This window comes from Candidatus Baltobacteraceae bacterium (assembly GCA_035502855.1).
Lineage (GTDB): Bacteria > Vulcanimicrobiota > Vulcanimicrobiia > Vulcanimicrobiales > Vulcanimicrobiaceae > Aquilonibacter.
This window is the reverse complement of sequence record DATJTX010000018.1, coordinates 115,343-173,013: the sequence shown is the minus strand read 5'-3', so window position 1 is coordinate 173,013 and position 57,671 is coordinate 115,343. Positions and strand designations below refer to the sequence as shown.

Annotated in this window: 57 protein-coding genes (2 of these 57 running past the window's edge); 24 read left to right on the top strand and 33 right to left on the bottom strand. The window is 63.0% G+C overall.

Going from position 1 to position 57,671, the window contains the following annotated elements; genetic code table 11:
• The 5 genes in view from lgt to VMF11_05620 are tightly spaced (at most 2 nt apart) and all read left to right on the top strand, a layout consistent with a single transcriptional unit that may run on beyond the window.
• Positions 1-602, top strand: partial view of a prolipoprotein diacylglyceryl transferase gene (gene lgt, locus VMF11_05640; GenBank protein ID HTU69785.1) — the 3' portion only. The gene continues 316 nt to the left of window position 1, outside the view; 602 of the gene's 918 nt are visible here — the last part of the coding sequence; its start codon lies beyond the left edge, outside the window; the stop codon is at positions 600-602.
• Positions 599-1,276, top strand: coding sequence for a YggS family pyridoxal phosphate-dependent enzyme (locus VMF11_05635; GenBank protein HTU69784.1), 678 nt, complete (start codon positions 599-601; stop codon positions 1,274-1,276). Before lgt ends, VMF11_05635 begins: the two co-directional genes overlap by 4 nt.
• A gap of 2 nt (positions 1,277-1,278) precedes the next feature.
• Entirely contained in the window at positions 1,279-1,689 is a 411-nt protein-coding gene (sepF, locus tag VMF11_05630; protein ID HTU69783.1) for a cell division protein SepF, read from the top strand.
• Positions 1,690-2,199 carry a DivIVA domain-containing protein gene (locus VMF11_05625; GenBank protein ID HTU69782.1) on the top strand — a complete coding sequence of 170 codons (510 nt, stop codon included), beginning with the start codon at positions 1,690-1,692 and terminating at the stop codon, positions 2,197-2,199. It abuts the gene before it with no gap.
• On the top strand, positions 2,199-3,188 hold the full coding sequence (locus tag VMF11_05620; protein HTU69781.1) for a ketoacyl-ACP synthase III: 990 nt from the start codon (positions 2,199-2,201) through the stop codon (positions 3,186-3,188). Before VMF11_05625 ends, VMF11_05620 begins: the two co-directional genes overlap by 1 nt.
• On the opposite strand, the gene VMF11_05615 is transcribed toward VMF11_05620, so the two are convergent.
• Positions 3,185-3,550: a hypothetical protein gene (locus VMF11_05615; GenBank protein ID HTU69780.1), complete on the bottom strand. Its 366-nt coding sequence runs from the start codon at positions 3,548-3,550 to the stop codon at positions 3,185-3,187. The two genes, VMF11_05620 and VMF11_05615, sit on opposite strands and share 4 nt — an antisense overlap.
• A gap of 44 nt (positions 3,551-3,594) precedes the next feature.
• Here VMF11_05615 and VMF11_05610 point away from each other — a divergent pair, with 44 nt between their 5' ends.
• From VMF11_05610 to VMF11_05590, 5 genes are read left to right on the top strand one after another with little or no spacing between them, the layout of a single operon-like run.
• Positions 3,595-4,113, top strand: coding sequence for a flagellar basal body rod C-terminal domain-containing protein (locus tag VMF11_05610; protein HTU69779.1), 519 nt, complete (start codon positions 3,595-3,597; stop codon positions 4,111-4,113).
• A complete protein-coding gene (locus VMF11_05605) occupies positions 4,114-4,839 on the top strand; it encodes a flagellar hook-basal body complex protein (GenBank protein ID HTU69778.1) in 726 nt (241 codons plus the stop codon). It abuts the gene before it with no gap.
• Positions 4,832-5,026 carry a hypothetical protein gene (locus VMF11_05600; GenBank protein HTU69777.1) on the top strand — a complete coding sequence of 65 codons (195 nt, stop codon included), beginning with the start codon at positions 4,832-4,834 and terminating at the stop codon, positions 5,024-5,026. The genes VMF11_05605 and VMF11_05600 overlap by 8 nt, the downstream gene beginning before the upstream one ends.
• Positions 5,019-5,690 (top strand): sigma-70 family RNA polymerase sigma factor, encoded by a 672-nt coding sequence (locus VMF11_05595; GenBank protein HTU69776.1) that lies wholly within the window; start codon positions 5,019-5,021, stop codon positions 5,688-5,690. The genes VMF11_05600 and VMF11_05595 overlap by 8 nt, the downstream gene beginning before the upstream one ends.
• Complete coding sequence (locus tag VMF11_05590; GenBank protein ID HTU69775.1) at positions 5,674-6,003, top strand: hypothetical protein; 330 nt, start codon at positions 5,674-5,676, stop codon at positions 6,001-6,003. Before VMF11_05595 ends, VMF11_05590 begins: the two co-directional genes overlap by 17 nt.
• Here the strand turns inward: VMF11_05590 and VMF11_05585 are convergent.
• Both VMF11_05585 and VMF11_05580 read right to left on the bottom strand, forming a co-directional pair.
• A complete protein-coding gene (locus VMF11_05585; GenBank protein HTU69774.1) occupies positions 5,967-6,758 on the bottom strand; it encodes a hypothetical protein in 792 nt (263 codons plus the stop codon). The genes VMF11_05590 and VMF11_05585 overlap by 37 nt on opposite strands.
• Positions 6,742-8,262, bottom strand: coding sequence for a hypothetical protein (locus VMF11_05580; GenBank protein ID HTU69773.1), 1,521 nt, complete (start codon positions 8,260-8,262; stop codon positions 6,742-6,744). The genes VMF11_05585 and VMF11_05580 overlap by 17 nt, the downstream gene beginning before the upstream one ends.
• 274 nt (positions 8,263-8,536) lie before the next feature.
• Between VMF11_05580 and VMF11_05575 the strand changes: the two genes are divergently transcribed.
• From VMF11_05575 to VMF11_05555, 5 genes are all read left to right on the top strand, one after another.
• Complete coding sequence (locus VMF11_05575; GenBank protein HTU69772.1) at positions 8,537-9,601, top strand: cupin domain-containing protein; 1,065 nt, start codon at positions 8,537-8,539, stop codon at positions 9,599-9,601.
• Between the two features lie 8 nt (positions 9,602-9,609).
• Positions 9,610-9,954, top strand: coding sequence for a hypothetical protein (locus VMF11_05570; GenBank protein HTU69771.1), 345 nt, complete (start codon positions 9,610-9,612; stop codon positions 9,952-9,954).
• Positions 9,955-10,134: 180 nt separating this feature from the next.
• Positions 10,135-10,704, top strand: a complete 570-nt coding sequence (locus VMF11_05565; protein HTU69770.1) for a sigma-70 family RNA polymerase sigma factor — start codon at positions 10,135-10,137, stop codon at positions 10,702-10,704.
• Positions 10,694-10,948 carry a hypothetical protein gene (locus tag VMF11_05560; GenBank protein ID HTU69769.1) on the top strand — a complete coding sequence of 85 codons (255 nt, stop codon included), beginning with the start codon at positions 10,694-10,696 and terminating at the stop codon, positions 10,946-10,948. The genes VMF11_05565 and VMF11_05560 overlap by 11 nt, the downstream gene beginning before the upstream one ends.
• The gene (locus tag VMF11_05555) at positions 10,945-12,450 is read left to right on the top strand and encodes a phospholipid carrier-dependent glycosyltransferase (GenBank protein ID HTU69768.1); all 1,506 of its coding nucleotides are present in this window, start codon (positions 10,945-10,947) and stop codon (positions 12,448-12,450) included. Before VMF11_05560 ends, VMF11_05555 begins: the two co-directional genes overlap by 4 nt.
• 136 nt (positions 12,451-12,586) lie before the next feature.
• Here VMF11_05555 and VMF11_05550 read toward each other — a convergent pair whose 3' ends face one another.
• A complete protein-coding gene (locus tag VMF11_05550; GenBank protein HTU69767.1) occupies positions 12,587-14,662 on the bottom strand; it encodes a TonB-dependent receptor in 2,076 nt (691 codons plus the stop codon).
• Between the two features lie 10 nt (positions 14,663-14,672).
• On the opposite strand from VMF11_05550, the gene VMF11_05545 reads away from it, so the two are divergent.
• On the top strand, positions 14,673-17,468 hold the full coding sequence (locus tag VMF11_05545) for a TonB-dependent receptor (protein ID HTU69766.1): 2,796 nt from the start codon (positions 14,673-14,675) through the stop codon (positions 17,466-17,468).
• Positions 17,469-17,672: 204 nt separating this feature from the next.
• On the opposite strand, the gene VMF11_05540 is transcribed toward VMF11_05545, so the two are convergent.
• From VMF11_05540 to VMF11_05510, 7 genes are read right to left on the bottom strand one after another with little or no spacing between them, the layout of a single operon-like run.
• Positions 17,673-18,485, bottom strand: coding sequence for a purine-nucleoside phosphorylase (locus VMF11_05540; GenBank protein HTU69765.1), 813 nt, complete (start codon positions 18,483-18,485; stop codon positions 17,673-17,675).
• On the bottom strand, positions 18,457-19,974 hold the full coding sequence (gene gpmI, locus VMF11_05535; GenBank protein ID HTU69764.1) for a 2,3-bisphosphoglycerate-independent phosphoglycerate mutase: 1,518 nt from the start codon (positions 19,972-19,974) through the stop codon (positions 18,457-18,459). Before gpmI ends, VMF11_05540 begins: the two co-directional genes overlap by 29 nt.
• A complete protein-coding gene (gene tpiA, locus VMF11_05530) occupies positions 19,967-20,719 on the bottom strand; it encodes a triose-phosphate isomerase (protein HTU69763.1) in 753 nt (250 codons plus the stop codon). The genes gpmI and tpiA overlap by 8 nt, the downstream gene beginning before the upstream one ends.
• Positions 20,719-21,888, bottom strand: coding sequence for a phosphoglycerate kinase (locus VMF11_05525; GenBank protein ID HTU69762.1), 1,170 nt, complete (start codon positions 21,886-21,888; stop codon positions 20,719-20,721). The genes tpiA and VMF11_05525 overlap by 1 nt, the downstream gene beginning before the upstream one ends.
• A 19-nt stretch (positions 21,889-21,907) precedes the next feature.
• Positions 21,908-22,921: a type I glyceraldehyde-3-phosphate dehydrogenase gene (gene gap / locus VMF11_05520; GenBank protein HTU69761.1), complete on the bottom strand. Its 1,014-nt coding sequence runs from the start codon at positions 22,919-22,921 to the stop codon at positions 21,908-21,910.
• 29 nt (positions 22,922-22,950) lie between these two features.
• Positions 22,951-23,805 (bottom strand): DNA-binding protein WhiA, encoded by an 855-nt coding sequence (gene whiA, locus VMF11_05515; protein ID HTU69760.1) that lies wholly within the window; start codon positions 23,803-23,805, stop codon positions 22,951-22,953.
• Positions 23,796-24,071 carry an RNA-binding S4 domain-containing protein gene (locus tag VMF11_05510; GenBank protein ID HTU69759.1) on the bottom strand — a complete coding sequence of 92 codons (276 nt, stop codon included), beginning with the start codon at positions 24,069-24,071 and terminating at the stop codon, positions 23,796-23,798. The genes whiA and VMF11_05510 overlap by 10 nt, the downstream gene beginning before the upstream one ends.
• Positions 24,072-24,161: 90 nt before the next feature.
• On the opposite strand from VMF11_05510, the gene VMF11_05505 reads away from it, so the two are divergent.
• The gene (locus VMF11_05505; GenBank protein ID HTU69758.1) at positions 24,162-25,553 is read left to right on the top strand and encodes an MATE family efflux transporter; all 1,392 of its coding nucleotides are present in this window, start codon (positions 24,162-24,164) and stop codon (positions 25,551-25,553) included.
• Positions 25,554-25,687: 134 nt separating this feature from the next.
• On the opposite strand, the gene VMF11_05500 is transcribed toward VMF11_05505, so the two are convergent.
• From VMF11_05500 to VMF11_05475, 6 genes are read right to left on the bottom strand one after another with little or no spacing between them, the layout of a single operon-like run.
• Positions 25,688-26,095, bottom strand: a complete 408-nt coding sequence (locus VMF11_05500) for a hotdog domain-containing protein (protein HTU69757.1) — start codon at positions 26,093-26,095, stop codon at positions 25,688-25,690.
• Complete coding sequence (mazG, locus tag VMF11_05495) at positions 26,065-27,258, bottom strand: nucleoside triphosphate pyrophosphohydrolase (GenBank protein ID HTU69756.1); 1,194 nt, start codon at positions 27,256-27,258, stop codon at positions 26,065-26,067. The genes VMF11_05500 and mazG overlap by 31 nt, the downstream gene beginning before the upstream one ends.
• Before the next feature lie 57 nt (positions 27,259-27,315).
• The gene (locus VMF11_05490) at positions 27,316-28,263 is read right to left on the bottom strand and encodes a peptidylprolyl isomerase (protein ID HTU69755.1); all 948 of its coding nucleotides are present in this window, start codon (positions 28,261-28,263) and stop codon (positions 27,316-27,318) included.
• A 23-nt stretch (positions 28,264-28,286) separates the two neighbouring features.
• A complete protein-coding gene (locus tag VMF11_05485) occupies positions 28,287-30,077 on the bottom strand; it encodes a SpoIIE family protein phosphatase (GenBank protein HTU69754.1) in 1,791 nt (596 codons plus the stop codon).
• Between the two features lie 17 nt (positions 30,078-30,094).
• A complete protein-coding gene (gene mfd / locus VMF11_05480; GenBank protein HTU69753.1) occupies positions 30,095-33,589 on the bottom strand; it encodes a transcription-repair coupling factor in 3,495 nt (1,164 codons plus the stop codon).
• A gap of 7 nt (positions 33,590-33,596) precedes the next feature.
• Positions 33,597-34,847, bottom strand: a complete 1,251-nt coding sequence (locus VMF11_05475) for a hypothetical protein (GenBank protein ID HTU69752.1) — start codon at positions 34,845-34,847, stop codon at positions 33,597-33,599.
• A 64-nt stretch (positions 34,848-34,911) separates the two neighbouring features.
• Between VMF11_05475 and VMF11_05470 the strand changes: the two genes are divergently transcribed.
• Positions 34,912-36,162, top strand: a complete 1,251-nt coding sequence (locus VMF11_05470) for a thymidine phosphorylase (GenBank protein HTU69751.1) — start codon at positions 34,912-34,914, stop codon at positions 36,160-36,162.
• A gap of 30 nt (positions 36,163-36,192) precedes the next feature.
• Here the strand turns inward: VMF11_05470 and VMF11_05465 are convergent, their stop codons facing one another.
• On the bottom strand, positions 36,193-37,188 hold the full coding sequence (locus VMF11_05465; protein HTU69750.1) for a glycosyltransferase family 2 protein: 996 nt from the start codon (positions 37,186-37,188) through the stop codon (positions 36,193-36,195).
• Between the two features lie 40 nt (positions 37,189-37,228).
• On the opposite strand from VMF11_05465, the gene VMF11_05460 reads away from it, so the two are divergent.
• Positions 37,229-37,828, top strand: a complete 600-nt coding sequence (locus tag VMF11_05460) for a hypothetical protein (GenBank protein HTU69749.1) — start codon at positions 37,229-37,231, stop codon at positions 37,826-37,828.
• A gap of 15 nt (positions 37,829-37,843) precedes the next feature.
• Here the strand turns inward: VMF11_05460 and VMF11_05455 are convergent, their stop codons facing one another.
• Both VMF11_05455 and VMF11_05450 read right to left on the bottom strand, forming a co-directional pair.
• The gene (locus VMF11_05455; protein ID HTU69748.1) at positions 37,844-38,656 is read right to left on the bottom strand and encodes a hypothetical protein; all 813 of its coding nucleotides are present in this window, start codon (positions 38,654-38,656) and stop codon (positions 37,844-37,846) included.
• Positions 38,656-40,374 carry a hypothetical protein gene (locus tag VMF11_05450; GenBank protein HTU69747.1) on the bottom strand — a complete coding sequence of 573 codons (1,719 nt, stop codon included), beginning with the start codon at positions 40,372-40,374 and terminating at the stop codon, positions 38,656-38,658. The genes VMF11_05455 and VMF11_05450 overlap by 1 nt, the downstream gene beginning before the upstream one ends.
• A 157-nt stretch (positions 40,375-40,531) precedes the next feature.
• Between VMF11_05450 and VMF11_05445 the strand changes: the two genes are divergently transcribed.
• From VMF11_05445 to murJ, 3 genes are read left to right on the top strand one after another with little or no spacing between them, the layout of a single operon-like run.
• Complete coding sequence (locus tag VMF11_05445) at positions 40,532-41,647, top strand: phosphopentomutase (GenBank protein ID HTU69746.1); 1,116 nt, start codon at positions 40,532-40,534, stop codon at positions 41,645-41,647.
• A gap of 1 nt (position 41,648) precedes the next feature.
• A complete protein-coding gene (locus tag VMF11_05440) occupies positions 41,649-42,290 on the top strand; it encodes a sugar transferase (protein HTU69745.1) in 642 nt (213 codons plus the stop codon).
• A gap of 13 nt (positions 42,291-42,303) precedes the next feature.
• On the top strand, positions 42,304-43,905 hold the full coding sequence (gene murJ / locus VMF11_05435) for a murein biosynthesis integral membrane protein MurJ (protein ID HTU69744.1): 1,602 nt from the start codon (positions 42,304-42,306) through the stop codon (positions 43,903-43,905).
• A 9-nt stretch (positions 43,906-43,914) separates the two neighbouring features.
• Here the strand turns inward: murJ and VMF11_05430 are convergent, their stop codons facing one another.
• From VMF11_05430 to rfbC, 6 genes are read right to left on the bottom strand one after another with little or no spacing between them, the layout of a single operon-like run.
• Complete coding sequence (locus VMF11_05430; protein HTU69743.1) at positions 43,915-44,343, bottom strand: hypothetical protein; 429 nt, start codon at positions 44,341-44,343, stop codon at positions 43,915-43,917.
• Between the two features lie 26 nt (positions 44,344-44,369).
• Complete coding sequence (locus VMF11_05425; protein HTU69742.1) at positions 44,370-45,581, bottom strand: PLP-dependent aminotransferase family protein; 1,212 nt, start codon at positions 45,579-45,581, stop codon at positions 44,370-44,372.
• Between the two features lie 12 nt (positions 45,582-45,593).
• Positions 45,594-46,457: a polymer-forming cytoskeletal protein gene (locus VMF11_05420; GenBank protein HTU69741.1), complete on the bottom strand. Its 864-nt coding sequence runs from the start codon at positions 46,455-46,457 to the stop codon at positions 45,594-45,596.
• Positions 46,454-47,005, bottom strand: a complete 552-nt coding sequence (locus tag VMF11_05415; GenBank protein ID HTU69740.1) for a zf-HC2 domain-containing protein — start codon at positions 47,003-47,005, stop codon at positions 46,454-46,456. Before VMF11_05415 ends, VMF11_05420 begins: the two co-directional genes overlap by 4 nt.
• Complete coding sequence (locus VMF11_05410) at positions 46,986-47,618, bottom strand: sigma-70 family RNA polymerase sigma factor (protein HTU69739.1); 633 nt, start codon at positions 47,616-47,618, stop codon at positions 46,986-46,988. The genes VMF11_05415 and VMF11_05410 overlap by 20 nt, the downstream gene beginning before the upstream one ends.
• Positions 47,619-47,673: 55 nt before the next feature.
• A complete protein-coding gene (gene rfbC, locus VMF11_05405; GenBank protein ID HTU69738.1) occupies positions 47,674-48,210 on the bottom strand; it encodes a dTDP-4-dehydrorhamnose 3,5-epimerase in 537 nt (178 codons plus the stop codon).
• 20 nt (positions 48,211-48,230) lie between these two features.
• Here rfbC and rfbD point away from each other — a divergent pair, with 20 nt between their 5' ends.
• Positions 48,231-49,094 (top strand): dTDP-4-dehydrorhamnose reductase, encoded by an 864-nt coding sequence (gene rfbD, locus VMF11_05400; GenBank protein HTU69737.1) that lies wholly within the window; start codon positions 48,231-48,233, stop codon positions 49,092-49,094.
• Here the strand turns inward: rfbD and VMF11_05395 are convergent.
• The 3 genes from VMF11_05395 to VMF11_05385 form a co-directional block, all read right to left on the bottom strand.
• Positions 49,055-49,621, bottom strand: a complete 567-nt coding sequence (locus VMF11_05395; protein ID HTU69736.1) for a hypothetical protein — start codon at positions 49,619-49,621, stop codon at positions 49,055-49,057. The genes rfbD and VMF11_05395 overlap by 40 nt on opposite strands.
• Positions 49,622-49,889: 268 nt before the next feature.
• A complete protein-coding gene (locus VMF11_05390) occupies positions 49,890-50,891 on the bottom strand; it encodes a sulfotransferase (protein HTU69735.1) in 1,002 nt (333 codons plus the stop codon).
• Positions 50,837-52,765 (bottom strand): glycosyltransferase family 2 protein, encoded by a 1,929-nt coding sequence (locus tag VMF11_05385; protein HTU69734.1) that lies wholly within the window; start codon positions 52,763-52,765, stop codon positions 50,837-50,839. Before VMF11_05385 ends, VMF11_05390 begins: the two co-directional genes overlap by 55 nt.
• Positions 52,766-52,857: 92 nt before the next feature.
• Between VMF11_05385 and VMF11_05380 the strand changes: the two genes are divergently transcribed.
• A complete protein-coding gene (locus VMF11_05380; GenBank protein ID HTU69733.1) occupies positions 52,858-53,733 on the top strand; it encodes a methyltransferase domain-containing protein in 876 nt (291 codons plus the stop codon).
• 10 nt (positions 53,734-53,743) lie between these two features.
• On the opposite strand, the gene VMF11_05375 is transcribed toward VMF11_05380, so the two are convergent.
• The 4 genes from VMF11_05375 to VMF11_05360 all read right to left on the bottom strand — a co-directional run.
• A complete protein-coding gene (locus VMF11_05375) occupies positions 53,744-55,537 on the bottom strand; it encodes a glycosyltransferase family 2 protein (GenBank protein ID HTU69732.1) in 1,794 nt (597 codons plus the stop codon).
• Positions 55,537-56,298: an ABC transporter ATP-binding protein gene (locus tag VMF11_05370; protein HTU69731.1), complete on the bottom strand. Its 762-nt coding sequence runs from the start codon at positions 56,296-56,298 to the stop codon at positions 55,537-55,539. Before VMF11_05370 ends, VMF11_05375 begins: the two co-directional genes overlap by 1 nt.
• Before the next feature lie 4 nt (positions 56,299-56,302).
• Positions 56,303-57,028: an ABC transporter permease gene (locus VMF11_05365; protein HTU69730.1), complete on the bottom strand. Its 726-nt coding sequence runs from the start codon at positions 57,026-57,028 to the stop codon at positions 56,303-56,305.
• 140 nt (positions 57,029-57,168) lie between these two features.
• On the bottom strand, positions 57,169-57,671 hold the 3' portion of the coding sequence (locus VMF11_05360; protein HTU69729.1) for a methyltransferase domain-containing protein. 457 nt of this gene lie beyond the right edge of the window; only the last 503 of its 960 coding nucleotides appear in the window; the start codon falls outside the window, past its right edge — the gene reads right to left on this strand; its stop codon occupies positions 57,169-57,171.

Sequence of the window (57,671 nt, the reverse complement as noted above, 5' to 3'; positions counted from 1 at the left end):
GCAACCCGCTCAATATCATTGCGGTGTGGCAGGGCGGGATGGCTTTTCACGGCGGCATGGTCGGCGTCCTCATCGCAATCTGGCTCTTCGTACGTAAGCATCCGCAGCTCAAATACACCGTGCTCGGCGACGAAGTCGTCGTGCTGCTGCCGATCGGTATCACACTCACCCGCATCGTGAACTTCATCAACGATGAGTTGTGGGGCGATATCTGCCGTCCCGACCGTCCGTGGTGCATGATTCCGAATCGTCCCGGCGACGCCGAGATCTGGGGCCCGTATTATCGCCATCCGGCTCAGCTCTACGAGGCCGTACTCGATATTCTCACCTTGCCGATCCTGCTCTATATCTACAAGCGCCGGCCGCCCGACGGCGTCGTGGGGTGGAGCTGGTTCCTCATGTACGGTATCACGCGCAGCATCGCCGAGATTTGGCGGCACGCCGATTTTCATCTCGGCCCGATTACCGGTGGGCAGCTCTACGCGCTTCCGATGATTCCAATCGGGATCGTCGGGTTGTGGTATTGCAATAAGCGCGGGCGGCGCACCGATGTGACGCCGACCGATTCGCCGCCCACGGATGCGTTGACGCCGGCGGGATGAACGGCTCGTTCGCTGCGCGGCTGGCGGAGCTGCGCGCGCAGATCGACGAAGAATTGCGCGCCTGCGGGCGCGAGCCGGGAAGCGTTCGGATCGTGGGCGTGAGCAAGAGACAGCCGGCCGCGGCGATCGCGCAAGCCGCGCTCGCCGGGCTCGATGCGATCGGCGAGAACTACGTGCAAGAAGCGGCGAAGAAGTTTGCCGACCCCGCCGTTCGCGAATTGCATCTCGAGAAACATTTCATCGGTCACGTGCAGACCAATAAGGCGAAGGCGCTGCTCGAACTTTTCGACGTCGTGCAGAGCGTCGACCGGCCCGATGCCGCTCGGGCGCTGGGAAAGGCGGCTGCGGCCGCCGGGCGCGTGCTTCCCGTGCTGCTGCAGGTCAACGTCTCGCCGAGCGAGCGCTTCGGTGTGGCGCCCGCGGAGGCCGGGGCGCTCGCCGGCGCGGTCGCGGCGCAGCCCGGGCTGCGGCTGGACGGCGTGATGGCGATCGGCCCGCTCGGTGCCGACCGCGACCAGATTGCCCGGGCTTTCGAGTTGGCCGCCAAGACGTTTGCCGCCGTAGGTGGAAGTACGCTCTCAATCGGCATGTCGGGCGATTGGCGCGAAGCGGTTCGCGCCGGTTCCACGATGGTGCGCATCGGTACGGCTCTGTTCGGAGGCCGAAGCAAATGAGCATGTTCAGCAAACTCGGGTCGTTCTTCTCGATCCGCGACGAAGAAGAGGATCTCTATGACGACGAGCCTGCGCCGTCAGGCCGGGTGGTGCCGCTTTCGGGTGCGGGGCGCCGCGCCGGCACCGAGGTCAGCGTGTACTCGCCCCGCGGCTTTCAGGATGTCGTCGAAATTGCCGACGCGCTGCGCAACCGGCAAGTCGTGATCATCAACCTGCAAAACGCCGACCGGACGCTGCTCCAGCGCGTGGTCGATTTTACGTCCGGAGTGGCCTACACGATCGACGGGAAGATTCAGAAGTTGGCTGAAGCCATCTACCTCGTGGTTCCGGCGGGTGTGGTCGTGAACGCGGCGGGGCTGCGCGATTCGATGATGGGTGATTCCACACTCGATTTTATGGCCGGACGAGGATAGATGGAGAAAATTACGCCTGTCGACATCCAGCACAAAACCTTCAAAAAAGCGTTGCAAGGATACGACCGCGCGGAAGTCGATCAATTTCTCGACGAAGTGATCGAGACGCTCGAGGACGATGCGCAGCATCGCGCGGCGCTCGAGGCGGAGATCGCCGATCTCAAAGAGCGCATCAGCCACTTCAAGGCGATGGAAGAATCGCTGCACAACACGCTGGTGCTCGCGCAACGTACCGCCGATGAGGTCAAGGCATCGGCGCATAAGGAAGCCGACCTCATCCGCGAGCAGGCGCGTCTGGCGTCCGAGCGCGAGATCGCCTCGTACAACGAAGCGATCTCTGAAGTCCGGCGCGAACACCAGCGCGCCTGCGAAGCGGCAGAGAAGGCGAAAAGCGAATTGCGCAGCGTGCTGACGACGCATCTCTCCTTGCTCGACAACGTGCATCAGCCGCCGCGGCCGGAAGAGCCGCCGGCGCCGAGCAACGACACGACGCGACTCGAAGTTTATTAGTGCAGCAACGGTTCGTTAGCGCGCCGGCGCGGATGAGCGCCGTGGGCATGTACGTTCCCCCGCGCGTGCTCACGAACGCGGATTTCGAGAGCATGTTCGAGACCAGCGACGAGTGGATCGTACAGCGCACCGGCATTCGCGAACGCCACGTCGTCGCCGAGCACGAGTACTCGAGCGACCTCGCGATCGGTGCGATCGACGACTTGCTCGAGCATCATCCGGATGTCGATTTACGCGCCGTCGATTATCTGATCGTCGCGTCGACGACGCCCGATTATGAGTATCCGAGCCTCTCGGCGATGCTGCAGCTGTACTACGGCCTGCCCAAGAGCGTCGGCGCGCTCGACATCTCCACCGCGTGCGCGGGCTTCGCGTACGGCATCAATCTGGCGTGCGGTCTGATCGCGAGCGGCGAGTGCGATCGGGTCCTCGCAATGGCGGCCGACGCCCTGACGCGCAGCGTCGACTACACCGACCGCTCGACCGCCGTGCTCTTCGGCGACGGCGCCGGCGTCGCGCTGATCGAGCGCAGCGAACGGCCGCAGATATTGGGCATGTCGCACGGCTCGGACGGCGGCGGCGGGAAGTTTCTCTATCGCACCGGCACGCGCACCGAGATCAACGGCACCATCGACGAATCGCGACTGTTGCGCCAGAACGGCCGCGAGGTCTACCGCTGGGTGCTCGAAAACGTGCCGGCCGACATCGAGCGGATACTGCAGCGCGCAGGGATGACGCTCGAGCAGATCGATTGGTTCGTACCGCATAGCGCCAACGAACGCATGATCGAGGCACTGTGCAAACGCATCGGGTTCCCGATCGAGCGCACGCTCCTCTCGGTAACGCAATACGGCAACACGTCGGCGGTGAGCATTCCGCTCGCCCTGATTCCCGCGATGCGCGACGGGAGGGTGAAGAGCGGGCAGCGCGTGTTGATCATGGGCTTCGGCGGCGGGCTCGTCACCGCCGGCAACGTGGTCGTGATCTAGGCGCGAACGCGTTCGGTCGCCCAGGTGCGGCCGATGAAATCGATCAGCCGGACGGTGAGCGTGGCGTGCTGATGCGGGTGCGCGCCGCTCCAGGCCTGCTTCCAGTCTTGCGACGCCGCCTTTTTGAAGCGCGCGACGGCGTCGTCGCCGGTTGCGATGTAGCCGTTCGCGTCGATCGCGATATCGAGCCGCGTTCCGTGTAGATTGAACGCGGTCACGATATCGGGATACCGCGCCTTGAGCGGTGCAAGTGCGGCCGTCTCCTTGGCGGCGACCGCTTCCTGGGGCGTGGGCTGCGACGCACATGCGGCGAGCAGCGAGAAAAGCAGCGCGGCGAGCGCGCGCGACCATAGCGTTGCCATATCGCGGTCACGATTCGGCCATAGTCCTCACCTACCATGCGCGCATGGACGGAATCGACTGGGCAGCCAGCGCCATGGCGGCGGCACGCACGCGGCTGGACATCGCAACCGCGAATCTCGCCAACGTTTCCAGTGACGGCTTCCACGCCGTGCTGGCGCGCGGCAAATTGACCGCGCACGGCGTCGAGATCGCACGCATCACCGCGCCCGACCACGGCGCCTATCGCCATACCGGCCGGGCGACCGACTTCGCGATCGTCGGCGAAGGCGCGTTTCGCGTGCGCGCGGCCGACGGCACGATCGGCACGACGCGCAACGGCGCGTTCGAACGCGATCGGCGCGGCGTGCTGCGCGACTGCGCGGGACGCGCGCTGATCGGAACGATGCTCGGACCGGGCGCAAGCGTCCGCAGCGGATTCCTCGAAACCTCCGACGTCAACGCAATCGACGAGATGGTGAACGTGCTGACCTCGCAGCGCGCGTTCGAGAGCGCGGAAAAAGTCGTCGCCGCCATCGACGGCGTTCGCCGGAAGAGCAGCAACGACGTGGCGCAGGTCAAGTAGATGGACCGCGCGCTCTTCGCTGCGGCCAGCGGCATGGCCGCGCAGCAAGCGAATCTGGATACGATCGCCAACAATTTGGCGAACGCCGACGTCGTCGGCTTCAAGGAGTCGGAGGACGTTTTTTCCGCGCTCGCCGCGCCGGGTGAACCGGGTGCGGGCACGGTACGCGTCGGCGAGCAAGCGCTCTTCAAAACCGGGAAGCTCGAGCGCAGCAACGGTCCGTTCGACGTCGCGATCGACGGCGATGGCTTCTTCGTTCTCACCGACGGCAAAGCGCGCGCTTACACGCGTGCGGGTGAATTTTCGCGCGCCTCCGACGGAACGCTGCGCACGGCAACGGGGTGGCAACTCGCCGGCGTGCGCATTCCGGCCGACGCGGTTAGCGCGAGCGTGACCGCAGACGGCGCGGTAACGGTCACGACCGCGATGGGAACGCACGTCGTCGCGCATCTGCGTTTGGCCGAATTCGCCGCCCCCGAGCACTTGCAAAGCGCCGACGGCGCGCTGTTCATGCAGACGACGGCATCGGGTCCGCCGCGGCTGATCGCGCCCGGCGGTGAGAACGGACCGAACCTTCGCTACGGCATGCTCGAGCAGTCGAATGTTTCGATCGTCGAATCGATGATGCAGATTCTCACCGCGCAACGGGCGTACGAAGCCAATGCCAAGGGCATCCAGGCCGCCGACGAGATGCTGCGTATTGCCAACAATCTCCAGCGTGGATAAGCTCGCCGCCGCGCGCGCCGGTGTGCTGCTCGAGGCGCTCTTTCTCGAGAGCGCACTGCGCCCGCTCGCGGCGGGGTTTGACGCCCTGGGCGACTACGGTATCGGCGCGCTCGCCCAATCGATCGCGGAACGCGATCCGCACGGGTTCGGTTCGCTGATCGCGGCAAGGCTGCAAACGGGTGACTGACGAGACCCGCGAAGCGCTGATTCGCGAGCTGCTGCCGCTGGTGAAACGAATTGCCCGCCGCATCAGTCGTCTGGTTCCGTGCGATTACGATGATTTGGTCGGCGACGGCAGCATCGGGTTGATTCGCGCAGTGGATAACTACGATCCCTCCCGCGGCACCTCGCTCGAACATTACGCGCGGCACCTGATTTCGGGTGCGATGCTCAACGGCATCCGCCGCATGGATCCGGTTTCGGAGCGCACGCGGCGCGCGATGCGCGACGGCGAAATCGAACGCTATCAAATTGCGGGCGAACGTGGAGCGGTGCCGAGCATGGAGGAGATGGAGCGGCGGCGTCCCGGTTTTCTGCGCGCCACCGCGGCGGTAACGCTGGGTGTCCCCCTCTCGCTCGATCGGCCGCTGCCGGAGGGCGAGCGCCTCGCCCGCGATTGGAGCGGCGATCCGGCGCAGATCCTGGCGGCGCGCGGCGAGCGCGAGGCGATCGGCGAATTGGTCGATGCGTTGCCGCTGCGACAGCGGCAAGTGATTCGCGGTCATTACTACGGCGAATGTTCGCTGCGCGAAGTCGGACGGCGGATGCAGATCTCGCCACAGCGCGCCTCGCAGCTGCACATCGCCGCGATGAAAAAGTTGCGCCGGAGCATTCGTGCTGCGGCGCGTTGACGGCGACGAAGGGCGGGTAGCGCCGCCGCAGACGCAGGCCGCGCCGATCGCACCGGAGCAGGTCGTTCCGGCGATCGCCGAGAGCGAACACGATACCTCGCTGTTGCCGCGCGATCACCCCAAGTGGGCGCGCGACGCCGTGACGATCTCGCAACGCGCGCGTGAAATCATCGCGCGCCTGCGGCCGGTCGTCGTGCGGATTCTCACCTTTTGGGATCATCGCGTGCGCAGCGCCTTGATCGGCGGTGCTCGCGTCTCGATCGATCCGAGCGGAAGTTACCGTTGCCACGATATGCGTACACCGAATTCGTGATAGAACTCGTCCTCACGTGTAAAGCGGTCAATTGGGACTCCGTAGGTCGCGGCAAGATTCAGATGGCGGTGAACGATTCCGAGACTTATGCCTGATTGGTAGGCCTGGTAACGCTCCTCGCCGGTTATGTCGGATCCCCGCAATTCTAGCGCAGTGTACAATCCCGACCGAGAAAGATCGATGACGGCTCGCGGAATGATGACGAGATCCTGCGTGCGCGGCGCGAACGGCAATTTCGTCCCGCCCGCGCAGAAGCTGTATTGCCCGATCGTAATCAGCGAGATTCGGTCACCGAGAGCGTAGGAAAGGGCATACAGCGGCGTAAGCTGCGTGCTGCCGGCGGAGAAGTTCGTCGCGCCGGTCGCAAACGACACTGATAATCCGGCGACTTGCGTGAGTCGCTTCGTACCGCCAAAGGCCTGCGTGTATCCGACCGCGGCGTCGCCCGTACCGAAAGCGTCCCCGACTCCGGCGATCCCGAGATGCTCGTACACGGGCATCGTTACCCTCAGCTCTCGGTCGCCGTTCATTTCCCACGATCCAAAGAGGATGGTCTCGTGCTGCGTTGCCGTCTGCGTCAGCGCGGTGGTTGAATCGCTGATTCCCACCGCGGTCAGCGGGCAGGCTGGATCCAGCCCGGTATTGATCGGGCACGGCGAATTCGCGCTCTGCGCCGCGACCGCAGATGGCACGTTCAACGCCAAGACCTGCAACGCGAGGATGCTGCAGACGAGCGAATTACGTAGAGTACGCAAACGTCGTGCCGGTACAGCCGGGACAAGGGAAGCTGATATCGTTGACCCCCTCTTGCAGCTGGAAGGTAAGGACCACGCCGGCGCTTCCGGCCGGCGTGACGGCTGCTCCGGTGATGCCGAGAACCGACGGATCGGCCCAAATGGCGACGCCGTAGTAGATCGCTGCAGGTGCGGAAAACGCAAACGTTATCGACCCATTTGCAACGGCGACGCCGCTGAGCGTGGGCGTCTGCGCAGCCGAAAGCTGCGCGAGCGGAACGTCATAGAACGACTGCGGGTCCGCAGCGTACTCGAAGACCCGCGTCGGGGTCGTGTGTCCGGCGAGAAACGTCATCCCTACGTTGTTATCGTGATAGTCGATCGTCGCCGGGTACAGCGTTCCGCCGTTCAACTCGGGGGACGGCACGAGATTCCCGCCCGTGAGGTATGGGAATGCGACGGCGCGGGGCTGTGCGCCGAATGTCTTTGCGTCGGCGTTCACGGATGCGAACGTATCCAGCTTCATCCCGTCCTTCACGGCTTCCTGATACAAGGCAGTCATGAGCTGATCGTCGCTCGGGTAGTTTCCCTCGTCGGCGCTTTCTTGCTGTGACATCACGACGAATGGCGTGTTCTCCCCCGCGGCCGCGTAGGCGTCGATGATCTCGCGCTCGTACTGCGCGCCGCTCGCGGGGTCGAAGCCGGCACGGATCAGAATATCGTCGGGGTCGGTGGAAAACCAATAGTCGAGTCCGGAGAGGTAGGCGCGAGTGAGGTCGCGCGCGGTCCACTCGTACGCAATGAAGGAGCAGTCTCCGTTGGGATCGGGCCGCTTGTACGACGTGACGTCAGCGCAGTATTCGCCCCACGGCGCGCCCTCGTCGTCCGTGCCGTCGATGCCGCGACTGTCCCACGTGATTCCCCAAAACCCCTGAAAACCGGCGGCAACGTCGGTGCTCGGTGAGCGTTCGTGACCCGCGCCGTCCACGGAAACGTGTGGCACATACCACGGAAAATATGACTGCATCTGCGCGATCGGCGGCCCAAGTTCGCCGGTTTCCACATCGTCGCCGTTTTGGGCGTGATATTGATTATACAGTGATGCATTGGCAAAATAAGCGGAATTCCCGATCATCCACGTCATCGGGACGCGCGCCGAGGACGCATCCGCTTCAAGCTTCTGCATGCCCGATACCGAGTACGCCTGTTGCAACGACGTGGCGACGAAGATCGCCTTTGTGCTTCCGTTCGGGATCGCCCATTTCGGGATGATCGCGTTCGCGTTGCGCTCCAGGTTCGCAACACTACACCGCGACGACCGGATGTCGATCGGCGAGAACGGTCCGGACGGGACATCGTACCAGATCAGGCCGTCGTACGACACGGTGCAACCGCCCACACTGCCGTCAAAAACGCCGACCCCTGCGATGGACGGCTCCGGCGGCGGCACGGTCGGCAGCCCGCCTCCACCACAAGCCGCGAGGGAAAGTAACATCGCGACCGGCACACACCGCAGCCGCGTCACGGTAAACGAAATCGCTGCCTCCCTATAGCACGCAAACGTGCAGGAGGCAACGCATTATTCACGCGGAGAAGACTCGTCGACGCCGCAGTGCCATGGTGCCCGGGAACGCAGGTCGCTATCCGATTTGGGGCTGAGACATGCAGACACACTATCATATCAGCCTACTCCGAGCAACAGAGAAACGTGCGCGTTCTCTACCGTGTCCGCCGGCGGGGAGATCGATGCGAACCAGAGGCATGGGAACATCCTTTCCGCTAAGAACTGTCGCTACATTATGCAAAAGCTCTCGATGCCAAACGGTTACACATGGTCGCGGTGGCAGCCCGACCGTAACCTGTTCTTCAACAGCCATTTCTTTGTTACGGCGCAGGGCAATGTCGCGGTCGATCCGCTCGCGCTCGAACCAAGCGATGCCGAGCAAATCGAGGCGCTCGGCGGCATCGCGTTGATCGCCGTGACCAATCGCGACCACCTGCGCGAATCACTCGCATTGCGCGAACGGTTCGGGGCACTGCTCGCCACCTCGGAACGCGAGGCGCCGCTGCTCGGCGTGAACGTCGACCGTGTGCTCACCGATGGTGAAGAACTTTTTCCCGGCGCTCGGGTCGTCGCGCTCGAGTCGCAAAAGACGCCCGGCGAATTCGCGCTTCATCTGCGTGCCGCTCATGCGGTGCTCGTCGGTGACGCGTTGATCGGGTCACCGGCAGGGTCGCTCTCGCTCTTGCCGGACGAAAAGTACGGCGACTCGATGAAAGCGGTGCTCGCGCTGCGGCGACTTCTCGCGCTGCAGCCCGACGTGCTGTTGGTCGGCGACGGTACGTCGCTGTGGAGCGGCGCGACGCGCGCGATCGGCGTTGCGCTTCACGCGCGCGGCGGGATCGCGGTCAACCGGATCAATCTCGACCAGCTGCGGTACGAAGAATTCGCGACGAATCCGCGCTATCGTTCGTTCGACGCCGAGGTCGGCTTCTGGATCGGCGCCGAGCATCTGGGATATCAGGTGGTGAAGCTTCCGCCGGGCGCGCGCTTTTGTCCGGTTCACGCGGAGTTCAGCGAGGAGGAGCTCTTCCTCGTGCTCGACGGCGAGCCGAGCATTCGTACGACGAAGGAAACGATGCGCTGCCGAACCGGCGATTTCATCGCGTTTCCCGTCGGCCCGGATCACGCGCATCAGGTGATCAACGAGAGCCCGGCCGAGGCCACGCTCCTGCTACTGGGACAAGAGCAAGAGCAAAACATCGTCTACTACCCCGAGTCCGACAAGCTCCTGGTCTCGACGGCCGGCGTCCGCTGGATGGTGCGCAACGCGCCGCAGCTCGACTACTATGACGGGGAATAAATAACGTCGTGAAATCAGCAGTTTCGCGGGAAAACGCAGGTGATCTCGGCGGTATCGAAGCGGCTGCCCGAGTTTTCCGTTGTGTCCCCAGACGCTACTTCATGCCGCTCATGCAGATCTATGGCTGGGGGGCGTGTATTTTTTCTGCGGTCGTCCTCGTCGGCATCCCGGGTTGGGCGTCTTACGAGTTCGTCGTGGGGAAGAGCCTACGCTGGGGAATCTTGACGGCAGTCGTTGCTGTTATCTCTCTGACTTGGGTTATTCGATTTGCGATTCGTTTGCCAAAGACCCTGAATCGGCTGTATCCCGCTGTGGAAGATGATCGCGGCGCTGAACGTGTGAGACAGCAATAATCGATCTCGAATTGTTGGCGCGTCACGGTGAGCGTAGCGAGTCGAAGGGCTCGGGATGACAAAGGGGCCGGCGCTGGAAACATCGGCGGACACGGATACGCTGCGCCTACGCTTGATGCGCTTGGCAAGTTTCTGCAGCCGCCAACACTTTGGGGGAGTCTGCGCCTCTAGTATGAAGAGATGGCGAGGATGCTGGATTGCGAATTGCACGCCGATGCGGTCGAGCGGGCACGGCGGGGGGATGCGGCTGCGCTCGACGCGCTGATCGCCGCGATCTGGCCGCATGCCTATCGCATCGCGCTCTCGATTCTGCGCCATCCGATGGCCGCCGAGGATGCGGCTCAGGAAGCCTGCGCGCGCGTCATCCACGCTCTTGCGGGGCTGCGCTGCAGTGCGGCCTTCGGCGTGTGGTTCTACCGGCTGGTGGTTCGCGAAGCGCTTGCGATCGAACGGCGCACGCGCGCGTGCGAACCGCTCGATCCACGCACCGTCGCGTCCGCTTCGCCGTTGACCGATGTGCTGGTGCGGATCGACGTGCTGCGCGCGCTCGGTGCGCTGCCGCCGCGTCAACGGGTCGCGATCGTGCTGCACTACTACGCCGGCCTGAACAGCCGCGAGATCGCCGAGGTTCTCGCGATGCCCGAAGGCACGGCGCGCTATCATCTGTTGCTCGCTCGGCGGCGCTTGGAATCGCTCCTTGCCGGGCACCGTCCGTGTGGTCTTGCCGAGGCGCTCTTCGATGCCGGTTGATCTCCGCGCGGCGCTGCGCGCGGCGTTGGACGTGACCGCGCCGTCCTTCGCACTTGGGCGCATGCGCGAGCGAGCGGCGCAGTACCGGCGCAGGACCGAACGGCGCCGCGCGCGGACGATGCTGTCCGCTGCCGCATTGCTTGCCTCGCTCGCGCTCTTTGCCGGTGAATACGGCGCCGCGCCGATCCATGTGTCCGCCGTGGCCGTCGCGCCGGTTCCCGCTCCCTCCCCCCTCGCCACGTGATCGCGCTCTCGCAACGCACACGCGATGCCGTCATCGCAGCGGCACTGGGCATCGCCTCCTTCGTGCTGCTCGTGATCCGCTATTGGGTGCCGCCGGGCAAAATCTTCGACGAAGTCTACTTCGCGCGCGCCGCCGAAGAATATCTCCAGCGCCGCTACATCTACGAGAACACGCATCCGCCGGTCACTAAACTCTTGATTACGCTTTCGGTGATTCTCTTCGGCGGTTTGCAGCACGGCGATACGGCGTACGGATGGCGATTTCTCAACGTCGTCGCCGGAGCGGTCGCGGTCGTCCTCTGCTTCGTCCTGGCAAAGCGGATCCTGCGCTCGACGCTCTTTGCCGCCTACGCGGCCGTGCTCTTCGGTTTGGACGGCATGCATTACGTGCAATCGCGCATCGCGACGCCCGAAGGCTTCGTCGTCTGCTTTTCGATCTTTACGCTCTACGCGTTTTGCCGCTACTGGGATGCCGTCGCGGGCGCCGCCGCCGCAGCTGTCGATAAACGATCGTGGCTGCGCCACGCGCTCGAATTTCTCGCCGCGCTGGCGATCGGCGCGCTCGTGGCGTTCGTGCGTTTTCGAACCGAGACCCTCCCGGCGCGCATCGTGCTCCTGGTCGTCATTTCCGCATCGCTCTACGCCGCCTACCGGATCTGGCGCGATCGCCCCATCGGAGCCGGCTGGTTGATCACCTTCGCCTTCTCGGGTGCATTGCTCGTCGCCAGCAAGTGGTACGGTGTGATGGCGTACGGCGTGGCAGCGGCCGTAGTGGCGTACGGTGCGATCCGTTCGTGGATCGCGCGCCGCGCCTCACCCTTTCCGATCGACATTTTTGCGGCAGCCGTCGTCGGCAGCATCGGTATCGTCTACGCGCTCGCGTACATTCCGCACTTCATCGGCCTGCGCGATCTGCAAACTTTGCCCCCGCGGCCCTACACGGTCAGCGACATCGTCACCATGCAGGTCAATGCATTTCTCTATCACGAGCATCTGCGCGCCACGCACCCGTACGCTTCGTCGTGGTGGACCTGGCCGCTCGAGCTGCGCCCGCTGCTGTACAGCGCCCAATACGGAAACGTCAACGGTGTTCCGACGGCGGCGATGATCTACTCGATGCCCAATCCGCTGCTGCTCTGGCCGGGACTGATCTCGGTCCCGTTGGTCGGCGTGCTGGCGTTCATCCGCCGCGATCGCGGCTATGCCCTGATCGTGCTGGCGTATCTGTTGCAGTGGCTGCCCTGGATGTTTTCGCCGCGCATCGCGTTCCTCTATCACTTCTACGTGAATATTCCGCTGATCGCGATTTGCAATACGGTGATGATGCAGGTCATTCTCGCGACATTGGGCCGTTCCGACCCGAAAGCGGCGAAGGCGATCGTGGCCGGCTATCTCGTGCTCGTCGCACTCGCCTTCATCTACTTCTTTCCGATTCTCTCATCGGTCACGATCTCGCAGACCGCCTGGCTCCAACGCCTCTGGCTCCCTTCCTGGCACGGTTAGACCTGCGCGAGCGAAGCCGCGCGACTTTAGCGGGCAAAGCTTAACTTCGAGCGATAGCTAGAGCTGCGCGAGCGTAGCGTAGCGAAGCCGCGCGACTTTAGCGGGCAAAGTTTTAACTTTGACCGATAAAGTCTGGCTAGTGTTCGTAGAGCGAGCCGGTGCCGAAGGATTGACGGAACATGAAGCGCAGCGTGAACGGCACCAGGCCGTACTGCGGCATCGGTGCGAAGACCGGCACGCGATTCGCCAGTGCATCGGTGAGGTTCTGGGCCGAGAACTGTAGTTTCGCGCGCGAGCCGAGCGAGAGCTCGAGGTTGCTGTTGAGCGTCTCGAATGCGGGCGCGCCGTAGGCGTTGTTCGAGCCGACATAGAGCGCGCCGAGCGATGCGCGCGAACCGTGCGGCCATTTGTAGCTGATCTCCGCGTAACCTTGCGCGTACGGGATGCGGAACGGCGCGATCTCGCCATACCCGATGTTTTGATCGTCGTAAGCGGTGGTCCCCGTATCTCCCCACGCGTACGTGCGCGGCAGCGAGAGCGCCGCGATGAAGCCCATGCCGACACGCTTGAACTGCTGGAGTGTGAATTCTGCGCCGCTCTCGATCATCGGCGGTCCGTTGGTATAGTTTCCGAAATCGAATGCGTACACGCCTTGCGTCGCGTTGCGGTAGAGGTCGGCCGAGAGCGTGGTGCTTCCGCCGCGCAGCCGCCATTCGAGGCCGAGATCACCACCGGTCGCACGTTCGATTACGTCGATGGTATTGACGGCTTCGAGCGGCGGGAGGACGGCGCTGGTCCCATAAGACGCGCGAAGGGCCAGCCCACTCGACAATTCGTACGAATAACCGGCGCGCGCGGCGGGTGCATCGAGCGTTCCGCGATACGTGCGATCGGCGTTGAGCTCACCGGAGAGATCGAATTCGTTCCGTGCATCGGGTTTATACGTCACGCTCTCGCGCGCGTTCGACTGCGTTTCGGTTTCGTTCGTGCCGACCAGGCTCGCATCCAGCACGCGCCCGCTCGTATCAAAGGCGAGCTTGCCGCCGGCATGCTCCCAGGCAAGCGTTACCCCGCTTTCGTTGTCCGCCGGCGTGGCGATCAGGGCCGGCGAAACCAGGCCCTGTTGGGTTTGCGCTACGAACGCGTGGACCGAAAACGCGTCGTTGCCGCGATCGAGCGAGGCTGCCAGATCGCCGAAGCCGAGATGCTCGTACCCGAAACCGGGAAGTCCGTAGATCGAATCGAGCGAGCGATCGAGGGAGACGGTCAGTACCGTTCCGCTGATCGAAAGTCCGGCTGACGGTGTGCTCCTCAACTTCACCAGAATCGCCTTGCGTGTGTAATTGCTCGGATCGGAGCCGCAGCAAGGAGAGCCGTCCACCGAGAACATCGAGGCGTAGGCAAGTGCACCGCCCGGTTCGGTGCCGTCGTATGCGAGATCGGTGAACGAACCGCCGTGCGAATCACCTTCGGTCTCGAAGGTTCCACGTTGTCCGAGCGTCGGGTCGGCGGTACGAAAATTGATCGCGCCGCCGACGCCGCCGCCGGCGTCCGCGATGTCGCCCGCGCCTTTGACGATCTCGACTTCTTGCAGCACGTACGTCGGTAAGAGGCTCAAATCGAGCGTGCCGCTCGGCGTGACGATCGGCTCGCCGTCGATCAAAACCGGCGTCTCGAACGGAAGCCCGTTGCGCACCGACGGGAACGAGGGCGCGAGCGGCGTGTCCGTATTCGTGCCGGTATTCGTGAGCGCCAAGGCGCCGGGCGTCTGATTCATGACGCTCGAGACGTCGGGTTGGCCCTGATCGCGATAGGCTTCGCGCGGATAGACCTTCTGTGCCACAGGCGTTGCATTGAACGGCGTGCGCGCGTGTCCGGTGACGGATCCGATCACGTGCAGCGACCCGGCCGAGGGCTCGAGCGTCACCGTGATCGACTTTTGATCGGTCCCACGAAGGATTTCCGAAAACGAGCGGTAACCGCTGGCGCTAACTCGCAGGGCAAACGCACCCGTTTGGGGCACTCGCACCCGTACGGTTCCGCGAGCGTCGGTGACGTCTCGCTGTGCCGGATCGGTGGCAACGACGACCTGCGCGCCACTGATTGGTTGCCGGTCGCCGTTGGTAACGGTTACGACAAGAGTCGCAGCCGCACTCGCGTAAAGCGGATAGCAAAACAAAACCAGGAAGGCAAAGAGAGAGCGGATGAGCACGAAAAGACTAGTGCGGCTTTTACTAATCGTTACCTTTCTCGCGAGCACGATCGTACCCTCACAAGCACAAACGACCGGCACGATCAGGGGAGCCGTACGTAATGCCGGCGGCATTCCGGTTGCGGGTGCGAGCGTGTCCATTCGGCCGGCGCGTGCTGCGCAAGTACGAACCGATGCACACGGTGATTTTTCGATCGCGAACGTTCCGGCCGGCACGTACGAGGTGACGGTCGTGAAGGGTGGATTCGTCAGCTGGTCGTTTGCCGGCGTGAGCGTGCCGAGCGCTGTCGCGCTCACTGTCGTGCTGACGGCGCGCTCGCTCGACACGATGAAGCAGATCGCATCGGTCCAGACGAGCGCCGGGTCGTCCTTCAACACCAGCGCGACCGCGATTGAAACGCTCTCGCAGCAGAACTTCGTCGACCAGGGACAGCTGAATATCGGTCACGTGATCGACGAGGTCCCGGGCGTCGTCTCGAACCGTCCCGACTCGGCGAACGGTAGCGCGCCGGGTTCGATCACCTCGCCGAACTTGCGCGGCGCCTTTGACTGGGAGAAGTCGAACCTGATCGACGGCTTTCCCCTCATCGCCGGCAAAAGCGGCGACTACGACACGCCGCTGGTGAACTCGCTGCTCTTCAATGACGTCGAAATCATCAAGGGGCCGACGGCGTATGCGAACGAGATCAACTACGGCATCGGAGGCACCCTGAATTTCGTCACGGGATTGCCGACGCTGACGACACACGACACGCTGATCGCCGGCATCGACAACCAGCAGGGCGCGTTCGCCGAGCTGCGCCTCTCGGACACGATCGGGAAAGTTGGATATCTCGTTGCGCTCGTGCGCAGCGGTACCAACGGCCCGCTCGACGACTATCCGACCTACGTCACGCTCCCGAGCGGATCGAAGGTCAACGGCGCGGCTGCATCCTCGACGATCAGCTCGACGGCGCCGGCGGGTTATAGCGGCCCGTATCCGGTGCCGGGCTCGATCAAGGGGAGCAATCCCGCGGCTGCCTACACGACGCTCGTCGCTTGCTGCCAGAACGTGACCTCGAGTTACCAGAGCAACGGCGAACTTGCCAAGCTCGCGTATCATTTCTCGAACACGACCACACTGACCGCGGGGTACATCGGCATTCAGGGTGAGTACGACGGTCCGGCCGCGGGCCTCTCGCAGATCTACTCGACCTTTACGCCGGGTCTATCGTACAGTGCAGCCGGAACGCCGTTCGCGAACGGCGGACAGTTCTTACTGAACGAAACGACGACGCTGCCGAATCAGAACGTAATTGATAACGAGCCGATGTTCGAAAGCGAGTTTCGCACCGCGCTCGGCAACGACACGCTCCTGGCGCGCTGGTACGCCGCCGTGCTCGAGCGTCCGACATACTCGGACAGCTCGGATCCCGCCGGCTCTTACACGACACCGCTTCAGCTCTTCGGCACCGTCAAGCTCGCCGGCACGCCGACGACCTTCAACGGACAGACCGCGCAGGTCACCATTCCCGATTCGAGTGCATACGTCGACAGCATGGGTGACTTCGATCACCTGCGCGGCAGCTCGTTCGAGTACGATCACCCCATCGGTACCGACGATATCCTCACGGCTGCGTACGACATGGACACGAGCTTGACCCAGTCATACAAGATCGCGCCGGGCACCGGCGCCGTGCAATATTCGATTGCACCGGGCACGCGCCAAGATATGGACAATTGGCTCCTGCGCGACGTGTTCCAACTCGGTGATAAGGCGCAGCTGACGCTCGCCAACTACTACAACATCTATCGTTCAACGTTCGCGCCGACCGCACCGACCGACACGTCGTTCGACTTCTCGACCGTCACGTCGACGCACGACGATCCGCGCCTCGGCTTCGTCTACCGTCCGGATCCCGATCTCGCACTACGCCTCTCGACGGGTTCGTCGATCGCACCGCCGTATCCGTCGCTGATCGACAACAACACCGAGACCGCCGAAGAGGTCTTGGCGGCAGGCGGCGCCGTCGGCGATACCGTTACCGTTCCGGTGAACTCGGGCACGCTCAGACCCGAGACAGCCTTCGCCTACGACATCGGCGGCGATGCGCGCTTGCCGCACGGAAACATCCTCTCGGTCGACCTCTACCTCACGAATATCTGGAATCAATTCCTGGCCAAGATCACCGATACGGGGACGACGTATACGTACGACGGCACGCCGTATGAGGTCTACACGAGCACGAACGGGAACCTCGCGCAAAGCCGCGATGAGGGAATTGAAATGGGGCTGCATCGCGATCCGCCGGTTGGTTACGGCTACACGATCTCCGGCGACCTCGAGCGCGCCTATGCGTACAATATCCCCGGCAACTTCTACGCGACGTCAGCCGGTCAGTACGAGACGAACCTCGGCGTGATTCCCGGTATCAACTACATCTCGAGCGGTCCGGGCTACAGCAACATCTCGAACAAGAGCGAGGCCTACTCGATGGGCTATGCCGAGATTCATCGCCGTGGCAGCTACGGTCAGTACGCCTCGCTCGGCCTGACGTACTACGGCTCGGACAACATGTTCAACATCCCGGCGTACTTCGTCGGCCATGCGACGTTTCGTCAGCCGATCGCGACCCACACGGCACTGCAGGTCTCGGTCGATAACCTCTTCGGCTCGAACGCGCTGCCGTACGCGCTCTATGGTGTAAATTCGGGAGCGATCTACGCGCCGCTCGTCACCGGTCAGGTCGGGCTCAAGGCGGATGTGCCATACGGTCCGACGACGGTGCGCGTCATGGTCGTGCGCAGCTACGGGGCCGCGCCGTAGGTCTTACTTTATGAGGGACGTCGCGAGCGTGGCCGCCAGCGTGAGCGTCCCGATGAAGACGAAATAGATCAGGGCTTCGGCCAGGAGTATTTCTTCAGACGCCGTTCGCAGGTGCTTGAACATTGAGCCGTTCCTCCACGGCCAAGTATGCCGGGGGATCCTGACAGCCTGCTTGACGCCGTATGAGAAAGCCCTAAGAGAAACTCAAATTTTCTCGAAAAAGCGCCCCAGAAGATCGGCAAGCAAGGGGCCCGTCTGCACGCCGTGCTCGGTCACGTCGACGTGCCTGGTGCCCGGGGCGCCGACGACGTTCGTGATCATGCTCATGCCCAAGACGCCGAGGCTGAGAAAACGGGCGAGAATCGTTTCGAGTACGGTCGACATCCCGACCGCATCCGCCCCGATCGTGCGCAGATACTGCGCTTCGGCCGGGGTCTCGTAGCTGGGCCCGGGCAGTCCCGCATAGACGCCTTCGCGTAGGCGATGTTCCGGTTTGGCAACGGCTTTGACGATCGCGCGCAAGCGCTCCGAATACGCGTCGTTCATGTCGACGAAGGGATTGTCATGCGGCCATCCCGTGAGCGGGTTGCGTCCGGTGAGATTGATGTGATCGCGGATCAGCATGATGTCGCCCGGCTCGACCTTCGGCGTGACCGAACCGGCCGCGTTCGTCAGCACGACCATCCGCGCGCCGGCGAGCTGCGCCATGCGGATGCTCACGGTGACCTGCGTCGGCGAGAAACCTTGATAGAGATGGACCCGTCCGGCGAAGGCAGCGATGCGCCGGCCCTTCCATGTACCGACAAGCACTTCGCCGGCGTGTCCCCGCAGCGACGCGACCGGCATCCCCAAGAGTGTGTCGTACGGGATCGCGACGTGCTTGAACTGGTCGCGCAGCGCGGAGGAAAGCCCGCTACCGAGTACGATCGCGGCATCGATGCGGCCGCCGGCGGCGTCGTCGATACGCGTTGCATCGACGGCAAGGAGTTTATCGTTGGGCGAGCGCGGATCGGTCATATACATTCGTTCCGGTCATTGCGGCTGGTATCGGTAGTCCGGCGAGTGCGAGCAGCGTCGGGGCGACATCACCCAGCTTTCCGGCGGCGCTGAGCCGGCCGTGCAGGTGGTTGGACACAAGGATAAACGGAACCGGGTTGGTCGTGTGCGCGGTCAGCGGCGCACCATTTTTGTCGAGCTTTTCCTCGGCGTTGCCGTGATCGGCGGTGATCGCCAGCAGGCCGTCCGCTTTGAGTACCGCATCGGCCAAGCGTTGCAGGCACGCATCGAGGATCTCGACGGCCTCGATCGTCGGCTCCCATTTCCCTGTATGCCCGACCATGTCGGCGTTGGCATAGTTCATGACGATCACGTCGTGCCCGCCGCGTTCGATGTCATGCACCGCGAAATCGGTGATCTCCCGCGCGCGCATGGCGGGCGCGAGATCGTAGGTCGGCACGCTGCGATCGGAGGGAATCAGTTCGCGATCCTCGCCGGGGAAGACGTCCTCGCGGCCGCCGTTGAAGAAGTAGGTCACGTGCGCATACTTTTCCGTCTCGGCCAGCCGTAACTGCCGCAGCCCGGCGCGCGAGAGGACCTCACCGAACGTGTCGTATTGCGGACGCGGACCGAAGAGCACCGGGTTGGGGAAGGTTTCGTCGTATTGGGTCATCGTCGCGAAGAGACCGTTCTTCCAGCCGTACTCGTTGAAACGCGTGGTGAGCTGGCGCGCACGGTCGGGGCGGAAGTTGAAGAAGATGCAGGCGTCGCCGTCTCCGACGGTGCGGGTCGGCCCCACGATGGTGGGCAACACGAACTCGTCGCTCTCGCCGCGCGCGTACGCTTCGTCCAGCGCCTCGAGCGCGCTCGCGGCATGGTGTTCGGCCGCTCCGCGAACGAGCATGTTGAACGCGGCGTCGGTGCGCTCCCAGCGCTTGTCGCGATCCATCGCGTAGAAGCGTCCGGTTATCGAGGCGATCGAGCCGGGCCGCCCCACCGAGTCGAGCTTTTCCTCGAGCTGCTCGATGTAGACCTTGGCCGAACGCGGCGGCGTATCGCGCCCGTCCAAGAACGCGTGCACGGCGAACGGAACGCTCGCGTCGACGGCCGCGTCGGCGAGCGCGAAGAGATGGGTGATCGAGCTATGCACCTGCCCGTCGGAGAGCAGCCCCATCAGATGCAGGCTCGTTCCGCCGCGCTTGACGTGCTCGATGCACCGAAGCAGCGTGGGGTTGGTCGCAAACGCGCCCGAGGCGATGTCGGCATCGATCAGGACGACGCCCTGCGGCACGACGCGGCCGGCGCCGATGTTCATGTGTCCGACCTCGCTGTTGCCCATGATGCCCTTGGGAAGACCGACCGCTTCACCCGAGGCTTCGAGCGTGGTCCACGGATACCGGTCGAAAAACGCGCGCCAGTGCGGCAGATCGGCGGCGGCGATTGCGTTCCCGTGGGCCGAGTCGCTGCAGCCCCAGCCGTCGAGAATCGCGAGGACGAGCGGTTTAACCACGCGCGGCCGCGGCTTCGATCAGCGTTGCGAACGCCTGCGGATCGAGGGAGGCGCCGCCCACCAGACCGCCGTTGATGTCGGGCTGATCCGCATACGCGCCGACGTTGTCGGGCTTGACGCTGCCGCCGTAGAGAATCGGAACGTCCTTCAAACCCCGCAGCGAGCCTCGGATGGCGTTCATTACGCGATTCGCTTCGACGGGATCGCAATTCGCTCCGGTTCCGATTGCCCAGATCGGTTCGTAGGCGAGCACGACGCGCCCGACCGCGTCGCGATCCAAACCTTCGAGCGCAGCCGTCGTTTGCGCGGTTACGCGCGCGATCGTTTTACCGTCCGCGCGTTCGGCTTCGGTTTCGCCGACGGCGACGATCGGCGTGACGCCGTGCGCCAGCAGCGTTTTGACCTTGAGGTTTACCGTGCGGTCGAGTTCGTTGAAGAACGTTCGCCGCTCCGAATGTCCGACGATCGCAAAGCGCACGCCGAACTCGCGCAGCATCAACACCGAGATTTCGCCGGTGAACGCACCCTGCAGTTCCCAATGGACGTTCTGCGCGCCGAGGGCGACGCGCGGGTGTCCGCGCAGCACGTCATGCGCGGCGGCGAGCGCGGTGAACGGCGGCGCGATGACGATTTCGACCCGATCGGGGATTCGGGCCGCCAGCGGAAGGAAGGCCTCGAGATAGGCCCGTGTTTCCGCCGCGGTCTTGTGCATCTTCCAATTGCCCGCGACGATAGTACGCGCCATCAGGAGTGTTCCAGTGCAGCGACCCCTGGCAGCGTGCGGCCCTCCAGGAATTCGAGCGTCGCGCCGCCGCCGGTCGAGACGTATGTCATTGCGTCGGCGAAGCCGAGCATGTGCGCCGCCGCTGCCGCATCGCCGCCGGCCACGACGCTGATTGCACCGTCGCGCGTTGCGCGCGCGATCGCCCCGCCCACGGCTGCGGTGCCGGCGCGGTACGCCGGCTTTTCGTAAACGCCCATCGGACCGTTGAACACGATCTCGAACGCGGGCGCGATGACTTGAGCGTAGGCGCGTGCCGTACGCGGCCCGATGTCGAGGATCATGGAGTCGCCGACGTCCTCGATGTCGACCGCGTGCGCCTGATCGTCGGCGTCGAACGAACTCGAGACCACCGCGTCGACCGGTAGATGCAGCGTGACGTCGCTGTGCGCGGCCAAATCGATGATCCGGCGCGCCGGCTCGAGGTCGTCGTCGCGGAGCGAGCGCCCGACGTTGGTGCCGCGCGCCGCGAGCAGCGTGTTGGCCATCCCACCGCCGATACAGAACGAATCGACCCTGTTCATGAGGTTGGTGAAGACGCCGATCTTGTCTTTGACCTTGGCTCCGCCGATCACGCAGACATACGGTATTTCCCGATGTTCGATCAGGGGCGTAAGCGCATTGAGCTCGGCTTGCATGAGCAAGCCGGCGGCATTGGGCAGCAGATGCGCGAGCGCTTCGGTCGAGGCGTGCGCGCGATGCGCCGTACCGAACGCGTCATCGACGTAGAGGTCGCCGAGCGACGCAAGTTCGCGCGCGAAGCTGGGATCGTTTTGCTCTTCGCCGGAGTGGAAACGCACGTTTTCGAGCAGCAGCACGTCGCCGTCTTTGAGCTTCGCGGCGGCATCGCGCGCCGGGGGACCCATGCAGTCTTCCGCGAACGCGACCGGCACGCCGAGACGCTGAGCGAGCACGGCCGCAACCGGACGCAGCGAAAACTTCGGGTCGGGCTTGCCGTCGGGACGCCCAAGATGCGAAAGCACGATCACGCGCGCGCCACGATCGCGCAACGCGCGCAGGGTCGGGAGCGCCGCATCGATGCGGGTGAAATCCGCGACCGTTCCGCCGGCCATCGGCACGTTGAGATCCTCGCGCACCAGCACGCGTTTGCCATGCACGTCGAGATCGTCGATGGTGTGGAAGTTCAGGGAGCTAAACCTTGCTCGGCAATTTGTCCAGGATCATCGCGGTGAGATCGGCCAGACGGCACGAGTACCCCCACTCGTTGTCGTACCACGCGCAGATTTGCACCAGATCGCCGATCGCTTGCGTCAGCTTCGAGTCGATGATCGAGCTGTACGGAGAACGTTTGAAATCGTAGGAGACGAGTTCTTCCTCGGTGTACTGCACGTATTTCTTGAGCGGACCTTCGGCGTCGGCGCGCATGATCGCGTTGACCTCGTCGCGCGTCGTGGCTTTTTTGACTTGTGCGACGAGGTAGACGATCGAAACCGTCGGCGTCGGCACGCGTAAGGCGAAGCCGTCGAAGCTGCCTTTGACTTCCGGAATCGTCAGATAGAGCGCCTTGGCCGCGCCCGAACTGGTTGGGATGATGTTGGTCGCAGCATTGCGAGCGCGCCGAATGTCCTTGTGCGGCGCGTCGAGGATGTTCTGATCGTTCGTATACGAGTGAATGGTGGTCATGAAACCCTTGACCCACCCGAGGTGGTCGACCAGCGGCTTCACCGCGGTCGCAAGGCAATTCGTCGTACACGACGCGTTCGAGATCACGTTGTGCTTCTCGGGATCGTACATGTTCTCGTTGACGCCGAGCACCAGCGTCACGTCTTCGCCTTTGGCCGGCGCGGAGATGATGACTTTCTTGGCGCCGCCGCCGGCGATGTGCGCACGGGCCTTCTCTGCGTCGGTGAAAAGACCGGTCGATTCGATCACGACGTCGACGCCGAGGTCTTTCCACGGAAGCTTGCCCGGATCGCGTTCGGCCAGCACCTTGATGCGCTTGCCGTCGATCACGACGGCGTCGCTCTGGGCGGAAACCTCACCCGCATAGGTGCCGTAGTTGCTGTCGTACTTGAAGAGATGCGCGCACTCCGCGGCACTGGTGAGATCGTTGACGGCGACGATCTCCACCCCGGGATGGCGCTCGAGCAGCGCCTTGGCAAAATTCCGTCCGATGCGGCCGAAGCCGTTGATTCCGATTCGCATGGCCCGGAGCAAGTACCGGGCGTGGTTCGTTAGGCCCTGCCGCTGCGCAGGCGAGCGGCGAGCCGGCTGAGGGCACTCAGGCGGCTCGAGACCGTGGGCTTGGCGATGGGGGGATTGCAGCGTGCTCCGAGTTCGGCCAGCGATTCATCGGGATGAGCCATGCGCAGTTCCGCGATCTCGCGCAGCGGCGGCGAAAGCTCGCCGAGCCCGTAGGCGCTTTCGAGGTATTCGATCGTGCGGCGCTGCGCGGCGGCCGCCGCTGCCGCGCGCTCGAGGTTGGCGGCCTCGGTGTTGACCAGACGGTGGATGCGGTTCTTGGTCTCGCGCAGCGCGCGCACGTCTTCGAGGTGCAGCACGGCCCCGAACGCGCCGATAATCGTGAGCACGTCGACGATCGCTTCGAAGTCTTTGTAGTAGAGAACCTCGCGCCGTTTGCGCATCGTGCGCTTCGGCGCGCGGCCCGTGCTGCGCAGCATCCAAACCAGGCGATCGGCCAAGTCGTGGTTCGGGACGACGAACTCGAGATGGTAACCATGCGCGCCGGCAGCGAGCGACCCGCACGCAAGAAACGCGGCGCGAATCTCCATCAAGCGATCGCACTTGAGCGTGGGCTTCGGCGGCGCTTCACGCAGCGCCGCCGGCAGCGTGATCGCGAAGGTCGGCAGGCGCGCGAGCCGTGTCGCTGCTCGCGTTTCGATCGGATGCGATTTGCGATCGTCGAGCAATGACCAGAAGAGGCGCGCGATCGAATTGCGGTGGGTGACGAATGTGTGCGAGCCGGCTGAACCGTATAGCGCGAGTCCGGTAGCGAGCGCGCCGCGGCAGTGCGCTGTGGGCGGCATCTCGCGCGCGAGCGCATCCTTGCTATCGGCGCCTACACCCATTCGGCCGGGTCGTCTTTACGCGTATCGACGATCTCGTAGAGCTGCGCCGGCTTCACCCCCGGCGTAACCCGCAGCGGAACTTCACGAACGCGCACGGTGACGTACCGCGTCGCGTAATGAATCTCGAGTACGTCGCCCGGTTTGACTTCGTACGCGGGCTTGAGCGGCCGACCATCTTTGGTTATACGTCCGTGCTCGAGCGCTTCGTGCGCCTCACTGCGGCGCTTGGAGAGGCGCGCCACCTTCATAAATTTATCCAACCGCATCGATCGATCCCTCAGCATAGCACGAGCGGATTAAGAAACAAACAATCCGGGCGGGAGTTTGCGCGCCGCGCGCCGAGAGGGGAAGAGCGTATGGCGCAAGCGAGCCCGGCCCGGCGAATGGGTGTGAATATCTTCGACGAGTCGAAGCCGATGTGGCAGATCATGCTGGTCTTCCTCATTCCGTTGATGATCAGCAATATTCTGCAATCGGCTTCGCAGACGTTTGCATCGATCTTCCTGGGGCGGATGATCGGTGTCGATGCGCTTGCCGCCGTCTCCGCCGTCTTCCCCGTCGTCTTTCTGCTCTTTTCGTTTCTGATCGGCATCGCAAGCGGCAGCACCGTCCTGATCGGCCAGGCGCACGGCGCACACGACGAACACCGCGTGAAGAAGGTGGCCGGCACCGTGCTCGGCGCGACGATGATCTTTGCCGTATTCGTCGCGGTGTTCGGCACGCTGGTCTCGCCGTGGATGCTGCAGGCGCTCGGAACGCCGGCGGCGATTCTAGCCCAGTCCGACGCGTACACGCGGGTCATTTTTCTCACGGCCCCGATCATCTTTCCTTATCTCGTGTATACGACGTTTTTGCGCGGCGTCGGCGATTCGCAGACGCCGCTGTACTTCTTGATCGTGAGCTCGGTGCTGGCGGTGTTCTTCACGCCGGCGTTCATCCAAGGTTGGTTCGGGCTTCCACACCTCGGCGTGGTCAGCGCCGCGGTCTCCGCCATGATCGCCAACCTCGTCGGACTCATCGGTCTCTTGTTCTTGCTCGCGCGGCGGAAGAGCCCGCTGGCGTTCGACCTCGAGATGGCGCAAGACATGGTCCCCAATCTGATGATCTTGTGGAACGTGATCCGGATCGGCGTCGCGACCGGCATTCAGGTCATCATGGTTTCGCTCGCGGAGATTGCGATCATCAGCTTCGTCAACCACTACGGCCCGCGCGCCACCGCCGCGTATGGAGCGGTCAACCAGATCGTGAACTACGTGCAGTTCCCGGCGATCTCGATCGGCATCGCGGCCTCGATCTTCGGTGCGCAGTGCATCGGCGCTCGCCGCGAGGACAAGCTCGGCAGCGTGATTCGCTCGGCGGTAGCGTTGAACTACCTGGTCGGCGGCATCTTGGTCACGCTCTGCTATTTGCTCGCGACGCAGCTGCTCCAGTTGTTCATCACCGACGCGCCTACGGTACGGATCGCCCACGAGCTGCTGATGATCACGCTCTGGTCGTACCTCGTTTTCGGCAACAGCGCGGTTATCAGCGGCGTGATGCGCAGCAGCGGCACCGTGCTCGTGCCGACGATCAACGGGCTGATCGGGATCTGGCTGCTCGAAGTCCCGGTCGCGTACTTCTGCATGAAGCATTTCGGGTTGCCGGGCGTGTGGGTCGGTTATCCCGCCTACTACTGCTTCATGCTCTGCGCCCAATTCACGTACTACGAATTCTTCTGGAAGAAGAAAACGCACGAACGGCTCGTGTAGACCCATCACGCCATTGCTCGCAAAACCGCTCCCGCGCCCTTCGAGGCACTCGCGCTGCGCGCTCGTGCACCTCAGGATGACCGTTGTTCCGTCACCCGCAGGTGCGAGCCGAAGGCGAGCGGTGGGCGGTTCCCTTATTTGCGTTTCTTCGCTTTCGGCGTGACGCAGGTGCCGCTCGCGCGGCAGACGACGGCCGGTTCGTCCAAAAAATCCGCGGCGCTGTCGCCGGCGTCGGCGCGCACCGCGATCACCTTGCGCGCCTCGAACTCCATCGCGCGCGAGGTCGTGCCGACGCGGGTGATGCGGCCGCGCGCCTCGATGTAGTCGCCCGCATAGACCGGCGCGAGAAACTCGACGCGATCGTAGGCGACGAAGAGCCCCTCGTCGCCGTCCAAGCGGATCAACAGCTCGGTCGCGACGTCGCCGAAGAGGCCCAACATGCGCGCGCCGTCGACCAGATTGCCGCCGTAGTGCGCGTCGTGCGCGCTCATCCGGACCCGGATGAGCGCGGTTACGCTGCTTGCGTCTTCGCCAGTTGCCACAATTCCTCGAGTTCGTCGAGCGAGAGATCGGAGAGCGTCTTGCCGTTCGCGGCGGCGCGTTCTTCCATGAAGGTGAAGCGCCGATAGAACTTCTCGTTGGCTTCGCGCATCGCGGCTTCGGCGTCGATGCCGAGCGAGCGTGCCAGATTCACAACCGTGAAGAGCACGTCGCCCAGCTCCTCGCGGACGTGCGGATCGTCTTGGGCCAAGCGTCGTGCTTGCGCGAGTTCGCTCAACTCCTCGTGCAGCTTGTCGAGCACGCCGCCGACGTTTGGCCAGTCGAACCCGACGCGCGAAGCCTTCTCTTGCATCCGCTGACCACGTTGCAGCGCGCCGAGCGCTTTGGGAATGCCTTCCAGCCGGCTCTTGCGTTTTTGTCCGGTGGCCTCTTGCGCCTTGAGCTTCTCCCAACTGCGCCACTGCGAATCGACGTCTTCGATCACCGCATCGCCGAAGACGTGGGGATGACGCCGAACCATCTTGTTCGAGAGCGCGTCAACCACGTCGGCGACGGTGAATTTTCCGGTTTCCGCGCCGAGCTGCGAATGGAAGACGATCTGCAGCAAGAGATCGCCCAGCTCTTCGCAGAGCGATGCGGAATCCTCGCCTTCGATCGCCTCCACGACTTCGTACGTCTCCTCGATCAGATACGGCACGAGCGTGCGGTGCGTTTGTTCGCGATCCCACGGGCAGCCGTCGCGCAGCCGCGCCATGATCTCGATCAGACCGTCCCAGGTGTAGTGCTGCGATTGCGGTGGGAGCGGCACGAGCGGCATCGCGATCGCGGCCGAAAGCGTTTCGTGCGGCATTCCGGGCGTGATGTGGGTCGCATGTCCTTGGCCCTCGAGCGCGCGTAGAAGCGGCGGGAGACCCGGAAAGTCGGAGAGCGGGTTGCCGAGAACCCCGAGCCCGAACGTCGCGATCGCGAGTCCGTCCAGGGCTTCCAGAAAACGTGCGATCGCCTCGGGGCTGCCGTACGCGAGCGCGCCCGGATCGTGGATCAGCGAGCGGTCGATCGCGACGCCGTGGGCATCGAGCGCGCGCACCAGGTCAGGCGGCGCCGGCAGCGCGGCGGCGCGCGCGCACGCGCGCAACGCGTCCAGGCTTCCGACCGTCAGGTATCCGGGATCTCCGGGGCCTAGGCCCACGATGCGAACCAGCATGTGGAGCGTGCAGTTCGCGAAAAAGCGAAGGGCCCCGTTCGGGGCCCTTCTTGCGGCTTACGGTGACGACGAGGCAGCAGGCGTGGCGACCGGCGCCTGCGCGGGCGGGGTCGGTTCGGGCGTCGGGAACGCCGCGGCAAAGCGCGGATCGCTCACCGTGATCTGGGCCTTGTTCTGCAAGTCCATCAGGAACGGCTGAATCAGCGGCGCTTCCTGCTGCTCGCGCAGCATGTCGGCAATCTTACCGCGCGTGTTCGCGAGCGTCGCGACCTGGCCCGGGATACGCTTCTCGACCTGGATGATATGGTAGCCGAACGGTGATTTCACCGGCGTGCTGATTTGACCGACGGGGAGCGAGAACGCGGCTTTGTCGAACGCCGGCGTCATCTGTCCGCGGCGGAACATGCCTAGTTCTCCGCCCTTGTCCCGGCTTCCGGGATCGATCGAATACTTCTCCGCCTCGGTTGCGAAGTTTGCGCCTTTCTTCAGATCGGCTTCGACCTTATTTGCGGTCGTGAGATCGGCAACGAGGATGTGACGCGCGTCGACTTCGGCCGGGACGTCGAAGGCGGCGTGATTCTTCTTGAAATAGGCCTCTATCGCCGCATTCGAAACGTTCACGTTCTTGCCGACGGCCTGATCGATGATGATTTGATCGGTCAGGATCTTGTGCACGTCGTCTTCCGTCAAGCCGCGCGACTTGAGCATCTCGTCCCACTGTCCCGGAGGAAAGTTGGTTTTGAGTTGATCTTCGCGCTGCGTGATTTCCGCGTCGGTGACGTTGATGTTGTTCTTCTGCGCGTACTGTCGCAACAGAATCTCGCGCACCATCTGCTGGAGCGTCGACGCCGCGACCGGGCTTGCCTCGAGTTTGGCGTCGAAGTCCGCCTTGCTGATCTGCTGCCCGTTCACGGTTGCGATTGCGCCGCCGCCCGCGCAGGCGCTCAAAGACGCGGCCAAGAGCATTGCGGCCAGACCCGCGACGACGCGGTCGAGTTTCGACATGGTCACTCCAGATTCAGATGAAATCAGTGCGTAGTAAAGCGGAGCCGTTTGGACTCCGCCGCCGGCCCTGGGGGTTCGTTCGGCGCCGAGCCGACCCCTTGCCGGGGGCGGCTCAGGACGAGGAGAGCCACGTCGTCGCGGCCGCGCCGGCCGCCCAGGATCCGCTCCCGGATCGACCGCGCGGGACGGGCGAACTCAAAAGGCGTGAGCTGGCCGAGCACGGTCCGCAAGCGCATCTCGCCGCGGACGTAATCGTGTTCGTTCTCGACGATCCCGTCCGTATAGCAGATCAAGCGGTCGCCGACGCCGAGGTGCTCATGCACCTGCTCGACCTCGATGCCGTCTAAAACGCCGAGCGGCGGAGCGCTGCTCGTGACCTCGCGCAGCGAACCGTTCGCGCCGAGCAGGATCGCCGGCGGATGGCCCGCTGACGCGTAGGTGAGGTCTCCGGTGCGCGCGTTGAACACGCCGCAGAGCGCGGTCACCATGCCCTCGTCGTGCATTCGCAAGACGCGATTGGCGCGCTCGAGAATGGCGGCCGGCTCGTTTGCGACCGAAGCGAAGGCAACGAACGCTTGACGCACGCGGCTCATCGTGAGCGCGGCTTGGAGTCCGTGGCCGGTCACGTCGCCGAGCGAGAAAAAGAAGCGATCGGCATCGAGTGAGAAGACGTCGTACCAGTCGCCGCCGACCTGGGCCAGATCTTCGGCCGGGACGTACGTTGCGTCGAAATGTACCAGCGTGTTCGACGGGAGCGATTGCGGCAATTGCGCTTGAGCAAAGGCGTCGGCGACGCGTTGCAAAGCTTCGAGGTGCTGATGGGTGGCATCGACGTCGGTGCACGTGCCGAGCCAGCGCACGATCTCTCCTTCCGCGTCGCGTTCGGCGAGAGCGCGCCCGGAGAACCAATGATACTCTCCGTCGGCGCCGCGCAAACGATACTCGATCTCGTAGGGCTTACCGGTGCGCACGCTTTCCTTCCAAAGCGCGAAGGCTTTGACGGCGTCCTCGGGGTGGAGCGCGACGAGCCATCCGTCGTTCAGTGCGGTAGCTTCGTCCTGTCCGGTGTAATCGTACCAGCGCTGATTGAAATACGCTGCTCTTCCCGGTTCGTCTCCGAACCACACGATTTCCGGAATGGCTTCGATCAGCGTGCGCAGCTGCGCGGCGACGCTTTCAAGCACCTCCTTATGGCGAATTTCTTTCTCGAGGCGGACGCGTGTCCGGCTCCCGATCACGGCGACGACGGCAACGATCACGGACGCCAGTGCGATCAGCCACGCCGAGGTTACGATCGTCGTGCGAATCCGCGCCGTGAGCATGCGGAACACGCTGCGCAGTTGCGCCAGCAGCGCTTGCTGCATGCCCCCGTCCACGACGCGAAAGCGATCGAGGATCGTCTTGCTGCCGATTTGGAACTGAGCCGTGGCGCGCACGTCGGATGACCGCAGGGTCGGCGCCGCGACGTTCGCTTCCCAGATTCGGTTCAGCGAGGCCATTTCGTCGACACGGGGGAGCAGCGAGCTCATGCCGGCTTGAATCAGGGCCTCGCGCAGCTGCGCGAAGTCGCCGGCGAGCTCCGCATGGGCGGCCGTATAGGGAGCGAGCAGAACCCGATCGCCGCTGGACGCGTAGCCGCGGATACCCGTCTCCTCGTCGATCTGTTCTTGCAGCACGCGCAGGTTGGCGGTATCGGCTTTGTGCAGCGCCTCGTACCGCGCCACCGCTAGGTCGGTGGCATGATCCGAGAGGATCGTGCCTACGGCGAGCACGACGATGATGACGACGGCGAGCAGCACCGCGAGCAGCGGCACCAACTGACGAGTACTTCTCAGAACGCTTCGAGCAACTTTCGCAGCAGGGGCATCCAGATCGCCTCGGCGGTCTGACCGGGTGGCGCCGTGGGCAAATCCACCACGATCTTGCCTTCGCCGAAACGAAATCTATTCTTGGTCAACGATTGCAATTTCGGAATCGTCGCAGGGTCGAGTTCAAAGCCGGTACCGACGCCGAGGGTGAGGCGTGATTCGTCGATCACGACGCGTGTTACGTGTTTTTGCAGCGCAACCGCGCGCAGCTTGGTCAATTCGACCAGGCGCTCGAGCGGCAACGGAAAAACGCCGAACCGGTCGCGCACGCCCGCCGCGATCTCTTCGACTTCGGCCTGCGAGCGGGCTTTGGCAAGCTGCTGATAAACCGCGATCTTTTGCGAGACTTGCGGAATGTAATCGTCCGGAATGAACGCGCTGACTTTGACGTCGATCACCGCCTCGCGACGGTCGTCGAGCGAAGGAGACATGCCGCGCCGCTCTGCGATCGCTTCGGCGAGCAGTTGGCAATAGGTGTCGAAACCAACCGAGCCGATGAAGCCGGATTGCGCCGAGCCGAGCAGGTTGCCCGCTCCGCGAATCTCGAGATCGCGCATCGCGATTTGCAGGCCCGATCCCAGGTGGGTGAACTCGCGAATCGCTTCGAGCCGCGCCTTGGCCTCTTCGGTGAGCGCTTTGTGGCCCTGGTAGAGGAGGTAGCAATAGGCCTGATGATTCGAACGGCCGACGCGTCCGCGCAACTGATAGAGCTGCGCGAGACCGAACTTGTCGGCATCGCTGACGACCATCGTGTTGACGTTGGGAATGTCGATGCCGTTCTCGATGATCGTCGTGGCGACCAGCACGTCAACCTCGCCGTCGATGAAGGCTTGCATCACCGGTTCGAGTTCGCTCTCGCCCATCTGACCATGACCGATCGCGATGCGCGCGCGCGGTACGAGCGTTTGCAGGGCATTGCGGACGGCGTAGATCGATTCGACCCGGTTGTGCAGATAGTAGACTTGGCCGCCGCGATCGAGCTCGGCAGTGATGGCGCGCTGCACGATCGCATCGCTCGTCGGCACGACCATCGTCTTGACCGACATGCGATTCTTGGGCGCGGTCTGAATCAGCGAGAGGTCGCGAACGCCCATGAGCGACATGTGCAGCGTGCGTGGAATCGGCGTTGCCGAGAGCGTTAGCACGTCGACGGACGTCTTGTATTCCTTGAGGCGCTCCTTGTGCATCACGCCGAATCGCTGCTCTTCATCGATGACGATCAGCCCCAAATCCGCGAAGGCGACGTCCTTTTGCAGAAGGCGGTGCGTGCCGATGATCACGTCGACCTTGCCCTGCGCGAGATCGGCGAGAATCGCGCGCGCCTGGGCTTTGCTCTTGAAGCGCGAAAGCTCTTCGATGCGCATCGGGAAGCCGGCGAAGCGGGCGCCGAAGTTGCGATAGTGTTGATCCGCGAGGAGCGTCGTGGGAACCAGGACGGCCACCTGTTTACCTTCCGCCACGGCTTTGAACGCGGCCCGCATCGCGACTTCGGTCTTGCCGTAGCCGACGTCGCCGCAAACGAGGCGGTCCATCGGCTGGGCGCGCTCCATGTCGCTCTTCACGGCCTCGATCGCTTTGCGCTGATCGGGCGTCGGGTCGTACGGGAAGGCCTCTTCCATTTCGCCCTGCCACGGAGTGTCGGCGCCGAAGGCGTAGCCGCGGCTGAGTTCGCGCTCGGCGTAGAGTGCGACCAAACCGTCGGCGATCTTCGCGAGTGACTCGCTGACCCGCGATTTCGCGCGGGCCCAATCCGCGCCGCCCATTTTTGAGAGGCGCGGCGACTGGCCTTCGGTCGCCGAGTATTTGGTGACATGATGCATTTGGGTGACCGGGACCAGCATCCGGTCCGACCCCGCATAGGCGAGATCGAGGTAATCTTGGGTCGCGCCCAAGATCGTCTCGGTGCGCAACCCGAGATATTGACCGATGCCGTGCACGGCGTGCACCACGTAATCGCCCACGCGCATATCGGCCAGCGTCACGGGGACGCCTTCTTTTACCGCGCGAAGTTTGACGCGTTTGGGAGGAGCGCCGAAGATCTCGCGATCGCCCAGCACCCGCAGCCGGAGGTCCGGCAGCGCGAATCCGGCTTCGATCGAACCGTGATCGACGGTGACGCGCGCGTCGGTGATGCCGGCCGCCCGCAGCAGATCGGCGGTACGCGAGACGGCGCTGCTGACGATGTGCAGCGATTCGCCGGCCGCGACCCACTCGCGAACGCTCTTCGAGAAGAGCTCGATCTGCCGGTTGAAGTGTTCGACCGGACGGCAATCGATCACGAACGATGCGCCGGCGCGTGGGACCCAATCCAGGCCGTCGCTGCGTTCGATCGCGCCCGGAAGAATCAGCACGGGATGCGTGCGCACGTCCTTGGCGAGCGATTCGAGCCGCGGATGCGGCGCGGCGACCTCGGCCAGAAGCGCGTCGTCGACTTCGGACTCGCTCACCGAGAACTCGCCCGACTCTACACCGGCGAGCAGCACGCTCTGCTCGCGCGAACGCTCCTCTTCGAGTCCGCGCTCGATGGTCGCGAGCATACTCGGCTCGTCGAGCACGACGATCGCGTCCCGGCGCAGGTAGTCGAGCAGCGTTGCCGGCTCATCGTGAGCGAGCGGCAGCCACGAAGCCGGCAGGTCGCCTCCGCTTTCGACGTACGCGGCGAGCGATGCGCGGACGGACGGCGGACCGTCGAAGCGCTCGAGAATGCGCGCGCGGTAGACGGGATCGCGCGGGATTTCACTCCACGGCACGACAACCGCACGCGAACGCTCGCCCTCACTGCGTTGACTCGCCAGATCGAAGGGGCGGATGCTCTCGATCGTATCGCCGAAAAACTCGATGCGCACCGGCGCGTCCTCGCTGGCCGAGAACAGATCGATGATTCCGCCGCGCACCGCGTACTCGCCGACCGCGCTCACGACGTCGGCGCGCGCGTATCCCAGTGCGAAGAGCCGCGCTTGCAGCGCTTCCCAGCCGGGTTCGTCGCCGACCCGCAGCTCGAGCTGCAAGCGCTCGAAGAGCTCGCGCGGCATCAGATACTGACGCAGCGCGGCAACCGGTGCGAGCACGATGCGCCGTTCACCGTTCGCCAGATCGGCCAGCAGCGTCATGCGCGCGCTGCGCTCGGACGGACTCTCGATCGCCCCCAGTGCTTCGTCACGCGAACGCAGCAGCGCGACTTCATCCGGTTCCTCTTCGTTCAGGTAATACAGAAGGTCGGCGAATGCGCGCTCGGCGACGTCCGGCGTCGGCACGATCACCAGCATCGGCCGCTCGAGCGCACGATAGAGTGCGGCGAGCAACGCGGGACGCGCAGCTGCGACGGTTTCGTGGCAAGCGTAGACGCCGGCGCCCGTCCGCAGCGCGTCGATGACCGGCGCGAGCGCGCGCGACGAGGCGGCGAGCACGTTCAGCAACGCGTCGTTCGAAGCGTGGACTTTCGGCGTTTGGGCGATCACGGGGCGCTTATTGTAACACGAGCGGCACGTACGCAGTTACCGCGATGGCGCCATAGCCGAGCGAGAGCAGCGGGGAGGGCAGCCCAGCCGCGTCGGGTAGGTAACGAAGCAGGGCGGCGCTCGTAACCGCGAGCACCGTCACACGCGCCCGCCGGTCGTGCGCGAAGGCGGCGAGCGGCAACAGCCAGAGCGCGTACCACGGATACGGATTCGGGATCGCGATCCAGGCGGCGAGCGCGATCGTGCACCAGCGGTCGATCGGCGTGCCCATGCTGCGCGCGCGCACGAGCACGAAGACGCACACCAGCGCGGCGACGGGGAGACCGAGTGCCTGGATCGACGCCAGCGGCAGATAGTGCCCATGTGAGACGATTCCGGAGCGTACGCCGCCGATGAGTCCGCGCGATGCGGTTACGACGGCCGCGATCCCGACGATCGTGCCGCCGAGCACGGCGCGCGCGTTACGCCGGGCGAGAATTCGGTCCAGCGCAAAGGCGAGCGAGGCGGCCAGCGCCGGTAGTTTGATCGACGCGGCCAGCGCGACGGCCGCCGCACCGAGCGCCGGGGCGCGGCGCGCGATGACGATGCCCAGCAGCACCGCGGCGAGCGCGAGCGTGTCGTTGTGACCCTCGAGGGCGGCGAAGAGCGCGACCGGGTTGCAGACGATGAACGCGGCGGCCCGCGCGCCGCCGAGCAGCGCAGCGAGGTACCCGCTTAGCAGCAGCGCCGCGCATGCGAGCATCCGGAACCCGTCGAGCACGGCGAGCACGCCGAATCCGCGCAGCGCGCCGGCAATCGCGTGCGCGATCGCGACGAAGGCCGGCCCGTAGACACAAATTGGCACATTTTCGGGGCGCCATTGCCAATTTGCGGCAGCAATTAACGTATCGCTGCTGCGGCCGGCGGGCGCGTATGCGTTCAAGCCGATTCGCGCCATCTCGCCGTACGCCCCATAGGCGTAGACGTCGCTCGAGAACAACGGGAGCCAAAACCAACCCGCGACCAAAGCGAGAGCGCCGGCGAGCAGCGTGCCGCCGGTCGAGAGCGGCCGGCGCAGCTGCAGTGCGTACACGACGAACGCGACTGCGATCGTGGCGGCGAGCACGAGCCAAAACACGGCTCCGGTCGCGCCCCAATCGGTGGCGACCGGAAGCGGCTGCGCGAGATCGGTTGCAAAGCCCGAGGGAACGCGCGCTAAGAGAAGCCTGCTCGCGATCGTTCCGGCTGCAAAGGCGAACGCGATGCCGATCGTTTTCACTCGATCGGTCTTTCGCGTTACGATTGGTCGGGGTCTCCTCGATGCACGCAGCGAAGGACGAATCATGGAAGGACCGTGGATGCGCCGCGCCATCGAGCGTAAGCGTGATGGCGAGGAGCTCGAACCGGCGCTTTGGCACGATATCGTCGAGGGGTACCTCGTCGGCGAGGTCGACGACGCGCAGATGGGTGCGTTTGCGATGGCCTGCGTGTGGCGCGGACTCGACGAAAACGAGGTGACCGCGCTGACCCGGGCGATGGTGGAGAGCGGCGCAACACTCCTCTATCCGCCGGGAATGTTCGTCGTCGATAAACATTCCAGCGGCGGCGTCAGCGACATCGTGTCGCTCGTGGCCGTTCCGCTCGTCGCCGCGTGCGGGGTCCACGTCGCCAAGCTGTCGGGCCGCGCGCTCGGCCATACCGGCGGCACCATCGACAAGCTCGAAGCGATCCCGGGTTTCAACGCTACGCCGTCGATGGACGCGTTCGTCCGTCAAGTCGAGCGCGTCGGCTGCGCGATTGCGGCGCAAAGCGATTCGTTCGTCCCGGCCGACAAGCGCCTCTATCACCTGCGCGATCACACCGCTACGGTACCGAGCATCGGCCTCATCGCCGCGTCGATCGTCTCGAAGAAGGTTGCCGCAGGTGCGAACGCCTTCGTCTTCGACGTAAAATGCGGAACGGCGGCGTTCATGCGCGACGTTGAACAGGCCAAGGCGCTGGCGCGCATGCTCGTCGGTGTTTCCGAACGATTCGGCCGCCGAGCGTACGCCATCGTGAGCGACATGAACGAGCCGCTGGGCCGATCGATCGGTACCGGAATCGAAACGATCGAGGCGCGCGAAGTGCTCAGCGGGCGCGAGGGCGACGAGCGCGTGCGCGCAGGCTGCGTCCAGATCGCGGCGGCGATGCTCGAACTGGCGGGCGTCGCCGCGCCGCGCGAGCGCGCGCTGCGCGCCCTCGAAAACGGCAGCGCCTACGAGAAATTCGTCGACATGGTGCAAGCTCAGGGCGCGGGCCGCGCCGCGCTCGAAGCGCTTGCGCCGGACCCGCGGGTCCGGCCGCTGCGCGCACCGGGCGGCGGGATCGTCACCTCGATCGATGCCGTCAGGCTTGGAAATGTTGCGCGCGCGCTCACCGCGCACAGCTCGGTGGGCGGAATCCGGCTGCACGTGCGCGTCGGCGATCGGGTTGAGCCGGGCGTGCCGCTCGCCGACGTCCTCGGCGAAGGCGCGGATCCGGAAGCGATTCTCCCCGCCTTCGCGATCGGCGAAGAGCTGCCGTTACCGCGCCCCCTGGTTTACGCTACGATATGACTTTGTCCGTCAAAGCTAAAGCTTTGCCGTCTAAAGTCGCACGGCTTCGCTCGTGCTGTTCTGAGCCGAGGTTTCTATATCCGCGATCAGATAGAGCGGGCGGCCTTTGGCTTCGTCGTAGATGCGCCCGATATATTCACCGAGGATGCCGAGGCTGATCAATTGCACGCCGCCGAGAAAGAGGACGGCGACGATCGTGGAGGCCCAACCGCGCGTGTAGTACGGCGCGTTGTGGCCGAATAGTTTGAAGACGATCACCATCAACGCGTAGACGAACGCGATGGCGCTCGAGATGAATCCCAGGTAGGACGCGAATCGCAGCGGGACGTCGGAAAACGAGGTGATGCCGTCGATCGCAAAGCGCAGCATTTTTGGTAACGGGTATTTCGTAACCCCGGACAGCCGTTCGTCGCGATCGTACTCGACGCCGGTCTGGTTGTAACCGACCCAACTCACCATGCCTCGCAAGAATCGGTGCCGCTCCGGTGAGCGCTTGAGCGCTTCCACCACCCGCCGGCTCATCAACCGGAAATCGCCCGTGTCAACCGGAATCGAGACCTTGGTCAAACGCTTGATCGTTCGATAAAAAAGACGCGCGGTGAAGAGCTTGAATGGGCTCTCTCCCTTGCGCGTGCGACGCACCGCATACACGACGTCGTACCCTTCGCGCCACTTGGCGACGAATTGCGCGATCAGTTCGGGCGGATCTTGGAGATCGCCGTCCATCAGCACCACGGCATCACCGCGTGCAATATCGATGCCGGCGGACGCGGCGATCTGATGTCCGAAGTTCCGAGAAAGACTGACGACGACGACGTGCGATCTGCGCGTCAGTTCGGCGCGTACCTGAGCAAGCGTGGCATCGGTGCTGCCGTCGTTGACCAGGACGATCTCGTAGCTCGGAGAACCCGGGAGCCGGGCGAGAACGTCGGCAATTCGCTCGACCAGCGGCGCGACATTTCCCTGTTCGTTGTACAGCGGTACGACGATGCTCAGGGTCGGCGCCGCATCCGCGTGAAGTTGCATGGCCGCCCGCCCTTCGACATACCGCTACCATAGGACCTAGATGCGAACTCTGCTGGCCGCGATCGCGGCCGTCGCGATCGTCGGCTGTGCCCGCCAGGCGGATCAACACCGCTCCGAGCCGGTCGCAGCCCCGGCGCAGACACCTGCACCGCCCGTCAAGGCGCCGGCCGCGCCGGTCGCTCGCGTGACCTCCACACCGATCGCGGCAAGCGCGCAGCCCAGCCTTCCGCCGAGCGCTCCGCCGGCGACGCTTGCGCCGGCGGCACTACCGACGATCGTCCCAACCGCGGTGCCGACGCAAACTCCGGCCGCCACCGCGGCGCCGACGGTCGACCTCGTGCCGCAACTTCCGCCCGATGCTGCGCCGCAGATCGTGGCGTTGCATATCGACCGGACGACCTTGCGCGGCGGTGAGACTGTGACCGGCTCGATCATCACCTCGTCGAACGTCGCAAGCGTCGAGGCGCGGATCGGCTACTACAGCATTGCCGTGCCGAAGGTCGGTGAAGGACGCTTCGCGCTGCGCTACGTGGTGCCGAACCTCCCGTTCTTTCTGCATCGCTCGTACACCATGGCGGTGATTGCCCGCAACGTCGCCGGTACCGCCGTCGTGCGCACCGTTCCGATCCGCATTCGATAGCACGCCGGCGCGGCGTTAGGGGTCGGGCGTGCGCGTGCCTCTCGGCAGATTCGGGAACGGTGCGGGATTGTACGGCGTCGGAAAGACCGACGGCTGCGAGAGCAGGTTGTTGGTGTTAGCATCTGCCCATGCGTCCACGACGCTATTGGTCGAATTCGTATCGGTGTCGTAGACGATCAGTTCGCGCGGTTTGAGTGAGAGACCGTTCGGGCCGACTTCTTCGGTTTGCAGCGTTCCGCGCGTGTACAGGTAATGAAGGATCGTTCCCGACGCCATGCGGCGCACCGCGACGAAATGCAACGCGTCGATGCGATCCATCTCGATCGCTTGCGGATTCCACCCCGAAACGTCGGTCGCGATGTACACCTGCGCGTTGATCGGCGTGGTCGGCGGAACCTGGACCTCGAATTTCACGAGCACGAGTTTTCCGGTAAACGTCTCGGGTACGCCGTTCGCCGTGGTCGGTGCGTGCGGCGCGAGTTCGGGGTTCGGATACGGCGTCGATGCCATCACCGCAAACGCTTGTGCCGCTTCGGGCAACGGCAAGACCGGATACGGCTTATTCGAAAGATCGATCTCCACGACCTCACCCGCGGCGTTGAATACGGCGCGTGCATAGTCGCGCGGCTCCGGCGCGTGCTTTGCCGGCTGTTTCGTCTGCTCGTCGAGAATTACGACGTTCGGAGCGAGACGGAATCCATCGCCGGTCGTAAAAAAGACGTAGCCGTCCTGATAGGCGAGCAATTGCCCGGTGATCGTCACCGGTGCGGCGGCGGCTACGAGGATGAACGCGCAAAGTATTGCAGCCAGACGAGATTGCAGGTTCATCACTCGCTGATCTGTACCACGAAGGACGGGCTCCAAACCTGCGCCCCGTAGTGAAAGAAATATCCACGCTGGAGGTCGACGACGAGATGGGGAGCGATGCGCGCTCGTACCTCGCCAAAGAGCTGCCATGGCGGCTGGCCGAGATAATTCGTGGAGATGTACTGCCCGATGGCGTTCGTCGGGGGCTGCGGGTACAGGCCGGGAAAGGCCGGCGGAAAGTCTTGATGATGGGTGAGGGCGATCGTCGTCACGAGATTGGGTGAGGCCGAATACGTCGTGCCGAGCGTCGTGGTTCGCAGCGACGCGGCGCCGTGAAAGGCCTCGAAGGGCGTAAACGGCGTGCCGTCGGGCAGCAGCGGAGCCGACGATACATACCCGCCCTGCAGGTAGAGATCGCTGGTATTTTGCTCGTTGAAGCTCAGATAGCTGTTCACGAAACGCGAGAATTGGCGGCTGAGACTGATCGTCGAGTTTTGCGAGTTGACGTGATGCGGAACGGAGTACCACTGGCGCTGTGAGTTGACCGCGGCATTGAGGTAGTAGAGATCGTAGTGCTTGTTACGATCGCCGATCTCGACATTTGGAAGGGAGAGCGTGAAGCCTACGTCTTGATTCCAGATCGTCCGGTAGAGGACGCCGCCGTAGTCCTGCAACCCGTACGAGTCGTGGTTGGCGCCTATGCCCTCGTATGTCTGCAAATATAACGGCGTCTTGAAGACCTTGTTGTTGTACGACGTCGCGGTGGCCGTGAACTCGGTCGGATGGTTTGGACTGTACGGCTCCGACGGGCCAATCAGGTTGTAGTTCTCCTGAAATCCGAACACCTGAAGCGATGAGCGGTGAAAGGCTTGAGTCATCGTAACGAACGTGGTCTGCGCGGACGCGTTGGGCTCGGCTAAGAAATGTTGGTCGGTGTAGAGTTGGGTGAACGTGTTGATCTCGAACTTCGAGCCCACCCGCTCGCCGGTGACCAGGTTCCAGTACCGGTCATCTTTGGTGAATGGGCTCACCGAGAAGACGGCGTATTCGTGCTGCTGGTTGCCGGCGAAATGCTGCTCGAACCCAAGGTAGTCGCGATTGAACTCGTCATACCGAACGTGCAGCGCGCTGATCGAGTTGGCGTTTCCCGTTGCGTTCCAGGTCGCGTCGAAGCTGGCGCCCGAGAGCGAGTTCTCTTCCAGATCCTGACTGCTGCCGAAGTAGACGTAGTAGGACGGCAACGGTACGTCCTGGCCGAAGAATTTGGCCCTCACGTCCGCGAAGCGAACGTATTGCTTGGCTTGGATCACGGCTGATTTCGCCGAGAGACTGACGTGCGAAGTGCTCAGGTCGGGAAAATAGAAGACGTCGCCCGGCATCTGGCGCCCTTTGAGCGGATGGGTGAAATCGTTGTTTTCGTAGGTCCAGCGATCCGGCTTGCTGATCACCGGTACGAAATAGATGCGGTTGAAGTCGAGAAAGTCGGCGATCGCCGCACCGTCGAGATTCCCGCCGCGACTGCGCAGATGCACGTGGCTTGCAATGAGGAATCGATTGAGCTTCAGGTCCATCGAGAACGCGTCGCCCGTGATCGTCATGCCGTTGCTGGCCGTCACCTTCACGTGACCATCGGCCTCGACCAAGTCCCGGTCGTAGTAGAACTCGATGTGATCGGCGCGAAGCCGGATGACCGTCGCCGGTGTGGCCGCCCGTGCGTTTCCGAGTGCACCGAACACCATTAAGGCGGCAATAAGGATCGGTAGGTGTCGCAAGCCTACCCGTTTTCGTAGCAGCGGCCGACTCTCATCCTTGTGTAACGTATTCGATGGGCTTTCTTTCCTATACTAAGGAGCAAGAGTGCGTTTCCGCTAAGCCGAAACGCGGCTATTGGAATTTATGCGATTTGTTACCATCGTCTTGGATTCGGGCGGTGTCGGGGCGCTGCCGGACTATAACGAATACGGTGATGCGGCGGGTGCCAATACGCTCGGGAACGTCGCTCGCCGGTCCGGTGGACTGGTGCTTCCTTGGTTCGAACGCTACGGACTCGGTCACCTGACGCCGATGGCCGGGGTAAGCGCAGTCGAACGTCCCGCGGCACGCGTTGGCCGGCTGCGCGAGCGCAGCCGCGGCAAAGACACGATCACCGGCCATTGGGAAATGGCGGGAATAATTACCGAGGTCCCCTTTCCGACGTATCCGCACGGCTTTCCGCAAGCGATCGTCGACGGGTTTACCCGGATTGCAGGCAAGCCGCCGCTTGGAAACATCCCGGCGTCCGGGACCGAAATCATTGCCGAACTCGGTCCCGAACATCTCGCCACGGGCCGGCCGATCCTCTATACCTCCGCCGATTCGGTCTTTCAAATCGCTGCCCACGAAGAGGTCGTTCCTTTGCCGGTGCTCTATCGGTGGTGTGAGGAGGCGCGCGAAATGCTGGTTGAGCCGAACAACGTCAACCGGGTCATAGCCCGGCCGTTCCTTGGCCGCCCGGGGGCCTTCGTCCGCACGCCGAACCGGCGCGACTATGCCATTGCGCCGCCCCCGACCGTCTTGGACCGACTGGCCGAAGCCGGGGTCGAGGTTCACGCGGTCGGCAAAATTTGCGATATCTATTGTGGGCACGGAATCGCTTCGTCGGTGCGGGTTACCGACAATCGTGATGCTATGGAGAAGACGTTTGAACTGCTCGAGCGGGTCGATCATGGATTCATCTTCACAAACCTCAATGACTTCGATTCGAAATACGGACACCGGCGCGACGTGCGGGGCTATGCCGACGCGCTGCAAGCGCTGGACGCGCTCCTGCCGCGCCTCGAGGAACTCATGAGACCGGACGATCAGGTCGTCTTTACCGCCGACCACGGCTGCGACCCGACGGCGCCCGGCAGCGATCATACCCGCGAGTACGTGCCCTTCGTCCACCTCGGACCGCATGCGGGCACCGTACTCGGCGAGATGGAAGGGCTCGACCTCGTCGGCCGCACGGTGCTCGAGGCTTTTGGAGTTTAGCGTGCAAGTCGCTGTACGAGTTTCCGAGCGCTCGGTTCCGCTGTCGTGGTGGGCGTACAAACGCGCGATCGACGTCATCGTCGGCTTACTGGTGCTGATCTTGACGGCGCCGATCGTAATCCTCGCTTCGATCGCGATCGCCGTCGTGACCGGCGGCTCGCCGCTGTACGCGCAGGAGCGGGTCGGTCAGTATGGCCGCCGCTTCAAGATGTTCAAGCTGCGGACGATGGTCAAGAACGCGCACGAGCTGCGCGCCCAGTTGATGCATCTCAACGAAGTCGACGGGCCGGTCTTCAAGATCCGGAAAGATCCGCGGCTGCATCCGCTCGGCGGCTTCCTGCGGCGCACCAGTATCGACGAACTTCCGAATCTGCTCAACGTGCTGCTGGGGGATATCTCGCTCGTCGGGCCCCGGCCGGCGCTGCCGTGCGAGGTTGAGGCATACGATTCGTTCGCCCAGCGCCGATTGACCGTGCCGCAGGGCGTTACGTGCCTGTGGCAGATCAACGGCCGCAGTGACGTTTCATTCGAGCACTGGATGGAGCTGGACAATCGCTACGTCGACCGGTGGACGCCCCTGGGAGATCTCGCGATCATCGCCAAGACCGTACCGGCGGTGTTGCGAAAGGACGGCGCGCATTAAGCCGCAGCTTCGTGTGGTGCCGTCGCCGGCGGTCTCGCATCGCTCGATCGCGGCGTCGACGCTCTTTGTCATGGCGGCGACATTCGCCTCGACGCTTCTCGGATTTTCCCGAGAGGTCGTCAGTGCGCGGTTCTACGGGACGCAGTGGCAGATGGACACGTTCCTGGCCGCTGCGACGATCCCGACGATTTTGTTCGGCGTGTTCAACGGAGCGTTGGTGAGCGCGCTCGTTCCGACGTTTTCGGATTATATTTCGACCGGTCGCGAAGACGAGGCCTGGACGCTCGGCAGTACGATCATCAACGTCCTGGCGATCATTCTTACCGCGTGCGCGATCGTCGGTTGGTTGGCCGCGCCGTTGTACGTCCCGCTGATCGCACGAGGATTCCACGGGCAGCAGCTGGCCGCCACCATCGACATGACCCGCGCCTTGATGCCCAGCATCATCGCGGTCAGCTTGAGCGGCGTCTTTTCTTCGATGCTGAACGCGTACCACAAGTTCCGGTCGGCTTCGATGACCGGCATTGCCATCAACGTCGTCACCATCGGTAGCGTGATTGCGTTCAACCACAAGCTTGGGATCTATGCCCTCGTCTGGGGCACGTTTTGGGGGCTGATCGCGCAGTTGCTGGTGCAAGTTCCGGCTTTCATCGCGATCGGGCGCTACCGTCTGACGATCGATCTCCGGCACCCGGGCTTGCGCAAGATGTGGTCGCTGCTCGGTCCGATCATCGTGGGCAGCGTCGCCGGCCAGCTTGCGCTTTTTTTCGACCGTTTCTTCGCCTCGACGCTGCCGACCGGATACATCTCCGGGATGAACTACGTGACGAAGCTGGTGAATTTTCCGCAGCAGATTTTTGCCGCCGCAATCGCCACCGTGATTTTTCCGCTGCTGGCGGCACATTTTGCCCGAAATAACCGTCGCGGGGTGGCCGAGAGCGCCGTCACCGGACTACGCCTGGTGCTGTTCATCGCGATTCCCTCGGTTTGCGCCCTGATCGCGCTGGCGTATCCCATGGTTCAGACGCTCTTTCAGCGTGGGACGTTCGGTCCCGCGGCGACCGATCTCACCGCGAGCCTGATGCCCTTTGCCGCGGTCGGGCTGGTTGCGCTCTCCGCCAACGTCGTCTTGACGCGCTGCTGTTTCGCGTGTCAAGAGGTGGCGATTCCGGTTGCGATCTCCATGATCAGCGTCCTTGCCAACATCGTGCTCTCGCTGTTGTGGCTGCCGACGCTCGGCGGCCGCGGCCTGCTCTTGGCCAACTCGGTGAGTCAAACTCTGCAAGCCGTCTTGCTCTTGGCGCTCGTCGCGCGACTGGTCCAAAGCTTCGACTGGTGGGCGCTGGCGCGTTCGGCGCTACGCGTCACGATCGCATCGGTGGCGATGTACGCTGCGCTGCACTGGATTCAAACGCTTGGCGTGCATCCGCAAAGCTCGTTCATGACCCGCGCGTCATTTCTCTTCGGACAGATCGCGGTCGGCGGTGCGGTTTTCATCGCGATGGCGCGAATTCTTCGGCTGGAGGAGCTCGATCTTGCCTGGAGCGCGATCATGACGAAATTCGAGCGCAACCTGCAGAGCGCGCCGGAGAACCGCGACGTTCCGATCGCCTAAGGAGCTTCCTTAACCTCTGAACGTCTTTACGTGCGCAAGACCGGCGCCGTGGAAGGCGGTTTCGACGCCGCTCGCGTTCCCGTCGACCGGATAGGCCACCACCGTGCGCCCGTTTTCGATGGCGTCGTTGTAATTATCGGCTTCGTCATCGGGAATCGGCAGCGTTCCGACGTGGTGAACGACGTGCGGATGCCCGAGATAGCCCAGCGACGTCGTATGCGTTTCAAGATCGGGAACGCGCGTGCCGCCACCGTCCAGAATGAGAGCGTCATCGTCGACATGGGCAAACTGCAGGAACGAATCATCGTGCTCGTCGGACGGTTCGGCGCTCGTGATCACGACGAACTTCGATCGATCGACTCCCGCGATTCCTCCGAGCAGCTTTTCGAGTTCGCCAACGTCCTGAGTCGGGGCAATACCGGTCACGAAAGCAGGCACGAAATACTCCTTAACGTTGTGACGAGTTACGATTTGAAAGCGCGTACTGCGGCACCGAGGCGTCCGATGCCTTCTCGGATTTTCTCCTCGGAGGCGTTCGAGAAATTCAAGCGCATGCCGTCGTGCACGTCGCGATCGGGATAGAAGCTCACCCCAGGAACGAACACGACCTTCTGCTGTGACGAAATCTTGAGCAGCTCGGTCGTATCCATCCCGTCGACGCTCGCCCATAAGAACATCCCGCCGCTCGGGCGGTTGAAGTGCGTTCCCGGCGGCATGTGCTCGCGTAGAGCCTCGACCATCACGTCGCGGCGCCGGCGATAGGTCCGCACGATCTCTGCCACGTGTTCTTCGAACGCCTGCGCCTTGGAAACGTAACGGTGGAAGACGTATTGCGCCAGCGATCCGGTCTGCAGGTCGGTTCCCTGTTTGGCCAGCGCGACCTTATCGCGCACGTCGTGATCGGGGATCGCCAGCCACGCCACCCGCATCCCCGGCGCCATGATCTTGCTGCCGGTCCCGGAGTAGATCACGCAACCCGTCGATGTAAACGACGACAGCGAGGGAAGATCGGCGCCCTCGAAACGCAGCTCGCGGTACGGATCGTCCTCGACGATCGGAAGATCGAAGCGCTCGCAGATGCGAACAACGGCCTCGCGGCGGTCACCCGCGAGCGTGCGGCCTGTCGGATTCTGAAAGTTCGGGACGATGTACAGAAATTTCGGGAAGGGATCGGCGCGCTCGAGAACCCGTTCGAGCGAATGCGGTACGATGCCGTCTTCATCGGTCTCCACCGCAAGATAACGCGCTTGATACGCGTCGAACGCCTGGATCGCGCCGAGGTAGGTGGGGTGCTCGAGCAGCACGTGATCGCCGGGATCGAGAAAGATCTTGCCGATCAAATCGAGCCCTTGCTGCGACCCATTGACGATCAGGATTTCGGCCGGATCGAAGAGCTTGCGCAAGCGATCCGAGAGGCGGTCGGCAACCCAGGTTCGCATCTCCGGAATGCCCTCGGTGACGCCGTACTGAAGCGCTGCCGCGCCGTAGGATTCCATCACCTCTGCCGTGCACTCGGCGATCTCGCGCGTCGGGAATAATTCGGGGGCCGGGAGGCCCCCACCGAATGAAATGATGTCGGGTTGTTGGGTGACCTTCAACATCTCACGGATCGTGGACGCGCGGAGCCGGGAGGTGCGCTGCGCGAACTTCGCGGCGCGTGAGATGTGGGTTGTCATAGCCCGCCTATATTACCCAAGGGGCATAGGGGGTCCGCCTATGACCGGGCGCGGCGGCGTGCCGGACGGCCCGACGGTGTGCCAGTCGGGAACGAACGTCAGCAGCACTGCCCCAAGCCCGACGAGAATGATCAGCAGCGTCACCATGATCCCGAGAACGGGCACGAGTTCGGCCGCCGTGAGCAGCACGAGGCCGATGATCAACGCCAGCAGCGGGGCCGGCGTCGACTTGGGCTGCAGCAGTTCGTAGAACCGGCGCCCGACGAGCAGTGCAAGAGCCGCCTTTCCGATGAACACGGCGGCAGCCAGCAGGACGAACTCCACCGGAATCAGCGGAATCAGAATGATGCTGAAGAGCAGCAATAACGAGACCGGAAAGACCGCGACCAAGCCGCAGAGTCCGCCGAGCGTCGCCATCGCCGGATGCTGTTCGAGCCGATCCAGCGCCATCCGCGAGCGCAGCGGAAAGATCAGGAACATCACCAGCGCGACGACGTCCCACGCGATCCGCCACCACATACGATGATCGGGCTGATAACTACCGTAGCTTTCGGCGCTCGGTGCCCACGGCACGATCGTTTGCGTCACCGCATTGCTGATGACGTGCGTTTGACCGGTTACGTTGCCGCCGTGGACATCGATATCGCCGCCGACGACGTTGACGTCGCCGTCGACGGTGCCTTCGATCGTCGCGTTGCCGAAAAGCACGTTCAACGTGCCCTCAACGGTCTGTCCCGGCTCGACGACGACCGAGCCGACATACGTTCCGCCGTGATCCACGCTTTTCGCGTCCGCCAGCGCGGCCTGCGAGGTCGAGAGAAGCGCAGCTGTAAAGACGAGCGCTCCGAGCAGCCAGGCGGCAGTGGAAAATTTCATACGACCTCCGGTCCGGATGGGTGTGCGGCCAGACGGAAACGCGCGGCCCGGTACGCGAAGACGGCAACGACCGCGAGCGCGGCGTCCAGCATGAGCACGCCGAATACACCGCCGACGACGAGCGGCGTCGCCGGGCTGACGCTTTGGGCGGTCGCCGTCACCGCCGCCAACCCCTGGGAGCCGCTTTCCGCAAACTGACGTCCCAGCGTCCCAAGATGCGCAAGACGATCGCCGAGTACCACGTAGATGCCGCTGAGCGCGAGCCACGCTGCAATCAGATAGAAACTCAATACCGCCCACAGCGAGAGCCGCCGGGTTGCGTGTATCGGCACGGAAGCGGCCTCGGCCATGACAGCGAACGTAAAATTCGGTGCAAGCTCCACCGGTTTCGTCGTTGCAAGCAGTGCGTCGACGACGCGCAGCTCGGCCAGCAATGATGCGCAGTGCGAGCAGGCGCGCAGATGCGTGCCGACGCGCGCCATCTCACGCGGCGTCAGGGTTCCTTCGACGTAACGGTCGAGCAGCAGTTCACACGAGGAGCAGCGCACGCAATCCTCCCTTCTCGTGTGTGGACGACCGCGAGCGCGCGTCGCGCTCGACCATCTTGCGCGCCAGCGCGATCTTGCCGCGGTGAATCAGCGTCTTGACGTTTCCGAGCGAAAGACCGAGCGTGCTGGCGATGGTGTGGTACTCCATGTTGTCGAAATAGCGCAGCGCGAGCACGGTCCGCGTGCGCTCGGGCAACTCGGCGAGCGCCGCGCGCAATTCACGCTCGGCCTCGGCGCGCAGGATGCCGCCGGCTGGATCCGATTCTTCGGATATGTCGGGAAGGGCGTTCTCGAGCGTCTGCTCTTCGGGCAGCTCTTGCGTGGCGGGACGGCGCAGTGATTTTCCCAAATGCGTCCGCACCACGTTGCGCGCGATCTGGTAGATCCAGGTCGAGAATCGACCCAGTTGCGGATTGAAGGTGCCCAGATGCGCGTATGCTCGCAAGAACGTCTCCTGCGAGAGGTCCGACACATCCGGCGCGCTGCGGACGCTCGCCCCGATGAAGTTCGCGATTCCGCGCTTGTACCGGTCGACCAGCACGGCGAACAGATCGCGTTCACCGTCGCGGATGCGCCGGACCAGAGCTTCGTCGCTCTGCGCCTCGATGGCCATCCCTCTCTTTTCTTCCAGTGGCTCTGGCGAGTGTTACTTCCGGCCTACGTCTTTGTTACAGCAGGCCCCGCTCCCGCAGGGTGGGGTTTGCCCGGTCTTTCGCGCTGAGGAGAGGCTCCGAGCCGGCCAGAGGCCACTCGATCGCCAGATCCGGGTCGTTCCAGGCGATCCCGATCTCGTGGGCCGGGTCGTACTCGGCCGTCTGCTTGTAGAGGAGCAGCGTGTCGTCTTCGAGCGCCAGAAATCCGTGGAGGCAGCCGGCCGGTATGTAGATTTGAGCGTGTCCGGCCGCCTCGAGGGTCACGGCGGTCCATCGCCCGTAGCTAGGGCTCCCCGCTCGCACGTCGGCGATGACGTCGAACGCCTTTCCACGCAGGACCTGAACCAGTTTTGCCATGCGCATGTCGCCGTGGAGCCCGCGCAGTACGCGCGCCCGTGAAACGGAGACGTTGTCCTGTACGAAGGGTCCCGGCACGCCGATCCGTGCGTAGACCGACGACCGGAATATCTCCTTGAAATAGCCTCGATCGTCGCGAAAGGCGTCGGGCACGACTTTCTTGGCTCCGTCGATCGGCAAGGGTTGCACGTCCATGGAGATAACATCGGCGAGCGATGCGTGTTCTCCTCATCGGCGGGTCAGGTCAGCTCGGCACGGAGATCCGCGCGCGTTGGCGAGACGATACGATCTTCGCGCCGTCGCATGCGGCGTTGGACGTTCTGGATGGGGCCGCCGTTGGGCGCGCGCTCGCGGCTCATCGCGCCGATCTGCTGGTGAACTGCGCCGCATTTCACAATGTGGATGCCTGCGAGTCGCAGCCGGCCGCGGCATTTGCGGCCAATGCGAGCGCCGTCGACGCGATGGCGGGCACGTGCCGGCAGCACGACGCTGCGTTCGTTACGATCAGCACGGACTACGTCTTTGACGGCGCGAAGAATGCTCCGTATACGGAAGAAGACGTGCCGCGTCCGCTCTCGGTCTACGGCGTCTCGAAATTGGCCGGCGAGCTCCTGGTGCTGCGGGGCGAAACGAAGGCGTTCGTCATTCGGACGTGCGGCGTGTACGGCGCGGCCGCGTCGAGGAGCAAGGGTACGTTCATCGATCGCGTCATCAAACAGGCGCAAGCGGGCGAAACGATTCGGGCGGTGAGCGACGTCATCGCTTCTCCGACCTTTGCCGGTCATCTGGCGCAGGCGATCCGGTCGCTGGTTGCGAGCGGGAAGTACGGACTCTATCACGCGTGTAATGCCGGCGCGATCACCTGGTACGACTATGCAAAGAAAGCGCTGGAGTTGGCGGAGGTCGACGGGGCCGTCGAACCGATCAGCGCTTCGGAGTGGAAGGTGGCGGCGCGCCGGCCCAGCTACTCCGCGCTCGCAAATTCCAAGCTCGAAACGCTCGGCATCGTCATGCCGGGTTGGAAAGAGGGCATCGCCGCCTACCTCAAGTCGAGGCAGGCGAGCGGGATGACCTCGTAATCGTTGCCTTCGCGCGCAACTGCCGCGAGCGAGAGGTCGTGGAGTCCCGCGCTCAGCGTGCTCGTCCGGATGCGTAGCGCGAAGCCGCACGCACGTGCCGAAGGCGCGCCGAATCCGGCCGCGACCTCGGCGCGAGGCATCCCGTTGACAGCCAACACGTAGCGATCGCCGTCGACGACGCCGAACACGTCGCCGGCGGCGCAGCGCCGGTCCATGTCGATCGCCCAGCCGCTCGCGATGACGATATCACCGATTCTCGCGCGTAGCGTCTTCCCGTCGAGATCCCGCCGGCCGGAAGTGGTTTCCAGTCGCTCGATTCCGAACTGCATTCGCCCTACGACCGGCGACGTACCCGAGAAGAGGCGTCGCGATTCCACGATGACGAGGGTGCGCTCGTCATCGAGTTCATAGTAGCCGCAGCGCTTTTCATCGATCGCCATGATGCGCAGCGTGTGGGTTCCCAACGCAAGACCATCGAGCGGCACGATCTGCTTGAATCCAGCCGCAGCGCAGGACGGATCGTTCATGGCTCGAGCGACGTCGTTCCGCTCCTGACCGTAGGACAAATCAACGGCTCGCTCCGGACGGCCCAGCGTGAAGCAAAGGCGATCGGCCGCTCGGAGCGGTTCGGGATTGAGCGCCCATCCGCGCACAACCATGCTGCAGCCGGACGGGACTTCCCGCGCTTCTCCGACGGGAATTGTTCGCATCGACGAGTCTACGAAAAACAACTCGTCGACTTGCCCGAGAGCTTTCCCGAGAAGCCCGCCGGTATCCGTAACGTCTATTCTCGACCTAGCCATTCCGCTTAGCCAACTGCGCTTCTAAGTCGACGATCCGCTCGCCGCGAGCCTGAATGACCGGAGAGAGTTGGTCGATGATCTGCCGCTGGAGTTCTCTGCGCGAAGGCGCTAGAACGGCTTCCGCGAACCCGCGCGCGGCGTTGAACGCTTCGGAAAGGCTATAGAGCTTGGTCAGGTCTCGATTCAACAATGCGCGATAAAACGGTGCCGTGAAGGGCAGTTTGAACGACGAAACGGCACTGTCGTGGTGACGCAGATCCGCCGCAATAACGTCGCTAGTGATGCGTTTGATATCTTCCGCCGTTCCCTCCCAATCGAGGTGCAGCCGTTCCAGCATATATCGAGCTTGTTCGACGGGATCGTTCATCCATACGCTGTAGTCGACGATAGCATCGAGCCTTCCGCGCAGGTTCAACACCACATCGGCATTATGCTCGAGCCACAGAATCTCGGCGTCGATAGGATCGATCCCGTCGCGCGAAAAAAGCGACTTCGCCACGTCGCTCGGGTTGCGCGTTGCCAGCACAAAACGCGGATCGAGCCCGAGCTCTTCGATCAATTCGAGCCAAAGCGGCAGGAGGCGCGCAGTGCGCGGGTCCTTGAAGCCCCAGAGGCCGTCGTGTTTCTCCAGCTCGCGCTGCACGATGCCGGAAAGCTCCGCCTTCAGGGTCTGAACGCGCGCGGTCCGCCACCGGTTTTTTGCTAACGGGATGACGAGACTGCTGGTCATCCAAGTCGTTCCCATCGCTTCAAAGATCTCGTCGTGAAGCCGAAAGATCGTCGTGGATTCAAAATAGCCTCTGGCATTGTGCTCGGTCGGGTCCATGAGATCATCGCTCAGGGGGACGCCAAAAGCGTTGAGCAGATTCATCGTTACGGACGTCCCGGAGCGATGCATTCCGAGCACGACGATAATGCGTTTAGCGCATTCGCCTTGAGTCACAGCCGTATCGCGAAGTTTTCGTGGGCCAGTGTCAGGTTTGGACTGTAACACGGATCGGGTGTCACGTCCGTTTTCCAGCGATCGATCATCGTATTGACCTCGCGTTCGAATCGCGCTTGCTTTTCAGGGGTCGTTTCGAGGCCTCGGCTCTTCGACTCGTAGTGGTAGAGTCTGACGTGCGGTAAAAACACATTTTGGTATCCCGCCTGACGCACCTTGAGGCAGAAATCGACATCATTGAATGCAAAGGCCAGCTTCTCGTCGAAGCCGCCCACGCTCTCGAAAACGTCGCGGCGAACCATCATACATGCACCGGTAACGGCTGAATAGTTGTTGACGGTCTTCAATGCAGAGAAATAGCCAGGAGCATCTCCCGGATAGTACTTGTGACTATGCCCGGCGACGCCGCCGAGCCCTATGACGACGCCTGCGTGCTGGACGGATCCGTCGGGATACAAGAGTAACGCACCGACAGCGCCGATAGTCGAGCGTTGCGCGTGCTCCACCATAGCTTCCATCCAGTCGGGAGTGATGATTTCGGTGTCGTTGTTCAGAAAGAGCAGATACGGACCGTTCGATCGCGCGACCGCGTAGTTGTTGATCTGCGAGAAATTGAAGGGCACGTCATACGGTACGATTCGAATTCGCTTTTCCTTTCGCGCCCACCGTTCAAAGACGGCAAGAGATCCCGGATCGGTGCTCCCGTTGTCCAAAAGCAAGACCTCGAAGTCCCGGTTGGTCGTCTTTTCAAACAGCGTCGTGAGGCACCGATCGACGTCCTCTCCATGATCCCGCGTCGGGATGATAACGTTCACGAGACCCGGTGACTTAATCTCATAGCGGACGACATAGATGCCGCGGTCTGGCAAAGATCTGGCCACACCTGGCTCGTTACGGCGAACCAGCGCTTCGTTCAGCGCGCGCTCGGCCGCGATCGTTGAGTATGGCTTGGAAGATTCACCGCTAGCCATTGAGGCTGGATGTACGCGCCAGTGGTACAGAATCTTGGGTATGTGGTGGATGCGAGTCGTGCGTTCGGTCAAGCGCAGGACGAGATCGTAATCTTGGCTTCCTTCAAACCCGGGCCGAAGACGTCCGACGGCTTCGACGAGGGAGCGACGATACACGCCAAAGTGGCACGTATACATACGTGAGAGGAAGGAGTCGGGGCACCAATCCGGCTTGAAGTATGGGTCGGTGCGACGATCATCATCGTGGATCTTATCCTCGTCCGAGTAGATCATATCGGCATCGGGGTGGCGATCGACGATGTTAGCCACCTCGTAAAGCGCCTCGCGCGCCAGCACGTCGTCGTGATCGAGGAAGCCAACGAACTCGCCGGTGGCTAGTTCGAGGGCCGAGTTCGATGCGTGCGAAATGTGCCCATTTACCGCGCGGTACACGATCCTGATGCGCGGGTCAAGCGCGGCGTATTCCGCCAGGACCTCACGATGCCGGCGGCTCGAGGAGTTGTCGTCGGCGATGCAGAGTTCCCAATGCGGATAAATCTGTTGACGAACCGAGTCGATCGCCGCCCGCAAATACTTCTCGGGTGTGTTGTACACGGGCATGATGATACTGATGAGCGGAGTCTGGGTAAACCGGCCTATTTCCGCCCGCATTGCTTCAAAATCGCTCTCGCGCGGATTGTGAATGGCCATCCAGCGAGTGTAGGGGTCGTCGTCGGGCACGGCGCGTGGTGCGCCGGTTTCTTCCTCCTCGGTCAAGGACGGCATGAATCTTGTCGAGCCTTCGGTGAACAACTCCAAGAGGCCGCACCATGCTGAACGCATCCGTGCGAATTTGCTCCGCTCGACGACGCGATATTCATGAACCACGGCGCGAAGAGCTTTCTTCGCGACCCGAAGTTGCCGCAATTGTTCGGCGAGTATGGGCGAGTCTTTGAGGTATCGCGGCTCTTCCAAAATTGCTAAGGTCCTTCTACGCATCCCCTTCGAAACGTGATGCGCAGGCAGCGAAAGGTGCCGGTAGGAATCGAAGCAAAAAGTTAGCTGCAGTGGACAGTCACTCCCTCCTTTCCAGCCGTTCTGCTACGGTTCTCGATCTCGTGGGGTCCGGAAAACGAGTCCTGAACCTCGAGTGCGGAAGCGGGCGGCTCGCCGAGTTCATGAGAGCAAACGGCTGCAGCGTCACTGGGATCGAGCGAAGCCCCCGTTTAGCGGACGAGGTTCGAGCCTACTGCGAAGACGTTATCGTTGCAGATCTCGATAGCCGTTCGCTCGCCGATGTGCTTCCCGAGCGTCTATTCGATGTAGTCGTTTTCGGCGACATCCTCGACCGCGTACGCAACCCCGGGCGTCTCTTAGATGAGGCGCGAGCGCTCTTGGCGCCGGAAGGCCTCGTCGTGCTGTCGATTCCCGATCCCGCGCAAGACCTTCGTGTCGCAGCGCTCGAAACCGAAGAGAAGGAGGCCCAGGCGCTCCTGCGGATGCGGGAAGATACTTTGTTGGCGTTGATCGAGCAACGGGCCACATTGGAGTTTGATACGCGCGAACGAGTCGCGCAGGTGGATCGCGATCTGGCGGCGTCGGCCGATCGGGAAGCGGAACTGATCCGCACCGGTAAGGAGAACGCCGAGCGTATCGCCCAGTTGGAGTTGGAGGCGGCTGGGGCGCTCGAACGGCAGCACAGCTTATCCGCCGAACTAGCGGTCCAGCGCTCCGCCGTGGAATCCGCTGTTGCGCGTTTCGATGCGCTCGAACAAAACTATCGCGAGCTTCTCGGAGATTTTGAGAAGCACGTTGCCGAGGAACTCGAAGAGATTCGACGGGGCGGCCATGAGATCCACGAAATGACCCGAGCGATCCAGCGCAGTCCGTTCTGGTCGCTGAAGTTGGGGCTGCGCCGGCTCTACCGTTTTGGGCGCGACTAGCCGATCCACATTAGGGCAGAGCTATGGCACCGTCATCGGTAACGGTTGTCAGGTTGCCGTTGTAATACGGGTCTCGATAGCTCGACGTTTGCCATCGCTCGCGAAATAGCGCCCGCCCGCTGGATTTGTGCGCCGAAGACGCGGATGAACGTTCGCCGCTGCCTCTCGTCTTGGATTCGTGATGAAGCAAGGCGGCATGAGGCACGTAGACGTTCCGATAGCCAAGGCCTAATATCCGCAAACAGAAGTCGGTGTCGTTGAACTCGATCGGGAGCCGTTCGTCGAATCCGTCTACCGCTTCGAACACGTCGCGGCGTACCATCATGCAGGCGGCAGTCACTGCCGAGTAGTTGCGTACCGTAAGGATCTCGCCGCCGGGCCCCTGATCGTCACGAGACGCACGCCGGTACACGTGGCCCGCCAACTCGCCTAGTCCGACGACGACGCCGGCGTGTTGAAGCGATCCATCTTCGTACAGCAGGCGCGCTCCGACCACACCGATTGCCGGGCGCTGCGCCTGTTCGACCATGGCTTCGATCCAGTCGTTAGTGATTATCTCGGTATCGTTATTGAGCAAAAGAAGGTACGGACCATCGCACGACCGCGCTCCGAAGTTTACAAGCCGCGAAAAATTAAACGGCTGGTCGAGCTTGACGACGCGGAATCGCCGCGGCTCTCGATCGTGCCAGTCACGCAACAGGTGCTCCGTCGCAGGCTCGATGCTCCCGTTATCGATGACATTGACCCGAAAATCGCGATAGGTCGAGCGGTCGAAAATGCTCGTCAAGCAGCGGCCGAGAAAATCGGGGAGATCGCGAGTGGGAAGGATGATCTCAACCTGCGCCGGTTTCGTGATCGCATACCGAACGATCGTTGAATCAACCTCCGGAAAGGGATGCTCGAGCCGCCCTTCTTCCCCGCGTCTTTCAAGTGCGGATCGTATCGCTTTCGCCGCGTCCTGCTTGTCGATCGCCCCTGCTTGCTCCGCTTTCTCGTGGTAGAATATGCGCCCGCGGTGTTCGATGGCCTTGCTGCGTTCCGTTGCCCGAAGCGCTAAATCGTAATGCGCGGCGGTGCCGAACCCGCTGCGGAACCCGCCGGCCGCAACGACCAGTTCACGGCGATAAAAGACCAAACGGCCGGTATACATTTGGCAGAGAAACGTTTCGGGCGACCAATCGGGCAAGAAGAGCGGCTTCGAGCGCCGTCCGTTTGCCGAGGCCGTATCCCGGTCGCCGTAGATCACGTCGGCCTCAGGCCTCTCGTAAGAGGTGACCGCGACCTCGAAAGAGGCATCCGGCGCCAGGACCTCGTCAGGATCGCAAAACGCAACAAAGTGTTCGGTGCAAGCTTCCAGCGCCGCATTGAAGCGCACCGCTGCATCGCTGCCGTGAGAGCATTCGCTCGTGCGCAACAGGCGAACCCATGGATACGCTTGCCGCAGGACGCCGTCGATTGCATCGCTTGCATCCGCCGAGGCGTCGTCGACGACGACGCAAATCGACGGCGGGCTTTGAAACGTGTGGGCAACCTCGCGCAATCTGCACAGGTCCGATTCGCGCGGCTCGTGGTGGATCAACCAGCGCGCGTACGGGTCCTGCACGTCCATGGCTTCGGCGTAGTCGACCGGCGGCAGCGGCGGAACCGGATCGCCTCGGACGCCGAAATGGGCCCTGAGCGCGAACCATCGTTCGCGGATCTTCCAGAATCTGCTTCGTTCGATAAAACCGATGCGCCGCCGCAGCTTTTCTACCAGGCTTTTCAGAGCCGCGATCTGAGCTTCTTCCGGCGATCCGTGCGGCATTATCCCGCGATCGCCTGAGCCTGCATCGCCTGATGGTACGCTTCGGCAACGTGATCGCAGAGGCCGTATAATCGGATCGATCCTTCGTCGATCCACAGCGCACTATCGCAAAAATCGAGCAGCGTTGCCGTTGAGTGGGTCACGAGGACGATGGTCTTACCTTGCTTCTTGAACTCCCGGATCCGCGCGTAACACTTCGCGCCGAAGGCCTCGTCGCCGACCGCCAGAACTTCGTCCAATAGAAGTATGTCGGGATTAACGCTTACCGCGACAGCGAAGGCAAGGCGCATATACATCCCGGATGAATACACCTTGACCGGCGCATCGATGAAATCGCGCAGCTCGGCAAACTCCACGATTTCTTCGAATTTGCTTTCGATTTCCCGGGGCGTGAGGCCAAGAACGAGGCCGTACAGCTTGACGTTTTCCCTCCCGGTCATTTCGGGGTGAAAACCGATGCCGAGGCTCAGCAGCGGCGCGATCTCTCCGCGAACGCGAATCGAGCCCTGATTGGGGGTGTAGATACCGGCCAGCAGCCGCAGGAGCGTCGATTTCCCCGATCCGTTTTTCCCGATGATCCCCAGCGTCGTTCCGGTCTGCACGCGGAAGCTCACGTCATTGATCGCTTCGACGAAGAGCGTCTTGCGTTTGGCGAGGTCGAGCACTTTGAGGCCGACGATGGCTTGCTTGAGCGACGCTTGCTTGGGGATCGTGAGAACCCGGAAACGCTTCGAGACGTTCTCGACGACGATCGCATCCATATAACTATACGTACTCCGGAATCGAGTCCTGATAGTACGTAAACACGAGGCGGCCGATGTAGAACGCTGCCACCGACCAAGCGAGAGCGTACACCAGGTTGCTCCAATCAGGAGCTCGGTTGAAGTAGAAGATATCCTGATACCCCGAGATCAGCGATGTCAGCGGGTTCGCGAGAATCGGCGTCTTATAACTTCCCGGCACCATCGAGAGCGGATAGACGATCGGCGTTAGGTACATCAGCAGCATCGTCAGCACACCGACGAGTTGCTGCAGGTCGCGGAAGAAGACGTTCAAAGTGGCCAGCGACATCAGGATGCCGAGCGTGAGGATAACTTGGATCGCCAATAAAATCGGCAGCGCCAAAAGCGGCCAGCCAACGGGAACATGGTTCAAGAGGGCGACCGCGAGCAAGATCGGTAGAGAAAACAAGAAATTCACGAGATTGGAAAGGACGGGTACCGCTATGAGAATTGCCGGGGCAAAGACCGTTTTGCCGACGTACATTCCGCCATCGGTTATCGAGCTCGTTCCGGCAAATATCGCGGTGGAAAACCATTGGAACGGCATTAAGCCTGCCAGAAGGTAGACAGGAAAATGCGGCATGCCCACGCGGAGGATCAGCGAAAAGACCATCGTGTAGACGATCATGAACAACAGCGGGTTCAGGAGCGTCCAGAAGAATCCGAACACCGATCCGCGATATCTAGCGACTAAGTCGCGGACTACCAACTCGTAGATGAGCCATCTAAATCGATAGAGCGTTCGGAGCAAGGACCAATCCTTTTTGCATTAGAGAAAAGCCAAACGGGGGCAATGGACCGACGAGCTGCCTGCTTCGCGAGCAACGGCCAGAGCATCGCCGTGGTCGTTCACTTCACCTTCCGTGCCGTAAGGACCGTTGCACAAGCAAGCTCTAGCTGCTTCTCCATCGAGAGGTCGGCGGCGAACGCTTGAGTGAGTAACGAGGGTGGAGGGGCCAGAAACTCGGAAACGCGCATGGAAAGAAATTCTTCCCGCGTCTTCTCGCTGAGGCCCTGCGCCCAGCTGTTAAGAATCCAGTTGATCGCCCACACAGGGTGAGTGCTCGGGTAAACCGTGACGTCTGTGACATCGAGCGCGCTCTCGAAGAGACTTCGGATGCCCTGAGACGTCGCATTGAAGTAGTGGTGCGGGTAGCCATGCAGGGGCTGCAGGAAGGGAACGCAACAGAAAAGCTCTCCCCCCCTCTTGAGGACACGCGCGATTTCCGCCGCACACTTAAATGGATCGTGCACGTGTTCTAGGACGGCGACTGAAATTACCGCATCGAAGACGTTATCCCGAAAGGGGAGATACTCGCCGAGTCCGAGGACGTCGGTCGTATCATAATCGA

Bases quoted from the DNA above. Each gene is read 5' to 3' on its own strand.
- VMF11_05635 (HTU69784.1), top strand. From the start codon at position 599: ATGAACGGCTCGTTCGCTGCGCGGCTGGCGGAGCTGCGCGCGCAGATC.
- sepF (HTU69783.1), top strand. From the start codon at position 1,279: ATGTTCAGCAAACTCGGGTCGTTCTTCTCGATCCGCGACGAAGAAGAG.
- VMF11_05625 (HTU69782.1), top strand. From the start codon at position 1,690: ATGGAGAAAATTACGCCTGTCGACATCCAGCACAAAACCTTCAAAAAA.
- VMF11_05615 (HTU69780.1), bottom strand. From the start codon at position 3,550: ATGGCAACGCTATGGTCGCGCGCGCTCGCCGCGCTGCTTTTCTCGCTG.
- VMF11_05610 (HTU69779.1), top strand. From the start codon at position 3,595: ATGGACGGAATCGACTGGGCAGCCAGCGCCATGGCGGCGGCACGCACG.
- VMF11_05605 (HTU69778.1), top strand. From the start codon at position 4,114: ATGGACCGCGCGCTCTTCGCTGCGGCCAGCGGCATGGCCGCGCAGCAA.
- VMF11_05575 (HTU69772.1), top strand. From the start codon at position 8,537: ATGCAAAAGCTCTCGATGCCAAACGGTTACACATGGTCGCGGTGGCAG.
- VMF11_05565 (HTU69770.1), top strand. From the start codon at position 10,135: ATGGCGAGGATGCTGGATTGCGAATTGCACGCCGATGCGGTCGAGCGG.
- VMF11_05560 (HTU69769.1), top strand. From the start codon at position 10,694: ATGCCGGTTGATCTCCGCGCGGCGCTGCGCGCGGCGTTGGACGTGACC.
- VMF11_05540 (HTU69765.1), bottom strand. From the start codon at position 18,485: ATGACCGATCCGCGCTCGCCCAACGATAAACTCCTTGCCGTCGATGCA.
- tpiA (HTU69763.1), bottom strand. From the start codon at position 20,719: ATGGCGCGTACTATCGTCGCGGGCAATTGGAAGATGCACAAGACCGCG.
- gap (HTU69761.1), bottom strand. From the start codon at position 22,921: ATGCGAATCGGAATCAACGGCTTCGGCCGCATCGGACGGAATTTTGCC.
- whiA (HTU69760.1), bottom strand. From the start codon at position 23,805: ATGGGTGTAGGCGCCGATAGCAAGGATGCGCTCGCGCGCGAGATGCCG.
- VMF11_05510 (HTU69759.1), bottom strand. From the start codon at position 24,071: ATGCGGTTGGATAAATTTATGAAGGTGGCGCGCCTCTCCAAGCGCCGC.
- VMF11_05505 (HTU69758.1), top strand. From the start codon at position 24,162: ATGGCGCAAGCGAGCCCGGCCCGGCGAATGGGTGTGAATATCTTCGAC.
- mazG (HTU69756.1), bottom strand. From the start codon at position 27,258: ATGCTGGTTCGCATCGTGGGCCTAGGCCCCGGAGATCCCGGATACCTG.
- VMF11_05490 (HTU69755.1), bottom strand. From the start codon at position 28,263: ATGTCGAAACTCGACCGCGTCGTCGCGGGTCTGGCCGCAATGCTCTTG.
- VMF11_05470 (HTU69751.1), top strand. From the start codon at position 34,912: ATGGAAGGACCGTGGATGCGCCGCGCCATCGAGCGTAAGCGTGATGGC.
- VMF11_05465 (HTU69750.1), bottom strand. From the start codon at position 37,188: ATGCAACTTCACGCGGATGCGGCGCCGACCCTGAGCATCGTCGTACCG.
- VMF11_05460 (HTU69749.1), top strand. From the start codon at position 37,229: ATGCGAACTCTGCTGGCCGCGATCGCGGCCGTCGCGATCGTCGGCTGT.
- VMF11_05455 (HTU69748.1), bottom strand. From the start codon at position 38,656: ATGAACCTGCAATCTCGTCTGGCTGCAATACTTTGCGCGTTCATCCTC.
- VMF11_05450 (HTU69747.1), bottom strand. From the start codon at position 40,374: ATGGTGTTCGGTGCACTCGGAAACGCACGGGCGGCCACACCGGCGACG.
- VMF11_05445 (HTU69746.1), top strand. From the start codon at position 40,532: ATGCGATTTGTTACCATCGTCTTGGATTCGGGCGGTGTCGGGGCGCTG.
- VMF11_05425 (HTU69742.1), bottom strand. From the start codon at position 45,581: ATGACAACCCACATCTCACGCGCCGCGAAGTTCGCGCAGCGCACCTCC.
- VMF11_05420 (HTU69741.1), bottom strand. From the start codon at position 46,457: ATGAAATTTTCCACTGCCGCCTGGCTGCTCGGAGCGCTCGTCTTTACA.
- VMF11_05410 (HTU69739.1), bottom strand. From the start codon at position 47,618: ATGGCCATCGAGGCGCAGAGCGACGAAGCTCTGGTCCGGCGCATCCGC.
- rfbC (HTU69738.1), bottom strand. From the start codon at position 48,210: ATGGACGTGCAACCCTTGCCGATCGACGGAGCCAAGAAAGTCGTGCCC.
- rfbD (HTU69737.1), top strand. From the start codon at position 48,231: ATGCGTGTTCTCCTCATCGGCGGGTCAGGTCAGCTCGGCACGGAGATC.
- VMF11_05395 (HTU69736.1), bottom strand. From the start codon at position 49,621: ATGAACGATCCGTCCTGCGCTGCGGCTGGATTCAAGCAGATCGTGCCG.
- VMF11_05375 (HTU69732.1), bottom strand. From the start codon at position 55,537: ATGCCGCACGGATCGCCGGAAGAAGCTCAGATCGCGGCTCTGAAAAGC.
- VMF11_05370 (HTU69731.1), bottom strand. From the start codon at position 56,298: ATGGATGCGATCGTCGTCGAGAACGTCTCGAAGCGTTTCCGGGTTCTC.